Annotated in this window: 56 protein-coding genes (1 of these 56 running past the window's edge); 30 read left to right on the top strand and 26 right to left on the bottom strand. The window is 39.4% G+C overall.

Annotated features, from left to right (window positions below):
- Window positions 1-27 precede the first annotated feature (27 nt).
- The 3 genes from dnaA to recF are packed head-to-tail and all read left to right on the top strand — an operon-like array spanning window position 28 to window position 3,645.
- Window positions 28-1,383, top strand: coding sequence for a chromosomal replication initiator protein DnaA (gene dnaA / locus ASU1_RS00005; RefSeq protein WP_014990834.1), 1,356 nt, complete (start codon window positions 28-30; stop codon window positions 1,381-1,383).
- A 16-nt stretch (window positions 1,384-1,399) separates the two neighbouring features.
- A complete protein-coding gene (gene dnaN / locus ASU1_RS00010; RefSeq protein WP_005595575.1) occupies window positions 1,400-2,503 on the top strand; it encodes a DNA polymerase III subunit beta in 1,104 nt (367 codons plus the stop codon).
- 59 nt (window positions 2,504-2,562) lie between these two features.
- Window positions 2,563-3,645: a DNA replication/repair protein RecF gene (recF, locus tag ASU1_RS00015; RefSeq protein ID WP_014990835.1), complete on the top strand. Its 1,083-nt coding sequence runs from the start codon at window positions 2,563-2,565 to the stop codon at window positions 3,643-3,645.
- Window positions 3,646-3,711: 66 nt separating this feature from the next.
- Here the strand turns inward: recF and ASU1_RS00020 are convergent, their stop codons facing one another.
- Complete coding sequence (locus ASU1_RS00020; protein ID WP_014990836.1) at window positions 3,712-4,278, bottom strand: superoxide dismutase family protein; 567 nt, start codon at window positions 4,276-4,278, stop codon at window positions 3,712-3,714.
- A 185-nt stretch (window positions 4,279-4,463) separates the two neighbouring features.
- Here ASU1_RS00020 and asd point away from each other — a divergent pair, with 185 nt between their 5' ends.
- Window positions 4,464-5,576 (top strand): aspartate-semialdehyde dehydrogenase, encoded by a 1,113-nt coding sequence (gene asd, locus ASU1_RS00025; protein ID WP_014990837.1) that lies wholly within the window; start codon window positions 4,464-4,466, stop codon window positions 5,574-5,576.
- 129 nt (window positions 5,577-5,705) lie between these two features.
- Here asd and ASU1_RS00030 read toward each other — a convergent pair whose 3' ends face one another.
- Window positions 5,706-6,836, bottom strand: a complete 1,131-nt coding sequence (locus ASU1_RS00030; protein WP_014990838.1) for a porin — start codon at window positions 6,834-6,836, stop codon at window positions 5,706-5,708.
- Window positions 6,837-6,984: 148 nt separating this feature from the next.
- On the opposite strand from ASU1_RS00030, the gene lpxB reads away from it, so the two are divergent.
- Window positions 6,985-8,166, top strand: coding sequence for a lipid-A-disaccharide synthase (lpxB, locus tag ASU1_RS00035; RefSeq protein ID WP_014990839.1), 1,182 nt, complete (start codon window positions 6,985-6,987; stop codon window positions 8,164-8,166).
- 29 nt (window positions 8,167-8,195) lie between these two features.
- Window positions 8,196-9,248 (top strand): protease SohB, encoded by a 1,053-nt coding sequence (sohB, locus tag ASU1_RS00040; RefSeq protein ID WP_014990840.1) that lies wholly within the window; start codon window positions 8,196-8,198, stop codon window positions 9,246-9,248.
- 57 nt (window positions 9,249-9,305) lie between these two features.
- Here the strand turns inward: sohB and mutM are convergent, their stop codons facing one another.
- The 6 genes from mutM to ispB all read right to left on the bottom strand — a co-directional run bounded on the left by mutM (window position 9,306) and on the right by ispB (window position 15,228).
- The gene (gene mutM / locus ASU1_RS00045) at window positions 9,306-10,127 is read right to left on the bottom strand and encodes a bifunctional DNA-formamidopyrimidine glycosylase/DNA-(apurinic or apyrimidinic site) lyase (protein WP_014990841.1); all 822 of its coding nucleotides are present in this window, start codon (window positions 10,125-10,127) and stop codon (window positions 9,306-9,308) included.
- A gap of 58 nt (window positions 10,128-10,185) precedes the next feature.
- The gene (gene brnQ / locus ASU1_RS00050) at window positions 10,186-11,472 is read right to left on the bottom strand and encodes a branched-chain amino acid transport system II carrier protein (RefSeq protein WP_039194749.1); all 1,287 of its coding nucleotides are present in this window, start codon (window positions 11,470-11,472) and stop codon (window positions 10,186-10,188) included.
- Between the two features lie 132 nt (window positions 11,473-11,604).
- On the bottom strand, window positions 11,605-12,330 hold the full coding sequence (fabG, locus tag ASU1_RS00055) for a 3-oxoacyl-ACP reductase FabG (RefSeq protein ID WP_014990843.1): 726 nt from the start codon (window positions 12,328-12,330) through the stop codon (window positions 11,605-11,607).
- A gap of 117 nt (window positions 12,331-12,447) precedes the next feature.
- Window positions 12,448-13,383, bottom strand: a complete 936-nt coding sequence (gene fabD, locus ASU1_RS00060) for an ACP S-malonyltransferase (protein WP_014990844.1) — start codon at window positions 13,381-13,383, stop codon at window positions 12,448-12,450.
- A 66-nt stretch (window positions 13,384-13,449) separates the two neighbouring features.
- Window positions 13,450-14,196 carry an epoxyqueuosine reductase QueH gene (locus ASU1_RS00065; RefSeq protein ID WP_039194751.1) on the bottom strand — a complete coding sequence of 249 codons (747 nt, stop codon included), beginning with the start codon at window positions 14,194-14,196 and terminating at the stop codon, window positions 13,450-13,452.
- A gap of 36 nt (window positions 14,197-14,232) precedes the next feature.
- On the bottom strand, window positions 14,233-15,228 hold the full coding sequence (gene ispB, locus ASU1_RS00070) for an octaprenyl diphosphate synthase (protein WP_014990846.1): 996 nt from the start codon (window positions 15,226-15,228) through the stop codon (window positions 14,233-14,235).
- A gap of 298 nt (window positions 15,229-15,526) precedes the next feature.
- Between ispB and ASU1_RS00075 the strand changes: the two genes are divergently transcribed.
- The 6 genes from ASU1_RS00075 to ASU1_RS00100 all read left to right on the top strand — a co-directional run bounded on the left by ASU1_RS00075 (window position 15,527) and on the right by ASU1_RS00100 (window position 19,621).
- A complete protein-coding gene (locus ASU1_RS00075) occupies window positions 15,527-16,078 on the top strand; it encodes an NADPH-dependent FMN reductase (protein ID WP_014990847.1) in 552 nt (183 codons plus the stop codon).
- Between the two features lie 223 nt (window positions 16,079-16,301).
- The gene (locus ASU1_RS00080) at window positions 16,302-16,715 is read left to right on the top strand and encodes a DoxX family protein (protein WP_014990848.1); all 414 of its coding nucleotides are present in this window, start codon (window positions 16,302-16,304) and stop codon (window positions 16,713-16,715) included.
- 367 nt (window positions 16,716-17,082) lie between these two features.
- Window positions 17,083-17,394, top strand: coding sequence for a 50S ribosomal protein L21 (gene rplU / locus ASU1_RS00085; RefSeq protein WP_005618624.1), 312 nt, complete (start codon window positions 17,083-17,085; stop codon window positions 17,392-17,394).
- 20 nt (window positions 17,395-17,414) lie between these two features.
- Window positions 17,415-17,672, top strand: a complete 258-nt coding sequence (rpmA, locus tag ASU1_RS00090) for a 50S ribosomal protein L27 (RefSeq protein WP_005621788.1) — start codon at window positions 17,415-17,417, stop codon at window positions 17,670-17,672.
- Between the two features lie 36 nt (window positions 17,673-17,708).
- Window positions 17,709-18,686 carry a DMT family transporter gene (locus tag ASU1_RS00095; protein WP_179130576.1) on the top strand — a complete coding sequence of 326 codons (978 nt, stop codon included), beginning with the start codon at window positions 17,709-17,711 and terminating at the stop codon, window positions 18,684-18,686.
- Between the two features lie 11 nt (window positions 18,687-18,697).
- Complete coding sequence (locus ASU1_RS00100; protein WP_014990850.1) at window positions 18,698-19,621, top strand: DMT family transporter; 924 nt, start codon at window positions 18,698-18,700, stop codon at window positions 19,619-19,621.
- Between the two features lie 94 nt (window positions 19,622-19,715).
- On the opposite strand, the gene cdd is transcribed toward ASU1_RS00100, so the two are convergent.
- The 3 genes from cdd to folB are packed head-to-tail and all read right to left on the bottom strand — an operon-like array spanning window position 19,716 to window position 21,880.
- Window positions 19,716-20,609 (bottom strand): cytidine deaminase, encoded by an 894-nt coding sequence (gene cdd / locus ASU1_RS00105; RefSeq protein WP_014990851.1) that lies wholly within the window; start codon window positions 20,607-20,609, stop codon window positions 19,716-19,718.
- Window position 20,610: 1 nt separating this feature from the next.
- Entirely contained in the window at window positions 20,611-21,528 is a 918-nt protein-coding gene (locus tag ASU1_RS00110) for a DMT family transporter (protein WP_014990852.1), read from the bottom strand.
- Complete coding sequence (gene folB, locus ASU1_RS00115) at window positions 21,518-21,880, bottom strand: dihydroneopterin aldolase (protein WP_014990853.1); 363 nt, start codon at window positions 21,878-21,880, stop codon at window positions 21,518-21,520. Before folB ends, ASU1_RS00110 begins: the two co-directional genes overlap by 11 nt.
- An 85-nt stretch (window positions 21,881-21,965) precedes the next feature.
- Here folB and plsY point away from each other — a divergent pair, with 85 nt between their 5' ends.
- Complete coding sequence (gene plsY, locus ASU1_RS00120; protein WP_014990854.1) at window positions 21,966-22,571, top strand: glycerol-3-phosphate 1-O-acyltransferase PlsY; 606 nt, start codon at window positions 21,966-21,968, stop codon at window positions 22,569-22,571.
- A 102-nt stretch (window positions 22,572-22,673) separates the two neighbouring features.
- Here the strand turns inward: plsY and ASU1_RS00125 are convergent, their stop codons facing one another.
- The 3 genes from ASU1_RS00125 to hslR form a co-directional block, all read right to left on the bottom strand.
- Window positions 22,674-24,293, bottom strand: coding sequence for a Tle-like phospholipase domain-containing protein (locus tag ASU1_RS00125; RefSeq protein ID WP_014990855.1), 1,620 nt, complete (start codon window positions 24,291-24,293; stop codon window positions 22,674-22,676).
- Between the two features lie 146 nt (window positions 24,294-24,439).
- Complete coding sequence (hslO, locus tag ASU1_RS00130) at window positions 24,440-25,330, bottom strand: Hsp33 family molecular chaperone HslO (protein WP_039194757.1); 891 nt, start codon at window positions 25,328-25,330, stop codon at window positions 24,440-24,442.
- A 129-nt stretch (window positions 25,331-25,459) separates the two neighbouring features.
- Window positions 25,460-25,867, bottom strand: a complete 408-nt coding sequence (hslR, locus tag ASU1_RS00135; protein WP_014990857.1) for a ribosome-associated heat shock protein Hsp15 — start codon at window positions 25,865-25,867, stop codon at window positions 25,460-25,462.
- A gap of 165 nt (window positions 25,868-26,032) precedes the next feature.
- Here hslR and nudE point away from each other — a divergent pair, with 165 nt between their 5' ends.
- The 10 genes from nudE to ASU1_RS00185 all read left to right on the top strand — a co-directional run bounded on the left by nudE (window position 26,033) and on the right by ASU1_RS00185 (window position 35,099).
- A complete protein-coding gene (gene nudE / locus ASU1_RS00140; RefSeq protein WP_014990858.1) occupies window positions 26,033-26,587 on the top strand; it encodes an ADP compounds hydrolase NudE in 555 nt (184 codons plus the stop codon).
- Between the two features lie 12 nt (window positions 26,588-26,599).
- Window positions 26,600-27,412: a 3'(2'),5'-bisphosphate nucleotidase CysQ gene (gene cysQ / locus ASU1_RS00145; protein WP_014990859.1), complete on the top strand. Its 813-nt coding sequence runs from the start codon at window positions 26,600-26,602 to the stop codon at window positions 27,410-27,412.
- A gap of 72 nt (window positions 27,413-27,484) precedes the next feature.
- Window positions 27,485-28,972 (top strand): glucose-6-phosphate dehydrogenase, encoded by a 1,488-nt coding sequence (gene zwf / locus ASU1_RS00150; RefSeq protein ID WP_014990860.1) that lies wholly within the window; start codon window positions 27,485-27,487, stop codon window positions 28,970-28,972.
- Between the two features lie 151 nt (window positions 28,973-29,123).
- Complete coding sequence (pgl, locus tag ASU1_RS00155; RefSeq protein ID WP_014990861.1) at window positions 29,124-29,822, top strand: 6-phosphogluconolactonase; 699 nt, start codon at window positions 29,124-29,126, stop codon at window positions 29,820-29,822.
- Window positions 29,823-29,954: 132 nt separating this feature from the next.
- The gene (locus ASU1_RS00160; RefSeq protein ID WP_014990862.1) at window positions 29,955-31,280 is read left to right on the top strand and encodes an MFS transporter; all 1,326 of its coding nucleotides are present in this window, start codon (window positions 29,955-29,957) and stop codon (window positions 31,278-31,280) included.
- Between the two features lie 101 nt (window positions 31,281-31,381).
- On the top strand, window positions 31,382-32,089 hold the full coding sequence (locus ASU1_RS00165) for an aspartate/glutamate racemase family protein (RefSeq protein WP_039194759.1): 708 nt from the start codon (window positions 31,382-31,384) through the stop codon (window positions 32,087-32,089).
- A gap of 41 nt (window positions 32,090-32,130) precedes the next feature.
- Complete coding sequence (locus tag ASU1_RS00170) at window positions 32,131-32,586, top strand: hypothetical protein (RefSeq protein WP_014990863.1); 456 nt, start codon at window positions 32,131-32,133, stop codon at window positions 32,584-32,586.
- 1 nt (window position 32,587) lies between these two features.
- The gene (locus ASU1_RS00175) at window positions 32,588-32,947 is read left to right on the top strand and encodes a hypothetical protein (protein WP_014990864.1); all 360 of its coding nucleotides are present in this window, start codon (window positions 32,588-32,590) and stop codon (window positions 32,945-32,947) included.
- A gap of 279 nt (window positions 32,948-33,226) precedes the next feature.
- Window positions 33,227-34,681, top strand: a complete 1,455-nt coding sequence (gene gnd, locus ASU1_RS00180) for a decarboxylating NADP(+)-dependent phosphogluconate dehydrogenase (protein WP_014990865.1) — start codon at window positions 33,227-33,229, stop codon at window positions 34,679-34,681.
- 91 nt (window positions 34,682-34,772) lie between these two features.
- Window positions 34,773-35,099, top strand: coding sequence for a putative periplasmic lipoprotein (locus ASU1_RS00185; RefSeq protein WP_014990866.1), 327 nt, complete (start codon window positions 34,773-34,775; stop codon window positions 35,097-35,099).
- Window positions 35,100-35,158: 59 nt separating this feature from the next.
- Here ASU1_RS00185 and cysZ read toward each other — a convergent pair whose 3' ends face one another.
- On the bottom strand, window positions 35,159-36,040 hold the full coding sequence (cysZ, locus tag ASU1_RS00190) for a sulfate transporter CysZ (RefSeq protein ID WP_014990867.1): 882 nt from the start codon (window positions 36,038-36,040) through the stop codon (window positions 35,159-35,161).
- A 120-nt stretch (window positions 36,041-36,160) separates the two neighbouring features.
- Here cysZ and zipA point away from each other — a divergent pair, with 120 nt between their 5' ends.
- A complete protein-coding gene (gene zipA / locus ASU1_RS00195) occupies window positions 36,161-37,153 on the top strand; it encodes a cell division protein ZipA (RefSeq protein WP_039194761.1) in 993 nt (330 codons plus the stop codon).
- A 64-nt stretch (window positions 37,154-37,217) separates the two neighbouring features.
- On the top strand, window positions 37,218-39,263 hold the full coding sequence (gene ligA / locus ASU1_RS00200) for an NAD-dependent DNA ligase LigA (protein WP_014990869.1): 2,046 nt from the start codon (window positions 37,218-37,220) through the stop codon (window positions 39,261-39,263).
- 84 nt (window positions 39,264-39,347) lie between these two features.
- Here ligA and ASU1_RS00205 read toward each other — a convergent pair whose 3' ends face one another.
- From ASU1_RS00205 to ASU1_RS00240, 8 genes are read right to left on the bottom strand one after another with little or no spacing between them, the layout of a single operon-like run.
- Window positions 39,348-41,453, bottom strand: a complete 2,106-nt coding sequence (locus tag ASU1_RS00205) for a polysaccharide biosynthesis tyrosine autokinase (protein ID WP_014990870.1) — start codon at window positions 41,451-41,453, stop codon at window positions 39,348-39,350.
- A gap of 27 nt (window positions 41,454-41,480) precedes the next feature.
- A complete protein-coding gene (locus tag ASU1_RS00210) occupies window positions 41,481-42,638 on the bottom strand; it encodes a polysaccharide export protein (RefSeq protein ID WP_014990871.1) in 1,158 nt (385 codons plus the stop codon).
- Between the two features lie 42 nt (window positions 42,639-42,680).
- A complete protein-coding gene (locus ASU1_RS11690; protein ID WP_014990872.1) occupies window positions 42,681-43,889 on the bottom strand; it encodes an exopolysaccharide biosynthesis polyprenyl glycosylphosphotransferase in 1,209 nt (402 codons plus the stop codon).
- Window position 43,890: 1 nt separating this feature from the next.
- Window positions 43,891-45,024 carry a glycosyltransferase family 4 protein gene (locus ASU1_RS11965; RefSeq protein ID WP_039194762.1) on the bottom strand — a complete coding sequence of 378 codons (1,134 nt, stop codon included), beginning with the start codon at window positions 45,022-45,024 and terminating at the stop codon, window positions 43,891-43,893.
- 6 nt (window positions 45,025-45,030) lie between these two features.
- Window positions 45,031-46,077, bottom strand: coding sequence for an EpsG family protein (locus ASU1_RS11970; protein ID WP_039194764.1), 1,047 nt, complete (start codon window positions 46,075-46,077; stop codon window positions 45,031-45,033).
- A 9-nt stretch (window positions 46,078-46,086) separates the two neighbouring features.
- A complete protein-coding gene (locus ASU1_RS00230) occupies window positions 46,087-46,980 on the bottom strand; it encodes a CgeB family protein (protein WP_014990877.1) in 894 nt (297 codons plus the stop codon).
- A 13-nt stretch (window positions 46,981-46,993) separates the two neighbouring features.
- Window positions 46,994-48,178: an oligosaccharide flippase family protein gene (locus ASU1_RS00235; protein WP_014990878.1), complete on the bottom strand. Its 1,185-nt coding sequence runs from the start codon at window positions 48,176-48,178 to the stop codon at window positions 46,994-46,996.
- Window positions 48,179-48,180: 2 nt separating this feature from the next.
- Window positions 48,181-49,050 carry a polysaccharide pyruvyl transferase family protein gene (locus ASU1_RS00240; protein WP_014990879.1) on the bottom strand — a complete coding sequence of 290 codons (870 nt, stop codon included), beginning with the start codon at window positions 49,048-49,050 and terminating at the stop codon, window positions 48,181-48,183.
- 506 nt (window positions 49,051-49,556) lie between these two features.
- Here ASU1_RS00240 and galE point away from each other — a divergent pair.
- Entirely contained in the window at window positions 49,557-50,573 is a 1,017-nt protein-coding gene (galE, locus tag ASU1_RS00245; protein ID WP_014990880.1) for a UDP-glucose 4-epimerase GalE, read from the top strand.
- A gap of 136 nt (window positions 50,574-50,709) precedes the next feature.
- Window positions 50,710-51,996 (top strand): AmpG family muropeptide MFS transporter, encoded by a 1,287-nt coding sequence (locus tag ASU1_RS00250; protein ID WP_014990881.1) that lies wholly within the window; start codon window positions 50,710-50,712, stop codon window positions 51,994-51,996.
- 121 nt (window positions 51,997-52,117) lie between these two features.
- On the opposite strand, the gene ASU1_RS00255 is transcribed toward ASU1_RS00250, so the two are convergent.
- Complete coding sequence (locus ASU1_RS00255) at window positions 52,118-54,169, bottom strand: TonB-dependent siderophore receptor (protein WP_014990882.1); 2,052 nt, start codon at window positions 54,167-54,169, stop codon at window positions 52,118-52,120.
- 231 nt (window positions 54,170-54,400) lie between these two features.
- Here ASU1_RS00255 and adk point away from each other — a divergent pair, with 231 nt between their 5' ends.
- Window positions 54,401-55,045 (top strand): adenylate kinase, encoded by a 645-nt coding sequence (gene adk / locus ASU1_RS00260; protein ID WP_014990883.1) that lies wholly within the window; start codon window positions 54,401-54,403, stop codon window positions 55,043-55,045.
- A gap of 82 nt (window positions 55,046-55,127) precedes the next feature.
- Here the strand turns inward: adk and ASU1_RS00265 are convergent, their stop codons facing one another.
- Both ASU1_RS00265 and mdh read right to left on the bottom strand, forming a co-directional pair.
- Window positions 55,128-55,391, bottom strand: coding sequence for a hypothetical protein (locus tag ASU1_RS00265; RefSeq protein ID WP_014990884.1), 264 nt, complete (start codon window positions 55,389-55,391; stop codon window positions 55,128-55,130).
- Window positions 55,392-55,491: 100 nt separating this feature from the next.
- Complete coding sequence (mdh, locus tag ASU1_RS00270) at window positions 55,492-56,445, bottom strand: malate dehydrogenase (RefSeq protein ID WP_014990885.1); 954 nt, start codon at window positions 56,443-56,445, stop codon at window positions 55,492-55,494.
- Window positions 56,446-56,636: 191 nt separating this feature from the next.
- On the opposite strand from mdh, the gene argR reads away from it, so the two are divergent.
- Complete coding sequence (argR, locus tag ASU1_RS00275; RefSeq protein ID WP_014990886.1) at window positions 56,637-57,098, top strand: transcriptional regulator ArgR; 462 nt, start codon at window positions 56,637-56,639, stop codon at window positions 57,096-57,098.
- Window positions 57,098-57,671, top strand: the 5' portion of a protein-coding gene (locus ASU1_RS00280; RefSeq protein ID WP_014990887.1) for a TIGR01777 family oxidoreductase. It continues 320 nt past the right edge of the window; the window shows 574 of its 894 coding nt (coding positions 1-574); the start codon lies at window positions 57,098-57,100; its stop codon lies off the right edge, out of view. Before argR ends, ASU1_RS00280 begins: the two co-directional genes overlap by 1 nt.

The following is a 57,671-nucleotide window of genomic DNA, read 5'->3' on the forward strand; positions in this document are numbered from 1 at the left end:
TTGACAGTTCATTTTAACTTTAATTCCTTGGAGCAAATCGTGTCTTCCCTTTGGTCTGATTGTCTTAATCACTTACAAACGAAAGTATCGCCGACTGATTACAGCACTTGGCTACGCCCTTTGCAGGCAAGTTTTGCAAACGGGGAGCTCACTCTTTATGCTCAAAATCAATTTGTTGAAAATTGGGTAAAAGATAAATTTTTGGCGGAGATCGTCGATCTTGCCCGCTTTTTATCTAAAAATGACAATTTAGCGGTTTCAATTCGTGTTGGTATTAAGCCGGCGGAACACAAACCGACTTCAGCCAGTACGACAAGCAACGATTCAAAAGAAGAAGTACAAGAAACCAATAAGAGTTTCAGAACAGGTTTAAACGAATCACTGACTTTCGAAAATTTCGTACAAGGTAAATCAAACCAATTAGCCAAAGCGGTTGCCCAACAAGTGGCGGATAATCCGGGTGAAAGCCACTGTAATCCGTTTTCACTTTACGGCGGTACCGGTTTGGGTAAAACCCACTTATTACATGCGGTCGGTAATGAAATTCTAAAACGTAACCCGCAAGCGAGAGTGGTCTATATTCACTCAGAGCGTTTTGTGCAGGATATGGTAAAAGCATTGAAGGGCAATACGATTGAGAATTTTAAGAAATTCTATCGTTCACTTGACGTGTTGATGATTGACGATATTCAATTCTTTGCTAATAAAGAAGCCTCGCAAGAAGAGTTTTTCCACACGTTTAATTCATTATTCGAGCGTAATAAACAGATTATTTTGGCTTCGGATAACTTCCCGAAAAATATTGAGAATATCGAAGAACGCATCAAATCTCGACTCAGTTGGGGGGTAAGTACCGCGATTGAACCACCTGAATTGGAAACCCGAGTGGCGATTCTGATGAAAAAAGCGGAAGAACGTGGGGTAGAGTTGCCGGAAGAAGTGGCATTTTTCATCGGACAAAAATTGCGTACCAATGTACGAGAATTAGAAGGTGCGCTAAACCGAGTGATTGCGTGGCGTAACTTTACTAAGCGTCAAATCACAATTGATGCGGTGCGTGAAGCGTTAAAAGATCTGATTGCTTCTTACGATCACTTAATTACGATTGAAAATATTCAAAAAACGGTTGCCGAATATTACAACATTAAAATGTCTGACTTAAAGTCAAAGAGTCGTACCCGTTCGGTTGCTCGTCCTCGTCAAATGGCGATGGCATTGGCAAAAGAATTAACCAATCACAGCTTACCGGAAATTGGTCGAGAATTTGGCGGACGTGATCACACTACCGTGATGCACGCTTGTAAAACGATTAATGAATTACGTGATACCGATAGCGGTATTCAAGAAGATTATACCAACTTAACCAGAAAATTATCGTCATAGGCGATAAGGGATTATTATGCAATTTACGATTACCAGAGAACAGTTACTTAAGCCTTTACAACAGGTCTGTGGCGTATTAAGCAGCCGCCCGACTTTGCCTGTGATTAATAATATTCTGCTTGAAATTGAAGGCGATCGCTTATCACTAACCGGAACGGACTTAGAAGTGGAATTAACCACGGTGGCAACCCTTGAACAAGCGGTCGATTTTGCCGGAAAATTTACCATTCCTGCGAAAAAATTTCTCGATATTTGCCGTAGTTTGCCGGAAGATAGCAGCATTTCGGTACAATTCGAAGAAGATCGTGCGTTAGTTAGAGCGGCTCGCAGTAAATTCAATTTAGCCACATTACCGGCAAGTGATTATCCGAATTTAATGGATTGGAAGCCGGAAGTGGATTTTTCGATTGAACAGTCCACCCTTGCTCGTTTGATTGATGCGACGCAATTCTCAATGGCGAACCAAGATGCGCGTTATTTCTTAAACGGTATGAAGTTCGAAACCGAAGGCAATTTATTGCGTACCGTAGCAACGGACGGACACCGTCTAGCGGTTTGTACCATGGCATTAAATCAAGAGTTATTAACTCATTCGGTCATTGTGCCTCGCAAAGCGGTATTAGAATTATCGCGCCTTGTCGCAGTGAGTGATGAAACGGTACGTTTAGAAATCGGTACCAGCAATTTACGTGTATCAATGAACGGTGTGGTGTTTACCTCTAAACTAATTGACGGGCGTTTCCCTGACTATCGCCGAGTATTACCACGCAATGCAGATCGCATTTTAGAAGCGGAAACCGAGGTGTTAAAACGTGCATTAATGCGTGCGGCAATTTTATCGAATGAAAAATTCCGTGGCGTGCGTTTAGCGTTAAGCGAAAACTTACTCAAAATTACCGCCAATAACCCGGAACAAGAAGAAGCGGAAGAGATCATTGACGTGGCATATCAAAGCCCGGAAATGGAAGTCGGCTTTAACGTGAGTTATTTGTTAGACGTGCTGAACACCTTAAAATGTGAACGTGTGCGTTTCAATTTGGTGGATGCAAGTTCAAGCTGCTTAATTGAAGATTGTGATAACAGCACTGCCGAATACGTTATTATGCCAATGCGTCTTTAATCCTATTTGCGGAGCTACAATTATTTCTGTGTAGCTCCGTGTTTTCCGTGGTTATTTTTATGCCCTTATCCAGATTAATCATCAATAATTTCCGTAATCTCCAATCTCTCGATCTTGAACTCAGTCCGAATTTTAATTTTATCGTAGGGCATAACGGCAGCGGTAAAACCAGTCTGCTGGAAGCGATTTTTTACTTAGGGCACGGTCGGTCATTTAAAAGCCATATCAGTAATCGAATCATAAACTATCAAGCTGAAGATTTTGTGTTACACGGTCGTATTGATGAAGGGCAACATCAATGGTCGGTCGGGATTCAGAAAAAACGTTCGGGTGATACCCTGTTAAAAATTAACGGCGAAGACGGTAATAAAATTTCTGATTTGGCGCACCTACTGCCGATGCAAGTAATTACGCCAGAAGGGCTAACCTTATTAAATGGTGGGCCGACTTTCCGTCGAGCGTTTTTAGACTGGGGGCTATTCCACCAATATACCGAATTTTATAGCTGTTGGGCGAATTTAAAACGTTTACTCAAGCAACGGAATGCCGCATTGCATCAAGTTCGTAGTTATGCCGAATTAAAGCCGTGGGATACTGAATTGGCGAAATTAGCGGAGATTGTCAGCCAAATGCGTGCGAACTATGCGGAAGCGTTACGACCGGAAATTGAGAAAACCTGTCAGTTTTTCTTACCTGAATTGGAAATAGGCGTGAGTTTCCATCAAGGCTGGGAGAAAGGTGCCGATTATGCTGAGATTCTTGCTCAAGGTTTTGAGCGAGATAAAGCGATGGGTTATACCATGATTGGCCCGCAAAAGGCGGATTTTCGCTTTCGGGCGAACGGTTTACCGGTGGAAGATGTGCTTTCTCGTGGGCAGCTTAAATTACTGATGTGTGCGTTGCGTTTGGCTCAAGGAGAATATTTAGTGGCGCAAAAAGAACGTCAGTGTTTATTCCTGATTGATGATTTTGCTTCCGAGTTAGATCCGACTAAACGAGAACTGTTAGCGCATCGTTTACGAGAAAGCGGTTCACAGGTGTTTGTGACAGCGATTACCAAAGACCAGCTAAACCAAATGCAATGGCAAGAAAGCGAGCAAGATAGACTGTTCCAGATTCAACAAGGGATGTTAACCAAATAACAAAAGGGGATGTGTTAAACATCCCCTTTTTCATACATTTAAATTTAATTATGTTATTTAATTACGCTATTTAATTACGCCACACGCCATACGAGGACCACCACCGCCTAATGCTGCTGGGTGATCAGAGTGATTATCACCGCCTGCGTGGATCATTAATGAATGACCTTTTACTTCCTCAAGTTTTGTTAAACGTGGTGCAAGTACAGGGTTGTTAGCCGAACCGTCTTGCATTACAGATAATGCCGGTAAATCGCCTAAGTGAGCATTATCAGACCATGGGAAGCCGTGTTGTTTGGTACCTTTAGGATCCCAGTGACCGCCGGCGCCTAAGCCTGCTACTAATTTGCCGTCTTTTTCTTTTGCTTCACAGCTTGGATTTTCATGAATATGGAAACCGTGTAAGCCTTGTGTAAGACCGGTTAAGTTTGGTGTAAATACTAAACCGTATGCCGATTCGGTAATTTCAACTGTACCGACATCTTTATTTCCGTTAACCGGATCAAGTTGCTGAACTTGTACTACGAGTTTCTCTGCATTCGGATTATCAGTAGCATGGTGGCCTGGATGTGCAGCAGCAAAAGCCGATGCGCTGAATAATGCTACAGAGAGCGCGAGTTTTGTGAATTTCATTGTAATTTCCTTTTAGTTTTAGTGTGAAAGGGGAGAATATTTTAGGTCGGTAAGCCCCATTTAACATATATTACCTGAATGACCTAAAATCGATTGCATTTTTGCATAAAATCTTGTATTTATCACATCTATTTCCAAAATAAATTCAAACACAACTTTGTACTTTTCAATTTAGGAGCAACACAATGCAAAATGTAGGTTTTATCGGTTGGCGTGGTATGGTCGGTTCAGTTTTAATGGATCGTATGGTTCAAGAAAACGACTTTGCAAACATTAACCCAATTTTTTTCACTACCTCACAAGCGGGTCAAAAAGCACCGGTTTTTGCGGGTAAAGATGCCGGTGATTTAAAGGACGCTTTCGATATTGAAGAACTTAAAAAGTTAGACATTATCGTGACTTGCCAAGGTGGCGATTACACTACCGAAGTGTATCCTAAATTACGTGCTGCAGGTTGGAACGGCTATTGGATTGATGCCGCATCAACCTTACGTATGGAAAAAGACGCAATTATCGTATTAGACCCTGTTAACCAGCATGTTATTACAGATGGTTTGAAAAATGGTGTAAAAACATTTGTTGGCGGTAACTGTACCGTAAGTTTAATGTTAATGGCGATCGGCGGCTTATTCGAAAAAGATTTAGTAGAGTGGGTTTCTGTCGCAACTTACCAAGCGGCTTCAGGCGCAGGTGCAAAAAATATGCGTGAGTTACTCTCACAAATGGGTGAATTAGAAGATTCTGTAAAAGCGGAATTAGCAAACCCTGCCTCATCAATTTTAGATATTGAGCGCAAAGTAACAGCGAAAATGCGTGAAGACAGCTTCCCAACCGATAACTTCGGTGCGCCGCTTGCTGGTAGCTTAATTCCTTGGATCGATAAATTATTAGAAAGCGGTCAAACCAAAGAAGAATGGAAAGGTTATGCGGAAACTAACAAAATTTTAGGTTTAAGCGATAACCCGATTCCAGTTGACGGTTTATGTGTGCGTATCGGTGCATTACGTTGCCACAGCCAAGCATTTACTATTAAACTGAAAAAAGACCTACCGTTAGCGGAAATCGAGCAAATTATTGCGGCGCATAACGAATGGGTGAAAGTGATTCCAAACGACAAAGAAACTACTTTACGTGAATTAACACCGGCGAAAGTGACCGGTACATTAAGCGTTCCGGTTGGTCGTTTACGTAAATTAGCAATGGGGCCTGAATATCTTGCGGCATTTACCGTAGGTGACCAATTATTATGGGGTGCGGCAGAGCCGGTACGTCGTATCTTAGTTCAATTAACCAAATAATTCGGATTAATTAGAGACGGACAAGCGGTCGGATTTTGCAAAAAAATTGCAAATTTTGACCGCTTATTTATTGCAATAAAAAGCCCAAGCAACTCTGCTTGGGCTTTAGCTTTCGATGATTCTCTGAAATTACCAATAAGCACGGAAACCAACAACTGTTGTATAGTCACGTGATTTATTTACACCACGTGCTACTTTAGCTTCTGGATGTTTAGTGCGAGTAGCTTGCCATTCTACGAAAAGTTTGGTTTTTAACTGATCAACCACTTTTGGTAAGTAGTATTCGGTACCCACCATAAATTGGTGTTTTCTTTCGTTATTGTCTCGACCAATCGCACGTTCAAGCTTATTGGTTTTGTAAGCATACATACCGTATGCACGCCAGTCATCAGTTAAACGATGATAAACAAGGGTACGCACTTCTTTCTCTGTACGTTCATTGCCTTGTACCGATTGGTTTTCGGTTTTACGACGTTCTAAGTCGACACCGAATGTAGTTTTATCGTAAGTATATGCCGCACCGACCGAATAAGCATTACGGTTATAAGCCGGTGCCGAACCGATACCTTCAAAACGCTCACGTGAGAAACCGGTCGCCACTTGTACGCTTTGTACGTCATCAAATTTATAATTATAAATTGAACCGAAGCCCCATACATTTTTGCGATCTTGGCTTAAATCCATATTCGTATTTGAACGTTGGCTATGACCGCCATAGTACGCACCAACTTTTAAGCCTTCAATACCTTTGTAAACATACTGAACTGAACGACGAGCGCCAGAAACTAATAAACCGTCTGATAAGCTTAAGGTATTTGGAATATCGGTTTGTTTTACTTCATCGGTGATCACGGTTTGGTTACCATAAGTCACTTCACCATATTGCTTATGACCTAAACCTGCGTAAAGTTGATGAGCATAAATATGATCAAAATCGTGTTGAGAACTAGATACACCACGTTCGTCCGCACCACGTAAACGCCATTCTACACGGCCTAAAGCATAGAAGCCGCTACCAAGTTGTTGGGTTAAACGGAGGCCGAAACGTGAGCCGTTATTTTGTACCGGTTTATTTACGTGGTTACGAACTGCCGAACCGTTTTGGTAAGTGTCTTTGGCTGAGGTACTTGTCCATTTTAAACGAGCAGAACCGATAAATTCCGCTTTAGTACCAGTTGAGTCTAAGTTAAATAATTCAACCGCTGATGCCGAGCTTGCCATAAAAGCAGAAGCGAAAAGGGCTAATGCTGTTTTTTTCATATTCACTCCAAATGAAATATAAATCAAAGGCTATAGTTTACTTGGAGTGAAAAATTCAATCAATGTGATTTTGTTAGTTTATATTGTGATTGGTTATAATCAGCCTATAATAAAAGTAATTAAATGAATAATTAATGAGAGTGAAATTATGATGACAAAAGAAGCGCCTCTTATTGCTCTAGTTGCCGGTGAGATTTCTGGTGATATTCTTGGTGCCGGGTTGATTAACGCCCTTAAATTACATTATCCGAATGCCCGTTTTATTGGAGTTGCTGGCCCGCGAATGATACAAGCCGGTTGTGAAACCTTATTCGATATGGAAGAGCTGGCGGTGATGGGGTTAGCAGAAGTGGTAAAACATTTGCCTCGTTTGCTCAAACGTCGTAAGCAAGTGATTGAAACAATGCTGGCGGAAAAACCGGATATTTTTATTGGTATTGATGCCCCTGATTTTAATTTAACGGTTGAAGAAAAACTCAAAGCGAGTGGAATTAAGACTATTCATTATGTTAGCCCATCGGTTTGGGCATGGCGTCAGAGCCGTGTACATAAAATTGCACGAGCGACCAACTTAGTATTGGCATTTTTACCGTTTGAGAAAGCGTTCTATGATCGTTTTAATGTGCCTTGCCGTTTTATCGGTCATACAATGGCGGATGCGATTGCGCTAAAGCCGAACCGTTCTGAAGCTTGTGCAGCTTTGGAATTAGATGAAACAAAACGTTATCTTGCAATTTTAGTGGGTAGCCGAGCAAGCGAAGTTGGCTTTTTAACAGAGCCGTTTTTAAAAGCCGCACAGATTCTTAAACAGAGATATCCGGAATTAGAATTTTTAGTGCCGTTAGTTAATGATAAGCGCATTGCCCAATTTGAACAGATTAAAGCGCAAATTACGCCGGATCTGGGGGTGAAAATTCTTAAAGGCAATGCTCGCCAAGCGATGATTGCGGCAGAAGCCACCTTGCTTGCTTCCGGTACTGCGGCGTTAGAAGGAATGTTGTGCAAATCACCGATGGTAGTGGGTTACAAAATGAAAGCTAGCACTTACTGGCTGGCTAAACGTTTAGTGAAAACTAAATATATTTCCTTACCTAATCTATTAGCGGACGAAATGTTAGTGCCTGAATTAATTCAAGACGAATGTAATCCGGAAAATTTAGCATGGTATTTGGGTAATTATTTGGCGGATGATGCAGACCATAAAAAACAGCGAAACGAATTAAAACAACGTTTTACTGAATTACATAAACTGATTCAATGTGATGCGGATACACAGGCGGCACAAGCGGTGGTCGATGTGTTAGAAGCGGAAACAAGCGGTCAAAATTAATTCTATTTTTACAAAAGGAATCTCACAGAATGTGGAAAGAAATTTTACTTAATTACGGTATTTTCTTATTGGAATTACTTACGATATTCGGCATTGTTGCGGTTGTTGTTATGTTGATTTTAGAAGCGAAAAAACAACCTGAAAATGGCGTAATTTCCATGACGAATTTAACCGAAAAATATAAAGAACAGCAAAAAGCTTTAGCGAGTTTTTTCCTCAGCGAAGAAGAGCAGAAACAGCAGGAAAAAGATGAGAAAAAAGCCGCTAAAGAAAAAGCGAAAGCAGAGAAAAAACGCCTTAAAGAAGGCGGAGAGAAAACCGAAGCGGAAAAATCTCGCCTATTCGTTTTGAAATTTAACGGTGACGTACAAGCCAGTGCGGTTAATGCATTAGCTAAAGAGATTAGTGCGGTACTATCACTAGCTAAAGCGGAAGATGAAGTGTTGCTTAAATTGGAAAGCCCGGGTGGTGTAGTTCACGGCTATGGCTTAGCGGCGTCACAGTTACAGCGTTTACGTGATCACAATATTCCACTCACGGTTGCAGTAGATAAAGTAGCGGCGAGCGGCGGCTATATGATGGCGTGTGTGGCGAATAAAATTGTTTCGGCACCTTTTGCGATTATCGGTTCAGTTGGTGTGGTGGCACAAGTGCCGAATATCCATCGTTTACTGAAAAAACACGATATTGATGTAGATGTAATGACTGCCGGTGAGTATAAACGCACAGTCACTTTAGTCGGTGAAAATACTGAGAAAGGCAAACAAAAATTCCAGCAAGAATTGGAAGAAACTCATGAATTATTCAAACAATTTGTGGTACAAAATCGTCCGCAATTAGAGATTGAAAAAATTGCTACCGGCGAACATTGGTTCGGTAAACAAGCATTGGCGCTTAATTTAGTCGATGAAATTTCAACAAGTGATGATTTATTGTTGAATGCGGTAAAAGAAAAAGAGGTGATTGAGCTAAGTTTCAAAGAGAAGAAAAATCTGACTCAGCGTTTAGGCGTACAAATGGAGCAATCAGTAGAAAATATTATTGCGAAGTTACTACATAAAAACCGTACACCAATGATGTAAGGTTTAGCTTGATAAAAAAGCGGTCGAATTTGACCGCTTTTTTACGATTACTATGAGCTAACGAGGTAGCTTTTGGCAGTGAGGACAGAAATAACTGTTACGCTGCCCGATAATTTTGGCTTCAATCGCTGTGCCGCAGTCATTACAAGCTTCGCCTTTGCGGCCGTAAACTTGCAACACTTGGGTGAAATAACCCGGTTTCCCGTCCGGTTGAATAAAATCTTTCAGTGTCGTTCCGCCTTGAATAATCGCTTTAGTCAGCACTTCTTTAATCACTTTCACTAAGCGCTCGCATTGCTTTTCCGTCAGATTTTGCGTAGCAAGCTCCGGATGAATTCCTGCTATAAACAGTGATTCACAAGCGTAGATATTACCTACACCCACCACGATATCGTTATTCATAATAAAGTTTTTGACTGCCACGGTTTTGTTACGGCTTCGAGTAAATAAATACTCGGCTGTAAATGCTTCGGAAAGTGGTTCCGGTCCTAAGCGAGTAATAAGCTCGTGTTGTTCGGCATTTTGAGTCCACAGCCAACAACCGAATTTACGTGGATCGTTATAACGTAGAATGGTGCCGTCTTGTGTGATGAGATCAACATGATCATGTGTGCCTGCCGTTTGTTGATTTTCCGGCAAAATACTTAGTGAGCCGGACATTCCCAAGTGAATCAAAATATCGCCTTGTGTAGTATGTAAAATTAAATATTTGGCACGGCGAGAGAGTGAAACGATTTTTGCACCTTGCATTTGTTGTAATTCATTGGAAATCGCCCAACGCAATTTATTGGTTCGAATCACAATTTGTTTAATCGTTTTACCTTGTAAATAAGGTTCCACGCCTCGTAAGCTGGTTTCAACTTCCGGTAATTCAGGCATATATTTTCTCCAAAGATTTGAGATAAACAAAGGGCAAGGATAACCTTGCCCAAGATAATTATTTCGCTCTTACGAAACGACTAAGGATTGCACCAATCAATAATCCGCCAACTGCAAACGGTAGCCACTCCATTGAGTATGCTTTAAGCGGTAAGTTTTCGGTAAAACTTACACCAGCAACAGAGAGAATCGATATGATGGTTACCAGAATCAACGAAGTACGTAATGCTAATAATGGAAGCTGTACAAACAGATTCAATAACAGTAAGAAAATAACTGACATTGCAATTGGGTAAAGTACCAGTAAAACCGGAATTGATTTACTGATTACCGCACTTAATCCTTGGTTTGCTAAACCAAAACCAATTAAGGTACAGATAATTGCATAAGTCTTATAAGAGATTTTCGGGAAAATTTCATTGAAGTATTCGCTTACCGAAACAATCAGTCCAATTGCTGTGGTTAAACAGGCAAGTGAAACAATCGCACCTAAAAGTGTTCTACCTAAATCACCGAATGCTTGGGTTGCCGCAACGTTCAAGATATAAGTACCTAAATCTTGCTTCTTCGTAGCTAAATCTGCCACAACTTCAGCAGAAATGGGTAATTTATTACCAATCCAGCCGATAGATAAGTAAATTAACGCTAATAAAATTGCTGCAATTACCCCCGCCATCGCAGTTTGTTTGCTCAATGCTTTTTCGTTAGAAAAACCTTTGTTTTTAATTGCATTGATCACAATCACCGAGAAGGCAACAGAAGCTAGGGCATCCATGGTGTTATAACCGGCTAAGATGCCGTTTACCATTGGTGCTTCCATCACATTGGCGCTTGACGGATTATTTGAGAGTAAAGCGATACCACTGATAACTAGCGCAAGAATCGCAATTAATAGTAAAGGCGTTAAAATCGAACCGATTCTTTCCACCATTTTTGACGGATTTAAACCAATCCAAATTGCTAATGCAAAATAGATTAAAGTAAAAAGCAATAGAGAAATCGGCGTTTGTTCGCCTAAAAACGGTAAAATTGCCATTTCGTAAGCGGTTGCCGCTGTACGCGGAATCGCAAAGAAAGGTCCGATAGTTAAGTAAATCGCTACTAAGAATAATAGAGAAAACCAAGGATGAATACGTTGTAAGGCTGCTTTATAACCACCTTTATAAGACGCACTTACAATAATACCGAGTAACGGTAAACCAACGCCGGTAATGACGAATCCAATAGTTGCAATCCAGAAATCCGCACCGCTTTCAAAACCTAATTTCGGCGGAAAAATTAAATTGCCCGCCCCAAAGAAAATGGCAAACAGCATAAAGCCGACCACAAATGTATTTTTAGTCATATACATACCACACTTTTAATTTGTTTATAAACAAATATTAAACACGAAAGGAAAAACAGAAACCCGAAAAATAGCAAAACCGAACTTTACCGAAAAAGTAAAGTTCGGCTAAAAATAGACCGCTTGTAGCGGTTAGTTCATATATAAACCACCATTTACATGGATAGTTTCGCCAGTGATATATTTCGCATCATCACTTGCTAAGAATGCGACCGCTTTCGCAATATCTTGCGCCGAACCTAATTGACCTGCTGGAATTTGACTTAAGATCGCTTGTTTTTGATCTTCGTTTAATTCATCAGTCATATCGGTTGCGATAAAGCCTGGAGCAACAACGTTTACCGTAATGCCACGAGAAGCGACTTCTTTCGCTAATGATTTCGAGAAACCGACTAAACCGGCTTTTGCCGCACAGTAGTTGGTTTGACCTGGGTTGCCCATTGAGCCGACAACTGAACCGATAGTAATGATTCGACCGCCTTTTTTCATCATTGGACGTAATACTGCTTTAGATAAGCGATAAACAGAAGTTAAATTGGTTTGGATAATGTCGAACCAATCATCTTCTTTCATACGCATCAATAAACCATCACGAGTGATACCTGCATTGTTTACTAAAATATCAACATCACCGAAATCCGCTTTGATTTGTGCCAATACAGCTTCAATAGAGTCCGCATCTGTTACGTTTAACACTAAACCTTTACCTTTATCACCTAAGTATGCAGAAATACTTTCCGCACCTTTTTCCGATGTTGCCGTACCAATCACGGTTGCACCTTTTGCAGCTAATTCTTCTGCGATAGCTTTACCAATACCACGAGTTGCACCCGTTACTAATGCGATTTTACCTTGCATTTTTTTCTCCTATAAAAAGTTCCCCTCTTTAGTAAAGGGGAGGAGGGGAGATAAGTGTGATGTTGAAGATCCTAAAAATCTCCCCCAGCCCCTCTTTTCAAAGAGGGGTGTTAATCATTATGCTGAAACAGCCTCTAATGAAGCTACATCATTGACTGCTTTGGCATTTAACTCTTTTACGATACGACCAGCTAAACCGGTTAAGACTTTACCTGGGCCGATTTCATAAAGCGTTGTAACACCTTCATTCGCCATTTTTTCTACCGTTTCAGTCCAACGAACTGGGCTATAAAGTTGGCGAACTAATGCATTACGAATTGCTTCAGCATCGGTCTCTACACTAACATCAACATTGTTAATAACTGGTACAACCGGTACGTTTAACGTGATATTTTGTAATGCTTCGGTTAATTTATCTGCAGCTGGTTTCATTAATGCACAGTGAGAAGGCACGCTTACCGCTAATGGTAATGCACGTTTTGCACCTGCCGCTTTACATAATTCCCCTGCTTTTTCTGCAGCCGCTTTTGTACCTGCAATCACTACTTGCCCTGGGCTATTGAAGTTTACTGCTGAAACGATTTCACCGACTTCCGCTTGAGCTTGTTCACAAGCATTAATAATCGCTTGGTTATCTAAGCCGATAATCGCATACATTGCACCTGTACCAGCCGGTACAGCTTGTTGCATTGCATTGCCGCGTAATTCCACTAATTTGATTGCATCTTGGAAATTTAATACGCCTGCACAAACTAATGCTGAGTATTCACCTAAGCTATGACCTGCCATTACAGACGGTTTTAATTCAGGGTATTTTTGTTGCCACACACGATAAATCGCAACCGATGATGCTAAAAGTGCCGGTTGGGTACGTTGTGTTTGACCTAAATCTTCTGCGGTACCGTTTTGGACTAAATCCCAAAGATCATAACCTAAAACATCAGAAGCTTGTTTGAAGGTTTCTTCAACAATTGGGTATGCAGTTGCAAGATCCGCTAACATTCCGACCGCTTGTGAGCCTTGACCTGGAAATACCATTGCAAAATTTGACATATTTTTTCCTCTTATTTATAAATTTGGTACTGAGGACACACGGCGTGCGTCCGTTATGAATAATGCTTAATCTGGTGAATAATAAAGTTTACCGATTTCAATACGCTGACGACCGGTTTCTAAACGCCATTTATTTGAATCACGTAAAGAATAGGCGCAACCGCAGTATTCTTGCTGATAGAAACGTTCACGTTTACTGATTTCGATCATACGCTGCGAACCGCCGTTTTTACGCCAGTTGTAATCCCAATAAACCACATCATCAAATTTAGCGGCGGCACGATGCCCGCAGTCGTTGATTTGGTTCATATCTTTCCAGCGTGAAATGCCTAAGCAGCTGGTATAAACCGGAAAACCGTTGTTATGTGCGTATTCCGCCGCTTTCTCAAAACGCATATCAAAGCACATCGTACAGCGGATACCACGCTCCGGCTCCCACTCCATTCCTTCCGCTTTTTTAAACCATTCACGGCGGTCATTTTCGTAATCATCATCGAAATCAATGAACGGAATACCCCATTTCTCGGCAAAGCGAATATTTTCCTCTTTACGAATCAGATATTCTTTCATCGGATGAATGTTCGGATTGTAGAAATAGATAGTAAATTCGATACCTGATGCGTGGATTGCTTCCATCACTTCACCGGAACAAGGCGCACAGCAAGAGTGCAGCAATAATTTGTTATGTCCGCCCGGAAGCGTTAATTTTTCACGCACAAAAGGTGCGTTCGGATCTTTGCCTTTACGCGTTAGCTTTTTCTTTTGTTGCAACGCTTGTTTATGCTCTAAAGGTTGTTGATTTTGTTCTGTCATAAAAGTTGTAAAAAATTCTCAAAATTTGACCGCTTATTAATACGAACGATCGACCGATAAATAAGCAAGAGAAATTAACGCTTGTTTGTATTCGCTTTCCGGTAAAACTGTAAGCGCATCAACTGCTTTTTGTGCTTCTTGCTTAGCGCGCGTCATTGCATAATCAAGTGATTGGTGTTCCGCCATAATTTCTAATACAGCTGGAATTTGTTCACGTTCCCCGCCATTTTCAATTGCTGAACGAATCATATCCACTTGAGCTTGGTTACCTTTCGCTTGTGCGGCGTGCATAGCGTGTAGCAATGGTAAAGTCGGTTTACCTTCAACGAAATCATCACCGACATTTTTACCGAAGCTTTCCGCTTTTGCTGAGTAATCTAAAATATCATCAATTAATTGGAATGCGGTACCGAGATAACAACCGTAATCTTTCAACGCCGTTTCAACCGATTTTTCTACCCCAGCCACAATGGCAACACATTGCGTTGCCGCTTCAAATAGGCGTGCGGTTTTATTGTAGATAACACGCATATAATTCGCTTCGGTAGTATTCGGATCATTCACATTCATCAGCTGCTGGACTTCACCTTCGGCAAGCGCATTGGTGGCAGCAGACATCACTTTTAACACTTCAAGCGAATCAACACTGGTCATCATTTGGAATGAGCGTGTGTAAATGAAATCGCCAACCAATACGCTTGCTGCATTTCCGAAGGTTGCGTTGGCAGTAGCTCGGCCTCGACGCATATCCGACTCATCAACCACATCATCATGCAATAAAGTGGCGGTATGGACAAATTCAATAAAAGCCGCACAAGTAACGTGTTTATTGCCACGGTAACCTAAAGCGTTAGCGGCAAGTACCGCAATTAATGGGCGAATACGTTTGCCACCACCGGCAATAATATAATGGCCTAATTGGTTGATTAAAACGACTTCGGAGTTAAGCTGAGCGAGAATCTCAGCATCTACCGCTTGCATATCTTGCTTCGCAAGCGCTTGAATTTGCTCGAGTGTTAATAGCGTTGTCATTTCGTTCTCATATTAAATGTGAAAATTTGGCGGCAATTCTACCTTAAATCTGACAAGCTTCAAAAAAGAATCGAAAAAAGCGGTCAATTTCATCAATTTTTTTACAAAACGGCGGATAAGTCTCTTGATGTTTTAACGATATATTCTTTTCTGAAGTTTGGTAAAATCTGAAAATTGCTTAGATTGTTTACTCAGAGTAAATAGTCTATCAACTTTGATCTATCTAAACATAAGGAAAATTATTTTGTAGAATGGTATTCGAAAATTTCATTCATCTTTAGAATCTAGGACATTAATTATGGCAAAACAAATCGCAGTTTTAGTTGGTAGTGGTAGTAAAACATCAATCAGTCAGTTAGTTGCAAATCACTTAAAAAGTGTTGCACCGGCAAGTATTCAATTAAATTTCGTTAATATTGCGGATCTTCCTTTATATGATCGTGATTTAGATGAGAACAGCCCTGATGCATACACTCGTTTGCGTAATGCAATTGAACAAGCTGATGGTGTATTACTGATTACACCAGAACATAATGGCGGTATGTCAGCAATGATTAAAAATGCAATCGATGTGGGTTCACGTCCGATGGGTCAAAGCAAATGGCTTGGCAAACCTGCCGGTATCGTTTCTGTTGCAGCGGGAATGTCTGGCGGTGTAAGAGCAGCGGATCAATTACGTGTTATTGCTTCCGGTGCTTTTATTAATATGCCGGTTGCGCCATTTGCAGCGAATGTTGGCGGAATTTTCAATGGTGTATTTAACGAAAATGGTGAGGTTGTTTCTGAAGCTGTAGCAGGGATGTTAAAAGGCTTTATTGACGGCTATGCTGATTTTGTCGCTAAATTCTAATCAATTCATATAAGACTTCTATATTACAACTACTTAATCAAGCGGTTTAATTTTTGCAAAATTTTGCGGAAATTTAACCGCTTTTTTGTTGTTTATACTATTGTTAATTGTTTCAAAATTGGAAATAGTCTATCAACAAAAAGGTTATTTATCTTCTATTTTTCAATAGATAAAATACCTACCTCTTTATTGTTCAGTCTTATTATTTAAAGGAAAGCAAAATATGAACTCAAACTTAGAAAAATTTACGCCATACGCATTAGCATTATTACGTATTGTTGCAGCTTATATGTTCTTACTACACGGTACGGCAAAATTCTTTGAATTTCCCGTATCGATGACAGGCGGTAACGGTGCAGTACCATTAATGTCAATGTACGGTATCGGCGGTATTTTAGAAATCGGTGGTGGTATTTTATTACTTTTAGGCTTATTCACTCGCCCAGTTGCCTTTTTACTTTCAGGTATGATGGCATATGCATATTTCTTTATGCACGCAACGGCGGAGAATATTGCCCTCCCTCTAGTAAACCAGGGTGAATTAGCGCTGTTATACTCGGTGGTATTCTTCTTATTAGTGTTTGTCGGTGCAGGCGCATTTGCATTAGATAATAAACGTCAAAACCTCAACAAATAAGGCTTTTAGCCGATAAAAAAGTGAAGCGGTCATTTTTTGCAAAAAATTTGCAGAATTTGGCCGCTTTTTTGTTATAATAGCTTTATCTAAAAATCGAGAGGGTAGAAGCTGCGGTTTTGTCGTCTATTTCATAGAATTAAAACGAAAAAACACGTGGTTTTTTAGGTTAATAACAGGCAAAAATAATGCTTATGACTTTCTTTAATGCCTAAAATCGGACATAAGAAAAGATAACGCAGAAATTTTTTCATTTTTCTGAAAATGGTTCTTGCTCTTTGCATAGTTTTTGCGTAGAATTGACCACCTATTTTATATGAATTTAAGAGTGCCTAAGCAAAAGCGATTGGCACAAATTAGCGGAGTAAATATGTACGCAGTTTTCCAAAGTGGCGGCAAACAACACCGAGTAAGTGAAGGTCAAGTAGTTCGTTTAGAGAAACTTGAAATCGCAACTGGTGAGAAAGTTGAATTTGACTCAGTGTTAATGGTCGTTAACGGTGAAGATGTTAAAATTGGTGCACCAGTAGTTGCTGGTGCAAAAGTAGTGGCTGAAGTTGTAGCGCAAGGTCGTGGCGATAAAGTTAAAATCGTTAAGTTCCGTCGTCGTAAACACAGCCGTAAACAACAAGGTCATCGTCAGTGGTTCACAGAAGTGAAAATCACTGGGATTCAAGCATAATTTCAGAGGAGATCAAGTAGATGGCAACTAAAAAAGCTGGTGGTTCAACTCGTAACGGTCGTGATTCTGAAGCTAAACGCCTTGGTGTTAAACGTTTTGGTGGCGAATCTGTATTAGCAGGTAGCATCATCGTTCGTCAACGTGGTACTAAATTCCACGCTGGTAGCAATGTTGGTATGGGTAAAGACCACACTTTATTCGCAACTGCTGACGGTAAAGTTAAATTTGAAGTGAAAGGCGAGAAAAATCGCAAATACGTAAGCATCGTTGCTGAGTAATTCATTTCAATATAGATTTGAAATAAAACCCCACGAATGTGGGGTTTTTTCTTACCTTTTTTCCAACCTTATAAAAAATCCATGAAACAACAACCCTTGCTTGGCTTTTTATTTTCTTTGATAGCCATTCTGATGTGGGGAATGCTACCGCTTGCGATTAAACAAGTTCTAAAATCACTCGATTCTCAAACGATTGTTTGGTTTCGATTCTTAGTCGCAACGCTTGGTGTTTTCGCCATGCTTGCTTTGGCAAAAAAATTACCAAATTTGACCGCTTTCTTTCGCCAATATCACAGGTTGTGGTTAATCGGGGTCATTGGATTGTCTTGCAATTTCTTCCTATTTAATCTCGCCTTAAATTATATTCCGGCTGCAACCAGTCAAGTTCTTAGTCCGCTTTCTTCTTTTGTGATGATTGCATTGGGGGTTGTATTGTTTAAAGAAACAATCGGTATCCATCAAAAAATTGGTTTTGTATTGGTGGTTAGCGGTTTGGTGATGTTTTTTAATAACCGTTTTGCCGACTTAATCGCGATGAACAGTTATGCATACGGTGTATTACTTGGTATTTGTGCAAGTTTGATTTGGATTGGCTATAGTTTGTCGCAAAAAATCATGTTGGCGCATTTTAGTTCGCAACAAATTTTGTTATTGATTTATTTTGGTTGTACCTTAGTCTTTACGCCTTTTGCACATATGGGAGAATTAGCTAAATTAGATTTAGCTGCTTGGGGCTGGTTAGGATTCTGTGGCATTAACACCGTTATTGCTTATGGCTGTTATGCTGAAGCATTAAATCGCTGGGAAGTTTCTAAGGTAAGTTTAATGATGACGCAAATTCCGATCCTGACTATTATGCTGACTGCATTAAGTTATGCAATTTCGCCAGAGCTATTTGAAGCGCCAGACTTGAATGGATTAAGCTATATTGGGGCGATTACGGTAGTTTCCGGTGCTATGCTTTCTGCTGTTGGACATAAATTATTTTATCGTAATCAACTCCGCAAAAAATAATAGGAATAAGAATGCAACAAAGACCCTTACTCGGATTTTCACTTGCATTGCTCGCAACAGCAACATGGGGATCGTTACCGATGATGGCACAGCAAGTTTTAAAATATGTTGATGCACAAACATTGGTGTGGAGTCGCTTCGTGGTTGCAGCGGCAGTGCTAGGGTTACTCTTACTTGCGACATACCGCTTACCAAAATTAGCAAAACTTACGCTAAAAGATGGGGGGGGGTGTTTAGGTGTTATTGGATTATCGATTAACTTTGTATTATTTGCTGATGCACTTAACTATATTTCACCAACTACAGATCAAGTACTATGGCAATTAGCGCCGTTTACTATGATTTTATGTGGTGTTTTATTTTTTAAAGAGCAATTAAAATTTTTCCAAAAAATAGGCTTTGCATTGTTAGTTATTGGTCTGATTGCATTCTTTAATGATCATTTTGATGAGATTCTGCAATTTGATACTTACGCTTGGGGAATTTTGCTGGGGTCAGGTGCAAGTACGATTTGGGTTATATATGGTATTGCACAGAAATTATTGCTTAGAAAGCTAAGTTCGCAACAAGTTTTAATGATTATTTATATTGGTTGTAGCTTATTACTTGCGCCGCTTGCGACACCAACCGAATTAGAACAATTAAGAGGCTTCCCTTTAATCTGCTTTATTTATTGTTGTTGTAATACTTTAGTTGGTTATGGTGCTTATGGTGAGGCGTTAAACCATTGGGATACTTCCAAGGTGAGTGTAGTTACTACAATGATTCCAGTTTTCACGATGATTTTTGCTTTTATCGGGCATTATTTTTTCCCAAATACGTTTGATAATCCGGATATGAATTTAGTTAGCTATATTGGTGCATTCATTGTGGTAATTGGAGCGATGTTAGCCGCAGTAGGGGATAAGCTATTGGTAAAAAAATCAGAAAAATAGACCGCTTGTTAGGGTAATATTCTTCAATATATCAGCCAAGAAAAAAGTGATGAGTATCTGACTACTCATCACTTTTTTCTTATTGTGCGAGGGACTACAGCTCAATATATTCGACATCTAAGCGAAGTAGTGTTTGGGACAACTCTTCGGTCATACGTCTATGGCTGAGGATTGCCTGTTTTTCTGCCATCACAATACGAGTAACCGGTTTATCCAGTAAGCCATTTAAGCGACGATAGTTTAATGCACTTTGTAAAGGCAAGAAGCTAGGGTTAAACGCAGCATTTTCAGCATAACGACCGGTAATAATCTGTTCATCAACTTGTAACGCAATACCACTCATCGCTTGGCTGTATGGTGCATAAGATTGCTGTGCGGCAATAATAGCGGCTTGAGAGAGCGGGTCGCCAACCAGTTCAAAAGTATGATGTTGAGCATCAAAAAGAACTTGTTCAATATTCAAATCTTTTGGTCCAAATGAATCCGGCAGATAGTTTTGTAATAAATTATTTTGGCTATGAGGTAAGTGAATTTTTAGCGTTTTAGCTGAGTTTAATTCATTCATAAATTGACGGCAGTGACCACAAGGTGTGTAGTTTACTACCATATCGTGAATAGATTTTTCACCTGCCAGCCACGCATGGGAAACTGCACTTTGCTCGGCATGTACGGTTTGCTGCATTGAGATTGATGAAAATTCTTGATTAGCACCGAAATAGAAGTTACCGGATTCACCGATAGCAATCGCCCCAACATAAAATTTAGATACGGGAACAAGTGCATAACAAGCAGCAAGAGGTAAACAATGTAATGCTAGTTCGATGGGTGAAAGCTCAAATTGCTGGCACCATTGTTGAATTTGAGTACCAGAAAAACTTGCTTTATATTGTTGAGCTTTTAATTGATCTGCAATTGCGGTTGTAATCGGATTGTTTTGTTCCAAGACAGCTTTTTCAAGTCGTGCTTGGAGTGCAAATAAAGTAGCCATCTTATTCTCCTTTGTTTGACGGGGAATTATTATACCCGCAAATCAACACGCCGGCTGTGATCAAGATCGCACTAATGACATGAAATGAATGGATTGCTTCATTTAACAACAAAATGCTGAATAATGCAGCAAACAAAGGCGTGAAATTAGTCATGACTGCAGCTTTGGCTGAGCCGATAATCGCAATGCCATAATTCCAAAATGCATAAGAAAGTATAGACGGACCTAGCACCAAATAAGCAACCCCCAGCCATTGGTAAGCGGTTAAATTTTGTAGTGTTTTTGCAGAAGTTTGCCAAAATTCATAGAGAAAGAAAGGCGTTAAGCTAAGTACGGCTAGGCCGACTAGTGCGGTCAAGAATGCAGTATTATTAATACCGCTGGGGCGTAAGCGGATAATACAGCAATAAATTGCCCAACTAACGGCGGATGCAATCGTCCATAAATCGCCTTGATTAATTTCTAATTGTGCCAGACGAGTTAAATCCCCTTGACTCAAGAGCCAAATAACACCGATCAAACTTAATAGCGCCCCACTAAAAATAACAGGTTTAATTTTTTCTCTAAAAAAGAATAAATTTAAAAACAGCACTAAAACTGGTACAACGGCAAGATAGAGGCTTGCATTTAAGGCTGAAGTAGATTTCAAGCCTTGATACAACGTTGCTGGAAATAGCACAACGCCTAATATCCCAAGGCTCCACATGAGCATTTTTGACGTTTTGATTATTGGAAACGCTTTTATTGTAGGGCGATAAAATAAGCAAGCTAAAATGATTAAAGCAGGAAACCAGCGCAGATAAGTCAGAGTAATCGGTTCTATCACGTTACTGAGTACTTTTCCTAACACAAAATTCCCGCCCCAGAAGGCTGTTGCTAGAATTAAACTGGCATAGCCGATACGAATATTAGTTTGCATGACGACCTCGTTCTACGATAACGCCTACACTGCTTGCTTGTGCGACCGCTTTGGGCTTATGTAATTCGATTCTAAGTGCTTGAATACCATAGGTTTGTTGTAAGAGATCGGCAATTTGATGCGCAACGGTTTCGACTAATTTAAAAGGCTTGGATTCTACAAAATGTAATATCTTTTCTGAAACTTCCGCATAATTTAAGCAGTATTGCACATCATCAGTCGCTGCTGCTTGTGTGAAATCCCATTCCATTTCAATATTAAATACCAAACGCTGCTTAATTGTATGCTCCCAATCATAAGCTCCAATGGAAGCAAAAGCGGTAAGTTCATGGATAAAAACTTTATCGGCCATTTTAGTTTTCCTTATTTGTTTATGATAACATTGACGAAAATATAGCATACAAGCGAAGTAGCCCCTAGAAATTAAAGGAAAAATTATGAGTACCACTGCTTATTTATTAATTGTTGTGGCCTATATACTAGGCTCTATTTCTAGCGCCATTATTTTCTGTCGTTTGGCCGGGCTACCGGATCCTAGAGAACAAGGTTCTCATAATCCCGGAGCAACGAATGTGCTGCGTATTGGGGGAAGAATTTCGGCGCTAGGAGTACTACTCTTTGATATTTTGAAAGGCAGCTTACCGGTGTTATGTGCTTTTCAGCTAGGATTGGAACCTTCAGAAATAGGTTTTATTGCTTTAGCGGCTTGTTTAGGACATATTTTTCCGGTGTTTTTTCAGTTTCGAGGTGGTAAAGGCGTAGCGACTGCATTTGGAGCACTATTGCCAATGAGTACGGTTGTCGCTGGTGCTGCTTTATGTAGCTGGTTAATTGTATTTTTACTATTTGGTTTTTCTTCGTTAAGTGCAGTGGTTACGGCATTAGTTGTACCATTTTATATCTGGTGGTTTAGACCAGAATTTACTTTCCCTGTTGCATTAGTATGTTGTTTGTTGGTATATCGTCATCACGATAATATTCAGCGTTTATGGCGAGGGCAAGAAGAAAGAATATGGGATAAGCTGAAAGTCGGTAAAGAGTAGCTAAGTCAAGCGGTCGAATTTTTTAAATTTTTAACAAATACTTTGTTGAAGAGGAATTTGACCGCTTGTTTTATTGAACAGTTTTAATTAACTTGTTTAAGTTTACATTACTACTGCTTCATATTGTGGCGCTTCAAGGTTTGCAGCAAAGCCCGCATCAAGAGCAGTTTCATAGCTAAATTCACTATCATTTGCAGCGAAGTTAGCTGCTTCTAAGCTATCATCAGTCTCACTTAATTCGCTTGGCAAGCTAAGTTCTTCTGCTTCAAGTGGTTGTTCAAGCTCTGTTGTGAATAAACTTGATTCGACCGCTTCGCTTTCTATTGCCATTGGTGCGGCAAAATCAACTTCTCGATATTCAGCCATTAATGCCATAGGCTGTTCTGTATCAATACTATATGTGGTGCTGTTACCATTTGTATTGAGATCAACGATCTGGATACCGTTTTCAGTCAGCGTTGGAATAATATTTGATGCAAGCGCATCTGAGCCTAAGTGAATTTCAAGCCCATCTGCATAACCGTCATTATCCGTATCCGCATTATTGATATCACTGCCAATACGTTTTTCCATCACATCGGTTAAGCCGTCCTGATCTCTATCATCGTTTGAATAATGATAATCCATACGATAGCCTTGAGAGAATTCTTCTTTTAGCTGATCATCTTTTTCAAAGAAGCTAGATAAGGCGTGTAGTCCGGATAACTGACCTTTTTTAAAGTCAAAAGAGGTTGTTCCGTCATAACGACCGAGGAATTTATCTACAAATTCGCCACTGATGATATAAGAATCCGTTTTATGTTTGGTGACAATATTTGATTTATCACTATCATCAATCATATCCGTTTTGGTAAATTTGTTGGCTAAATCCGCCGCTTGTTTGAGTGTTTGGCTTGAAAGACCGTGATGTTTTAAAACCGCAGGGTTAAATAATGCGCTACGCTCGAACATATCATCCCAACCTGCACGGCTTTGAATGGTATGTGCCACGAAATATTCCGCTAAATAACCACCTAGCGAGTGACCGGTCGAATAAACATTTTTCGGTTTATATGCTTCAATATATTGCGCAGCTTGATCTAAGTAAGCGGTTTGCATTGGCGTATCACCGAAGGCTAGGCGTAAATCTGCAGTTAAATCCGCAAATTCGCTTGTACCACGGAAAGCGATAACGACATTATCATAGCTGCCATCGGCATTTTTTCCGTTACCGAAGATCACGTAATCCAAACCGCTTCCCGGGCTTTCGGTACGTAAAACTTCCCAGTTATCAACAACTTCCTTAATTTGTTGGGCGTAGGGTGAGTCTGAATATTTACCGTTAAAGTAGGTACTGAGTTTGGTTTTGTCTTGATAGGAGAGAGAAGAGAAAATTCTCAGATCACGATCTGAAACATTCCACATATTTGGATTTTTATCATGTAAATCAATGATGCCATCTTTATCCGTATCGGGTTTATAAGCAGACTTAACGTTATCAAAAGATTGCTGCTGATGTTGTGCAGCATAATCTTCTAAAGCTTTAATAACATTGGCTGGAATGGACGGTTTGGAGGATGCGGATAAGGCGGAAGGGTGTAATTCTAAATTCGGTTCGAATGTCGTTTCAGCTCGAGAGGCTGACATCAATTTCGAAATATTAGGGTATATGTGTGCATATTTTGCTAAAACATTATCAACGATATGTGTTGATGCGGTGTGTTTAGTAAATGTGTTGATCATAGTGATCTCCTTATAATTATAGACTGGGATAATTCCCACCGAGATTCTATGTTAGTCAAATTTTAGCCGCAATAATGTTTACAAAAAAGCGGTTAAATTTGTAAAAAAATCTTTAAATTCAACCGCTTATTGTTATAGATTTTGATCTATAAATTTAACTTTGTCAATTTGTCCGCTTCTTCTTTAAATTCCATAATGGCATTTTTATCAAAGAAATATTGAGTACCGCAGCACTCACATTGCATATCAATTACGCCATTTTTTTCGGCAAGCATTTCATCAATTTCTTCCATTGGCAACAATAGAATCGCATTGCCTGAACGCTCGCGAGAACAGCCGCAATGGAATTTTGTCTCTTGTGGCGGATAAACTTCAACTTGTTCTTCGTGATATAAACGGAATAAAAGTTCTTCCGCTTCTAAGCCGAATAATTCTTCGTCTTTAACCGTTTCGGCAAGCGTCATTAAATGCTCGAAGTCTTCCGGTGTACCGGTACCGTCTGGCATAATTTGTAATAATAGACCGCCAGCTACCGCTTTGCCTTCATATTCGCCGGTACGAATTACTAAATGGGTTTGAAGCTGCTCTGAACGAATAAAATAATCTTCTAAACATTCACGAATGGTTGGTTTATCTAAGGCAATCACACCTTGGTAACGTTCGCCGTCATTCGGCATAATAGAAATAACTAACACGCCGTTACTAATCATTTCGCTTAAGGTTGCATTGTCAGCAATTTCCGCTTGCGTGCGAGCTAATGCGCGTAATTGTTGCTGTTCATTACCGTTTACCACCGCTAATTTGAGTGGGCCGTCACCTTGAATTTGCACGGTAATTGTCCCTTCAAATTTCATAATTGCGGTGAGTAGGCTAGTTGCGACTAACATTTCACCTAATAAATTTTGTACTGCTTTCGGATATTGGTGGGTATTCAGCGTTTCGGTAAAGGTATCGTTTAAACGAACCCATTCGCCACGTACAGCGCGGTTTTGGAATAAATAGCGATAAAGTTTGTCGTTGTCTTTTGTATAGCTCATGGTTTTTCCTAGTAAAAGCGGTAGGATTTGCAAAAAAATTTGCAAATTTGACCGCTTGTTAAAATAAAAGAAGGCACACGTAAAACGTGCGCCATAAACTTGTCGTTAATATGGGGATCAATTTATAAATTACAATATTTGATCTTTAAATTTTACTAGATCACGGCGCTCTTTTTTATTTGGGCGGCGATCTGGATGTGGCATCGAAAGCGCATTTGCTTTGCGAGCAAAAGCAATCGCTTCACGTTGTTTAATGCTTTTTTCAGTTTCTTGATAAAGTAATTGCGCTTCCGGTGCATCTCGACGTTGGTCACTGAGTGCGGTAACAATCACTTCTTTTTCATCATTACCTTGGCGCAGTTTAATTATTGCGCCGACTTCTACCGTTTTACTGGTTTTCGCCCGTTGCCCGTTATAATGCACTTTTCCACCTTCAATCATTGCTTTAGCAATCGAACGTGTTTTATAAAAACGTGCCGCCCATAACCATTTATCAAGGCGAACTTCATTATCTTCTTTTGATGTTGGTTGTTTCATTTGACTTCTCGTTAAGTGCATTTTTTATAGGTAATTCGTGGATAATTTCCCGTAAACACACATTCAAATTCAGAATGTATTATGATAACAATGTCATAAAAAAGAACAAATAATTTTCGGTAAATGTGGTATCTTAATGACATCATTTTGATGTGGGAGCAAAGCATGCAGACTCAACAACTTCCTAAAATTTTGAACGTTGAAACAATTGCGAAAACTCGAATTTTTGAGGTTCAGGCGGTTGATTTGCGTTTTTCAAATGGTGAAGAACGCACTTTTGAGCGTCTCACGCCGCAACGCCGTTCTTCCGTAATGGTGATTCCGATTCAAAACCAAGAACTGATGTTTGTTAAAGAATATGCGGTTGCTTCCGAGCGCTATGAATTAGGGTTTCCGAAAGGGATTGTTGATCAGGGCGAAGAACCCATCATAAGTGCAAATAGAGAATTACAAGAAGAGATCGGTTTCGGTGCAAAACGAATTGAATTTTTACGCTCGCTTTATACCGGCCCGAGTCATATGTTTGGGCTGATGCACGTATTTATTGCACAAGATCTCTATCCGTCCAAATTAGAAGGTGATGAGCCGGAACCGTTAGAAGTGGTAAGAGTGCCTTTGGCAAAAATAGATGAGTTACTTGCTGATCCAAATTTTGCGGAATCACGAAATCTAGCCGCCCTTTTTATGTTAAGAGAGTATCTGACAAGCGGTCAAAAATAGGGAAATTTTAGCATGCAGTCATTAAATTCAACGCTTTTACAATCAGTCAAACAAATAGCGCAGCAAGCCGGAGAACACCTGAAAGGTTTTTATCAGCGCTCGGTCGAAATTAAGATTAAAGCGGATCATACCCCGGTGACCGAAGCGGATCTGTTTATTAGCCAATTTATCACGGAAAAATTGCGCCAACTCACGCCGAACGTGCCAATTTTATCGGAAGAAAATTGCAATATTCCATTGGAAGAGCGCCTATCGTGGCAAGAATATTGGATTATTGATCCGCTAGACGGTACACAACAATTTATTGATCGAACTGATCAATTTTCTGTGGTGATCGGCTTGGTGCAACATAATCGCCCGGTGTTAGGTGTGATTCATGCACCAATTCTAGCAAAAACATATTTTGCCATGGCAGGAAACGGTGCATTTTTGCAAGAAAATGATGAAATTCGACCGCTTGTTGGGCATCAAGGTTTACTCTGCAGCAACTGCTTAAAGATTGCAATGGGGGCATCGGCACAAAGTAAAGTATTAAATTCTGTCAATTCATCTTATCAAGCGGAAATTTTGCAGTATGGCTCAAGCAGCTTAAAAGCCGGTTTGATTGCCGAAGGAAAAGTAGATTGTTATGCACGATTTGGTGATACCGGCGAATGGGATACTGCCGTAGCAGAAGTTTTATTGGCAGAGGTTGGCGGTAAAATTTTTGATTTGAATTTTGAGCCGTTAACTTATAATCAACGTCCAACTTTTGTAAACCCTCATTTTGTGATGGTGGCGGATAAACAGTTGAATTGGGAAAAAATCTTTCAATTTAATTCGTAATAGCTATTTGCAACATCAGTAAAAATGTTACATATTAGTTAAATGACTCACGAATTCGGGAATAATATAAAAATGAATATCGAAAATAGTTGTATTGTTATTTTTGGCGCATCAGGCGATTTAACTTTCCGTAAATTGATCCCAGCGCTTTATAACTTATTTAAAATTGGTCGACTCGGGGAGCATTTCTCGGTATTAGGTGTCGCTCGATCGGAGCTTACGGACGATTCTTTCCGCAGCAAAATGCGTGATGCCTTAATCAAATTTGAAAAAGCAGAAGGGCAATCATTAGACGATTTCTGTACTCACCTTTATTATCAAGCGGTTAACACTTCTGATGCGGTAGATTATGCGAAGTTATTACCTCGTTTAGATGAGCTACACGATAAATACGGTAGCTGCGGTAACACGCTTTATTACCTTTCTACACCGCCAAGTTTATATGGCGTTATTCCGGAATGTTTAGCTGCTCACGGCTTGACCACCGAAGAATTCGGCTGGAAGCGTATCATTGTGGAAAAACCGTTCGGTTATGACATTAAAACTGCCAAAGAATTAGATGAAAAAATCCATCACTATTTTGAAGAACATCAAATCTATCGTATTGACCACTATTTAGGTAAAGAAACGGTTCAAAATTTACTTGTACTTCGTTTTTCAAACGGTTTATTCGAGCCTTTATGGAACCGTAATTTCATTGATTACGTAGAAATTACCGGTGCGGAAGCAATTGGCGTGGAAGAGCGTGGCGGTTATTACGACGGTTCGGGCGCAATGCGTGATATGTTCCAAAACCACTTGTTACAAGTATTAGCCATGGTTGCGATGGAGCCGCCGGCAATTATTAATGCCGATTCAATGCGTGATGAAGTGGCGAAAGTGTTGCATTGTTTACATCCGTTAACTGCTGAAGATGTGAAAAATAACGTGGTGTTGGGTCAGTACGTGAAAGGCGAAGTGGATGATCAAATGGTTGCCGGCTACTTAGAAGAGAAAGGCGTACCGGCAGATTCAAATACTGAAACTTATATGGCGCTTAAATGTGAGATCGATAACTGGCGTTGGGCGGGCGTTCCTTTTTATGTGCGAACAGGCAAACGTTTGCCAGTGCGTGTCACGGAAGTGGTGATTCATTTTAAAACGACACCACATCCGGTATTCAGCCAAAATGCACCGGAGAATAAACTAATTATTCGTGTGCAGCCTGATGAAGGCATCTCAATGCGCTTCGGCTTGAAAAAACCGGGTGCAGGTTTTGATGCGAAAGAAGTTTCAATGGACTTCCGTTACTCGGATTTAAGTTCGGCATCAAGCTTATTAACCGCTTATGAACGTTTATTATTAGATGCGTTAAAAGGCGATGCAACTTTATTCGCTCGTACTGATGCGGTACACGCTTGTTGGAAATTTGTGCAGCCGATTTTAGATTATAAAGCGGAGAGAGGCAGAATTTATGAGTACGAAGCGGGTACTTGGGGGCCGACCGAAGCGGATAAACTTATCGCGAAACACGGTAAAGTATGGCGTAAACCATCAGGTATGATGAAGAAAAAAGTATAAATTTAGCTAACAAATCTCCCTTCCCCTCTTTACTAAAGAGGGGAGTAGATCGAGCATAATTCGTGTGCGGTGTAAATATTCAACTAAGCCGCCCCCTCTTTAGAAAAGAGGGGCTGGGGGAGATTTGAGTATGAATTAAAAGGAAATGTTAATGAACTACATCACCTTCCCATCCGCTCAGCAAGCGGTGGAAAAAATTGCACAAGAATTTGTGTTATACAGCCAATTAAACCGTCCGGTACATATTTCATTATCAGGCGGTTCAACCCCGAAATTATTGTTTAAAACATTAGCGCAAGCGCCATTTAGTACGGCAATCCAATGGCAAAATCTGCATTTTTGGTGGGGTGATGATCGCATGGTGTTACCAACGGATCCTGAAAGTAATTATGGTGAAGTGCAAAAGTTACTCTTCGATCATATTCAAATTCCTCAACAAAATATTCACCGTATTCGTGGCGAAGAACCGGTAGAACAAGAACTTGCAAGATTTTCACAAGAATTGACCGCTTGTGTGCCTGATTTAGCTTTTGATTGGATCATTCTCGGCATGGGGAATGACGGTCATACCGCTTCACTTTTCCCTCATCAAACCGATTTTAATGACCCGAATGTTGCAGTGATAGCCAAACATCCTGAAAGCGGTCAAATTCGTATTTCAAAAACCGCTAAATTGCTTGAGCAAGCAAAACGTATTACTTACTTAGTCACAGGTGCAGCAAAAGCGGAAGTCTTAAAAGAAATTTACGAAACTGAAGCAGAAAAACTACCGTATCCGGCGGCTCGTATTAAAGCGAAAAACGGTGTGACCGAATGGTATTTAGACCAAGAGGCGGCAAAATTATTATAGCTTATAGATTATGAATGAAATTCATAATAAAGCTTAATATTTTTCAATGCGGGTATTGCATATTTGCATTGTTCTTTGTGATTGTTTCATTTAGGATTCCAATTAAATGAAAATCTTTAATAAGGAATTCCTATGACGATTCAAACACAACAACATACAAATAATTTAAGGCACGCAATTGATAACAGCCCTATGGGCGTATATCAATGGGCAATCGTAATCATGGCTGCCGTGATGAATTTTTTAGATGGCTTCGATGTATTAGCGATTGCATTTACAGCGACGAATATTTCTAAAGAGTTCGGTTTATCTAAAACCGAATTTGGTGTGTTAGTCAGCGCCGGTTTAGCCGGTATGACGATTGGTTCGCTTTTCCTTGCGCCACTTGCCGATAAATTCGGTCGCCGTCCGTTATTATTACTTTCAGTGGCATTATCGGCGATTGGCTTGTTGATTTCAGGTTTAGCGACCACGCCATTTATACTTGGTTTTTCACGTGTGATCACCGGTTTAGGGGTCGGCGGTATTTTAGTCGGCACCAATGTGATTACTAGTGAATATTCTTCAAAGAAATGGCGTAGTTTTGCCATTAGCGTTTATGCGGCGGGTTTCGGTATTGGTGCGATGATCGGCGGTATGATGGCAAAAGAATTACAAGCGGCTTATAGCTGGCATGCGGTTTATTTTGCCGGCGCTGCAATGACTGCGGTAGTGTGGGTGGTGTTATTTATTTGGTTACCGGAGTCGATCGACTTTTTAACCACCAAGCAACCGGCAAATGCGAAAGCGCGTTTAAATCAAATTGCAGCAAAAATCGGTTTTGGGTTTAATGGTGAATGGGATTTACCGGTAAAAGTAGAAGCGGTAAAAACTAAACTACCGATTTCACAACTATTTAGTGATAAATATCGCCGCTCGACATTACTATTATGGCTTTCATTCTTTGCCATTATGTTCAGTTTCTACTTTATTAGCTCGTGGACCCCTGCATTGCTCAAAGAAGCGGGAATGACGGTGGAAGATAGTATCAACGTGGGGATGGCAATTTCGATCGGCGGTGCCGGCGGTTCATTAATCTACGGTTTAATTGCCAGCCGTTGGCAGGCAAGAGCAGTATTAATGCTATTTACCGTGTTATCAGCAATTGCGATTGTGGTGTTTATTCTTTCATCTTCAGCGCTCGGTGTGGCGATGGCAATGGGAGTTGTTGTCGGTGCGTTAGTGAACGGTTGTATCAGTGGTTTGTACACCATCAATCCGGCAACTTATGATGCGGATATCCGTAATACTGGTGTGGGCTGGGCGATTGGTGCAGGGCGTGCAGGTTCGATTCTTGCACCGACAGTGGCGGGAATGTTGCTCGACGGCGGCTTGGCGAAACAAGATTTATACATCGCTGTAGCTGGTGTAATGTTACTATCAACTGTGGCGCTAGCATTCAAGAAGTCACACGTATAAACTCATTATTTAAGGTGGGAAACTCCCACCTTTAGGCATTTCCAAGTAGGTCGAATTTGCAAACTTTTCTGCAAATTCGACCGCTTGCGTAAGGAGAAAGTATGAAAACACTTGGCATCTTAGGTGGAATGAGCCCGGAAAGTACGGTTTCTTATTATCTGAATATCAACCGAGCAGTCAATCAGGCATTAGGCGGTAATGCCAGTGCTAAGATCCTTATGTCGAGTGTCGATTTTGCTGAAATAGTCCAATGCCAAAAAAGTGGTGATTGGCAAAAAGCAGGTGAAATTCTTGCGCAACAAGCTAAATTACTTGAACAAGCAGGGGCGGAAGGTATTTTACTTGCCACTAACACAATGCACAAAGTGGCCTCTCCGATTGTTGAAGCGATTTCAGTGCCGTTTTTACATATTTTGGATGCGGTTGCAGATAGTATAAAAGCGAAAGGTTTAACCACTGTTGCCTTGCTAGGCACAGCTTTTACGATGAGTGATAATTTTTATGTGGACGGGTTACGTCAACGTGGGATCACGCCGTTAGTCCCTGATGAACAAACTCAGCAAGAAATTCATCGCATTATTTTTGAAGAACTATGCGTAGGGCAATTTTTACCGCAGTCGAAAGCGTTTTATCTTAAAACAATTGAAAAGCTAACAGCTCTCGGTGCTCAAGGCGTTATTTTAGGTTGTACGGAAATCGGTTTATTAATCAATCAATCGGATTCAGCCCTACCGTTTTTTGATACAGCGGAATTGCATAGTGAAATGGCTGTGGGGTTTGTGTTGAGTGGATATAAACAGTCATTGTAGTAAACTAGCTAGGATCATTGTTTATAGCTAAAAGGAATTATATGAATTGGGATATGAATGTATTTAATCTTTCTAATATTGCCGATATTTTATCTATTTTAGGAGCTTTTTTATCTCTGTTTAACTTATTATTTATAAAAAGAATAAAAGAAAGTCTTTTATTGCGAATTAATATAAAAAGATATAAAAAGGAACTTAAAGATAGAGTTCAACTCTTAGCAAATTATTTAAATGAATATAGAGATAATAAGAATAATATAAAAGAATTGATAAATATAATTGATATTAAGGCACAACATATAAAATCACGTAATAAAAATATATCTAAACATATAAAAGAATTACATAGAATGATTAAGGAATATAATAGAAATATGAAAAAAGGACATGATGAATCAATAATTGAAGATCAAGTTAGAGAAATCAAAACACAGCTTACAATTATAGTGGAAGAATTGAATGAACAAGAACAATCATATAAATTAGGTGGGAATTAGTATGATGCTAAGAAGTGAAATTATTTTTTTTATAGATAAGCTAATAAAAATGACTCAGCATGGGAAATTAAGTTGGAATAAGGTTAAGCCTGTTATGAGAATGAATTCCAGTGTTGAGTATGTTGATGTTGTATATGAAGCTTATCTTGAAAATATGATTGTCTGGATTTATCAGAAAAATTATAAATATTATTATGATGAAATTGATTTTAGTTGGGATAAGGAAATAGTGATAGAATTAATAGATCCAGAGACTCATCTTGTTATGCAAGAATTGAAAGCTAGTAATGCTGGAGAACTATTAAATGCGATTAATTATAAATCTATACATAGCTTTTATTCACGAGTATTAGAAAAATAACTTATCGATTCATAAATATCTTTGATAGATCTGACTTATGTTCAATATAGTTTAAAGATATCCATCATGAGATAGATATTAGCGACAACCTAGCACTTACGTACTAGGTTATATATAAGTATTGCCACCCTGTGGCAAAGGACAGATTACTTGGTTGCAGAGCAACCATACAATTTATTAGCCCCATACGTTAGTGTGGGGAACAGCAAGCGGTCAATTTTGCAAAAAATTTTACAAATTCGACCGCTTGTAACGAATCAAAACCAACAGGAGAAAACAATGTCAGTAAAAGGCGATATTGGCGTTATCGGTTTAGCGGTAATGGGTCAAAACTTAATTTTAAATATGAACGACAACGGTTTTAAAGTGGTTGCGTATAACCGCACGACTTCAAAAGTGGATGAGTTCTTAGCAGGTGCGGCGAAAGGCACAAATATTATCGGTGCTTATTCGTTAGAAGATTTAGCGGCGAAATTAGAAAAACCGCGTAAAGTGATGTTAATGGTGCGTGCCGGTGAAGTGGTAGATCAATTTATTGAGGCACTTCTTCCGCATTTAGAAGAAGGCGACATCATTATTGACGGCGGTAACTCAAATTACCCTGACTCAAACCGTCGTGTTAAAGATTTAGCGGCGAAAGGTATTCGTTTTATCGGTACCGGTGTTTCGGGGGGGGAAGAAGGGGCGCGTCACGGACCTTCAATTATGCCTGGTGGTAACATTGAAGCGTGGGAACACGTTAAACCGATTTTACAAGCAATTTCAGCGAAAACCGATAAAGGCGAGCCTTGCTGTGACTGGGTGGGCAAAGAAGGTGCGGGTCATTTCGTGAAGATGGTTCACAACGGTATTGAATACGGCGATATGCAATTAATTTGCGAAGCTTACCAATTCTTAAAAGACGGTTTAGGTTTAAGCTACGATGAGATGCAAGCAATTTTCCAAGAGTGGAAGAAAACCGAATTAGATAGCTACTTAATCGACATCACTACTGATATCTTAGGCTACAAAGACGAAGACGGCACACCGTTAGTTGAGAAAATCTTAGATACTGCAGGTCAAAAAGGTACAGGTAAATGGACCGGTATCAATGCGTTAGATTTCGGTATTCCATTAACCTTAATCACTGAATCGGTATTTGCTCGTTGTGTATCTTCATTTAAAGATCAACGTGTTGCAGCTTCGAAATTATTCAACAAAACTATTACACCTGTTGAAGGCGATAAAAAAGTGTGGATTGAAGCGGTTCGTAAAGCATTACTTGCTTCAAAAATTATTTCTTACGCACAGGGCTTTATGTTAATTCGTGAAGCATCAGAAAATTTCGGCTGGGATATCAACTACGGCGCAACCGCACTTTTATGGCGTGAAGGTTGTATCATCCGTAGCCGTTTCTTAGGTAACATTCGTGATGCGTATGAAGCAAATCCAGACTTAGTATTCTTAGGTTCAGATGATTACTTCAAAGGCATTTTAGAAAATGCAATGGCAGACTGGCGTAAAGTGGTAGCAAAATCGATTGAAGTGGGTATCCCAATGCCATGTATGGCATCTGCGATCACGTTCTTAGACGGTTATACTTCAGAGCATGTGCCAGCAAACTTACTGCAAGCACAGCGTGACTACTTTGGTGCGCACACTTATGAACGTACCGACAAACCACGCGGTGAGTTCTTCCACACTAACTGGACAGGCCGTGGCGGTAATACTGCTTCAACGACTTATGATGTGTAAGATATCTCTGAACTAATTGCTTAGAGAAGCTTCTAAAAAGCGGGTAATGACTGAATTACCCGCTTTTTTTAACTCAAATTAGGATTTCACTATGAAAAAATTACTCGGTATTTCTACTTTGGCAGTGTTATTAGCAGCGTGTTCATCACCAAATGAGCCTACTCAGGTCTCTCAAGTTACAGAAGCGGATTCGCTCGCAAAAGTAGAAGAAGCTTTAAAAGCTTGTCAAGAATCTGTCGGTGAAAGCAAAGATCAAATTAAATTTGATGCTTGTATGAAAGAAAAAGGATTTGAAAGACCGGCGCAGCAGGAACAAGCTGTACAGCAAGTGCAAGAGACGGCAAAAGAAAACGCTACGGCGGTAAAATCAGAAGCTAAAAAAGCAGTTAAAAAAGTGAAAAGCACTAAAACCAAATAACTAAAATGCCTCTCGAATGAGAGGCTTATTTTTGCAAAATACGGGAGAAATCAGACCGCTTAATGAGGCTTAATATCACCGTTACGTACGTCAGGATTTACTGCGCCAGAACGTGTTTCCGTACTGAGTTCTCTGCTTGGTTTTGTGGTGTAGTCAGCTCTGTCAAAATCACCGGTTCTCCCTAACATAAAGTTACGATATTCTTCGACCCACATGGCGGTTGCACCGCAGACGGCAACCGGCATCACGACTAAATTCACAAAAGGTAAAGCGGTAAAAATACTCACAAATGTGCCAAAGGTGAAATTTAAAATCTTGCGTTGCCCAAGAGCATTGCGCATACGTTTAAAACTGATTTTATGATTATCGAATGGGTAGTCACAATATTGAATGGCTAATAACCAAGCGCCAAAAACAAAAGTTAATACAGGCACAATAGTTTGCCCGATGACCGGTACAAAACTTAATAAAAACAATGCAATAAAACGAGGGATGCTATACATCATCTTTTGCCATTCACGTTTTAGCATACGCGGTACGTCTTTTAGCATTTCCGCTACCGTCATATTGTTAAGCTGTTCACCCGTCAATTGTAATTCAACTTTTTCCGCCAGCAGCGCATTAAACGGTGCGGCAATAAAATTGGTAATAGTAGTAAAGGTAAAGTAAAACAGCATAATTAAAGACAGCACAGCAAGCGGTACTAAAATAATGGTTAACCAATCCAACCATGACGGCATAAAGCTGACGATCCAATCCGCCCAACCTACAATATTGCCAATAAAAAACCATAGCAGTGCAATCATCAGTACACTGTTAATAGCGATGGGAATTAATACAAATGGTAGGAGCTTGCGTTGCAGCATAAGCCTCCAGCCATAGATAAAGTAATGAAACCCTAAGCCTAAATCGCTTTGCGGTTCGTTAAATGCAGATGACATATAGATTCGATCCTTAATTTGTTCAAAATTTGGAAAGAAATATGTTAAGCTACGCACATTATTTTCGCAAATAGTGAAATTTAAATTTTGTAGATTATCTTAAGTGAAAGAGGACCCCAGATGGAGCTTCATATTCTTTTCTTTATTTTAGCCGGCTTATTAATTGCCGTGTTAATCGGTTTCAGTATTTGGTCTGGACGTCGTGAGAAATCACGTATTTTTTCTAATACATTCTCCACTCGTCCGCCGGCAACACCAATTAATAATGTTGTGTCAGATGTGCCAGCATCGCTTAATCCACAACAATATAATGCGCCTGCATCAACTTCTCATATTGAAGAAGTAGAAAATCCGGTACAAATACAGCAAGAAGTAGAAAGCAGCTTACGTGAAATTAAAATTAATTTGCCGGGGCAAGAAGCGAATATGTATCAAAACGAACCTGCTGCACCGATTTATGGCACAGCGCCTATTCAGCCTGTAGTGAAGCAACAAGCAGCTTATCAACATTCGGTTGAGCCTGCATTTACCCAAGCGCCTCAATCACCGATTGCTGAAGCAACCTCAGTATTAGAGCAATCTGTTGAAGAGTTGGAACGTCAAGCAGCATTAGGTGAAATAGATATTTATTCGGATGCATCGGTACGTGTTGAATTAGCGAAGAATTCAGTTCAAGCAGAAGCGGAACAACAGCAAGAGCCGGCAGTTGCAGAAAATAATATGATTACACTTTACGTTGTCGCGCCGGAAGGTCAGCAGTTCCGTGGTGATTATGTGGTGCAAAGCCTTGAAGCATTAGGCTTCCAATATGGCGAATATCAAATTTTCCACCGCCATCAACATATGGGTAACAGCGCATCACCGGTTATTTTCAGCGTGGCGAATATGGTGCAACCGGGCGTGTTTGATTTAACTAAAATTGAGCAGTTCTCAACCGTCGGTTTAGTGTTATTTATGCACTTACCGTCAGAAGGTAATGATGCGGTGAATCTCAAATTATTACTCAAAACGACAGAGAATCTCGCACAAGCGCTCGGTGGTTTCGTGTTAAACGAACATCGAGAAATTTTTGATGAGAACTCACGCCAAGCCTATTTAGCTCGAGTGAGCTAATTTGCAAAACTTTTAGTATAAATGACCGCTTGTTAAGCGGTCTTTTTTATCGAGAATTTTCCCAATGCCTTTATTATCACAAATGCAAGCTCAAGCGGATACGACTTTCGCACAATTAGAAGCTTTACGCCAAAAATTACGAGAATACGAATACCACTACCATGTATTGGATAATCCATTAGTGCCGGATGCGGAATATGACCGCTTAATGAACGAATTAAAAAATTTGGAATGGCAACATCCGGAGTGGATTACTGCAGATTCACCGACCCAACGTGTCGGAGCGAAACCGCTGGACGGCTTTGCGCAAGTGACGCATGAAATTCCAATGTTATCGTTAGATAATGCGTTTTCTGATGAAGATCTAGACGGCTTTTTACGCCGTATGGAAAGTTATATTTCGGAAAATCCACTTTCGCTTTCTTTCTGCTGTGAGCCGAAATTAGACGGTTTGGCGGTCAGTATTTTGTATGTAGATGGCGTGTTAAGCCAAGCGGCAACCCGTGGTGACGGTACAACCGGCGAGGATATTACTTCAAATATTCGTACTATTCGCAATATTCCGTTAAAACTGAATATGGATAATCCGCCGGCACGCTTAGAAGTGCGTGGCGAGGTGTTTATGCCGCAAAAAGGCTTCGAAGAACTGAATGAACGAGCGTTGGAAAAAGGCGAGAAAACCTTTGCTAATCCACGTAATGCAGCAGCGGGTTCATTACGTCAGTTAGATCCGAAAATTACCCGTCAGCGTCCGCTTGTGTTAAATGCCTATGGAATCGGTGTGTATGAATCGGATGATGAATTACCAGCAACGCATTTTGAACGTTTGCAATGGCTGAAATCTATTGGTATTCCGGTCAATAACGAAATTCGCTTGGCAACAGGGCGTGAGCAGTTACTTGCGTTTTATGCGGATATTCAAGCGAAGCGTCCGACACTCGGTTATGACATTGACGGTACGGTGTTAAAGGTGAATGACATTGGCTTACAAGAGCAACTCGGTTTTATTTCTCGTTCGCCACGTTGGGCGATTGCTTATAAATTCCCGGCACAAGAAGAAATGACGGTGCTAAATGATGTGGAATTTCAGGTGGGCAGAACCGGGGCGATTACCCCAGTCGCAAAATTAGAGCCGGTATTCGTTGCCGGTGTGACGGTGAGTAATGCCACTTTACATAACGGTGATGAAATTGAGCGTTTAGGCATTGTCATCGGCGATACGGTGATTATTCGCCGTGCCGGTGATGTTATTCCGCAAATTGTCGGGGTGGTGATGGATCGCCGTCCGGAAAATGCAAAAAAAATCGAATTTCCGACCGCTTGTCCGGTCTGTGAATCGGCGGTAGTGCGTGTTGAAGGCGAAGCTGTGGCCCGCTGTACCGGCGGTTTATTCTGTGGCGCACAGCGTAAAGAAGCGTTAAAGCATTTTGTTTCTCGTAAGGCAATGGATATTGATGGTGTCGGCGAGAAATTGATCGAACAATTAATGGAACGTGAGTTGGTGCATACACCGGCGGATCTGTTTAAACTCGATCACACCACTTTAATGCGTTTGGATCGAATGGGTGAGAAATCAGCGCAAAATGCATTAAACAGCATCGAACAAGCGAAAAATACCACTTTGGCACGTTTCTTATTTGCATTAGGCATTCGTGATGTCGGTGAAGCCACGGCACAAAACTTAGCGAATCATTTCCATAATTTAGAGGCAATTCGTGCGGCAACTTTCGAGCAATTACAAGCGGTACAGGATGTCGGTGAAGTGGTGGCAAATCGTATCGTGCGTTTCTGGCAAGAGCCGCACAATGTCGCAGTGGTTGAAGACTTAATTGCGCAGGGCGTACATTGGCAAGACGTGGTTCAGGTTGAAATTGCGGATAACCCGTTAAAAGGTAAAAATGTGGTGTTAACCGGTACACTGACTCAATTAACCCGAGATCAGGCAAAAGCGTTGTTACAAAGTTTTGGCTGTAAGGTATCCGGTTCGGTTTCGAGTAAAACCGATTATTTGATTGCCGGTGAAAAAGCCGGTTCAAAATTAGCGAAAGCGCAGGAGTTGGGAGTTAAAGTCTTAACTGAACAAGAGTTGGTTGATTTAATGCCCGCCTAATTGGTAAAAAATGGGAAAATTTAACCGCTTGTAAGCTTTAATTATAAGAAAGCCATCCGTGATAGGATGGCTTTTTTGTATCGGTTATAGATAGCGATTATTAGCGGTCGGTTTTGTGCAGTTTAGTACAAAACCATTGAGTTTCACGCCTGTTCTCGCAAAATGCTGGAGTGTCGCTTCTAACTCTGGACGAGTCGTTTCGCCAAATCTGCCGACTAGGATCGCAGTGCCAGCATAGCGGCCGATAATTGCTGCATCACTTGCACTTAATACCGGCGGCGTATCAATAATGACTAAGTCATAGTTGGTATTCGCCCAAGATAACAGCTGTTGGAAACGCTCGCCGAGTAAATATTCAGAGAGATTTTCCGTGATTTTACCTTTTGAGATCACATCAAAATGCGCATTAGCCGCAGGGTTGACGACAGATTCAAAGGGTAATGATTGAGTTAAGGCTTCACCAATACCATTTTTATTTTCGGTATCAAACATTTTGTCTAAATAGCTATAACGTGTATCGACATCAATCAGTAAAACTTTTTTGCCTGATTTCGCCACGATATTGGCTAGGTTGGTTGCGATAAAGGTATTGCCGGTGTCATATGAAGCACTTGAAACCATTAACACCTTATTTTTCGCCTCTTGCATTGCGAAGTGAATATCTGCTCGCAAGCCTCGTAACGCTTCAATTGCTGCATCTGTCGGTACATTTTCCGATAATAATTTCGCATTATTTATATTTAAGCGCCCTTGCTTGAACTTATCAAATGAGAAGTTCGGCTGCTTTTTGCTATTCGGTATGCTGGTATAAGCGGTTAGCCCTAATTTTTTCACCATAGCCGGTGATTGAATTGTACGGTTAAATAGCGCTTTAATTAACGAGATGATAAGCCCTAATACGAATCCTAAAAATCCGGATAGTAATGTTGAAACCGCTTTGCTTAATACGCTTGGATTCGGTAGCACTTGAGCCGCATCTAAAATACGAGCATTTCCGACCGCACCGGCTCTAACTACATCCAGCTCCTGCAATTTATTAGAAAGCTGCATATAGATTTGCTGATCCACTTCAAGCTCACGGTTTAAGCTCACCATATCTCGTTGGGTTGCCGGTAAATTTTCCATTTCCTTCGTGATTTTAGCTTTTTCATCACGTAAGGTTTTTTTCTGGTTTAACAAGGCAACGTAAGTCGGGTGGCGTTTAGTAAACTTCTGAGCAATCTCGCCTTCTTTAATGGTTAAGGCGTTTAAATCCGCATCAATACGTACCAAGCGGTCTAAATAAGACTTAGCTTCTAAATCTAAGTCGATAGAGCTATTGTCTTCTTTATACTTATTCAGACTGTTTTCCGCTTCGACTAATTTTTCTCTTACTTCCGGTAAGCGATTTTGCAGTAGCTCTAAGCTCTTAGAGGCTTCTGCCGCATTTTTATGGGCATTTTGTTGCACATAACTTTCGGAAACACTTTTAATGATATTTTTGATATCACGCTGGCTTTCACCTCGGATCGCAATTTCGATCACACCGGTTTGTTTACCTTTTTCATTAATGTGTAAACGTTGTTGCAATCTTTCAATTGCCGCCAGTTCAGCGATCTTTTTCAAACTAAAGCGTTGTCCTGCATTGCCGTGCAAGATAGACACTTTGAATTTAAGTTGGTCGTTAGCGTAAGAACGATTGACCAAGCCTTCTAAAATTAGTGTTTCGCCATCTTTGTGATAAAGGCGATATTCCCCCTTATTTGCCCCGATTTCGAGAATTAATTCTTCTAGGTTCTCATTTTCAGGTATAAATTCAGCAACCAAAATATCCGGCGTATAGCCTGCAAGATTCTCAAGTCCTTTACTGATAAAAGGAATTGAGCGTATCGGTTTTACTTCTGTTGTCAGATTGAGATCTTCCACGGTTTTTGCCAGCACCAAGCGAGATTTAATCACCTCGATTTCAGTATTTGGCGAAGACTCTTGGGTAAAACCGTCGGACAATTCTTTTAAAATATTACCCGACTTCTTTTCATCAACCTGCACAACCGCATTCGCAGTATAAACAGGTGTAGAAAGAATACTGTAACTTAAGCCTAATGCGGCACAAACAACGGTGCAGAATAGGAGCAGATACTTATTATCAAGTAATACATTGATGAATCGCATTAAATCGATCTCATCATTTTTAACGTCTTTATTATTCATTCCATTACCTTTTCGATTGAGGTTTGATTACCAATTCTTAATACGAAGCGTACCTTCGGTTAAATCGTTAAAGCCGGTAATTGTCGGTAATACTTGGGTGATCACACGGTTCCAGCGGGTAAGTGGTGCTGTTGTAACATAAACGACATCGTATGGTTTCAGGAAGAACTCGGTACCTAAAATATAAGAAGTCGGGTTGGTTACGTCTAACTGGTAGATATTTGCCACTTTTTCAATTTGGTTGCCGTTATTATCTTCAACCACTTGTTTTGTACCTCGTTCTCCACGGATAACGAAAATACCCGTTGCATCGGCAGCGAGCTTATCAATGCCGCCGCTAGCAGAAATCGCTTCAGTAAGGCTCATGCCATTACGTCCGATTTTTAATAATTGCGGCGCTTGTACCTCACCGATAACAAATACTTTTTGTGCGTCATTACGTGGAATATGAATAATATCGCCGTCTGTTAGCAAGCGATTTTGCGTAAGATCGCCTTTCTGTAACAGAGCTTCTACTGATACGATTTCATCTTGTCCACGATGAGTAATTGTGACGTTATTCCAATCTGCATCGGTAGAAAGTCCGCCAGCCTTATTAATCGCATCAAGCAGTGTTAAAGGCACATTGCTGATAAATTGTTGCCCCGGATTTTTTACTTCTCCGGTGACGTAAGCTTTTTTAGATTGGAAAGAAGCTACCGTCACTTCCACTTGCGGCTCCATAATATAAGAGGCAAGGCGGCTAGTGATGCGATCTCGAATTTGGTTCACGGTTAAGCCGTTTACTTTAATTGTGCCGACATAAGGATAAAAAATTGTACCGTTAGCATGGACTTGGTTACCGCTATCCGCTGCCGAACGATAAGTTCCTGCCGGTGTGGTTAGCTCAGGGTGATCCCAAACGGTAACATTTAATACGTCACCGATCCCAACGTGATATTGATAAGCCTTGATTTGCTGATCCAATGCGGGATTGTTCTGTGCGCTGGCCTTGAAAGGTGCGAGTTCTTTCAATAATTGCGGGGTAATCAGATAAGCATCAACCGCTTTATCGACATCAAGTACTTCACCCTTTACTTCTACATTTTTATAACGAATCGGAGAATAACTACTCGGAAAAAGAGAGCAACTCGCCAATGCTAAAGAAGCGGTAAGAATTGAGAGTTTTTTTACTAATCTATTCATAAATACAATACTCTTTGTAAAAAATAGTCGAAAACAGACCGCTTAGCGGGCACCGAAACCGGTTAACATGGTTTGGATCGTCTTAAAGAAAATTAATACGTCAAGCGCAAAAGAGAAATGTCTAATATAGTAGAAGTCATGTTCAATTTTCACTTGCGTTTCATCTTCGGTTGCAGCATAGCCGTGCGTTACTTGCGCCCAGCCGGTAATACCCGGTTTTACGATATGACGATAGCTATAAAACGGAATATTTTGGTCGAATTGTTCCACAAATGCTTTTTGTTCCGGACGAGGGCCGATTAATGCCATATCACCCTTAAGTACATTGAAAAATTGCGGTAATTCATCAATACGTGTTTTACGAATAAATTTACCGACCCGAGTAACTCGCATATCACCAACGCTTGCCAATTTCGCACCGTCTTTCTCAGAGTCTTTACACATACTGCGGAATTTATAAATACTAAATTCTTCACCTTTCTGACCAATACGTTTTTGAATAAATAGTACCGGTCCTTCGCTTTCTAATTTAATCAGAATAGCGGTAATCAGCATTACCGGTAAGACAATTGGGAAGCTAAGTAAAACCAATACTGAATCAATAAACTGCTTGGTTCTTAAATAGGCTACTGAAGGTTGAAGTGAACCAAGGTCATTTTCATACATATGAGTAATTTTAGTACGTCCGGTAAGTGATTCGCGGATCTGGCGCACGTTATAAGTATCAACACCTGCTAGAGTTTGTTTTGAGATAAAACGTTCCCACTCATCGGTTAATTTTGGTGAGTACAGGTCTGCAACAAGTGTTTGTATATTTGAAACGACTTGATTCGGATCTTCAAGTTTTACCCAATTTACATTTGGGATTTGTTCAAGATTTTTGGCTTTACCTAACGGAATATAGTGAATAGTCGGATTTGGACCGCTATATTTCATTCGGTTTGACCAATAATCTAAACCAATCACTAATAGGATATGCCAAACAAAATAAGCAACAGAATAAGTTACTTGGAATAAAGTGATGACAACTAAACTAAAGCTATAGGTTACGATTACGCTTGGTAATAAAATGAGATTCTCATGTTTACCTGGGTAATTTGATAATTTATGTGAAAGTAATAAGTGGAATACATAGCACACTGCACCGATAAAAATACTGTGCGAAATAAAACCTTCCGGTAAATCGGCAAATATATTTAATATGAATGCAGGTAGAAAAATGGCAATTACGCCACAAATAATAAATCTCATCTTAGCTCTCCTCTAGAATAGAAATCAGTTTGTCGTTGACTTTGGCAATATCAAATTTTTGTTCGGCCATTTTGCGGCTCTCAATGCCCATATTGAGAATTTCCTGTTTGTTTCCAATGAAATAGCGCATCGCTTGCGCAAGCTCATCCACCGAATATACCGGTACCAGTAAACCGTTTTTATGATCTTCAACAGTTTCTCGGCATCCCGGTACATCTGTTGTAATAACAGCTCGACCGATTGCCATTGCCTCTTGAGTACTTCTTGGCACGCCTTCTCGATAGGATGGCAATACGAATATCGAACTGTTAGCAATCACTTCCGGGACGTTATTTACATAACCAAGATATTCGATAACACCGTGTTTGATATAATCGTCCAATGCATCTTTTGATATTGCAAAAGGGTTACCTTCATCAAAGCCACCAATAATAGTGAAGCGCGTAGTTGGATGTTCCGCTTTGATTTTTTTTGCTGCTTCAAGATATTCAAAAATCCCTTTTTCTTTTAATAGGCGAGCGATAAATAAGAAAGACACTTCTTTTGTGATATCTACTTCTTGATAACCAAATCGTTCCAGATCCACTCCAATCCCTCCTAGAATGGCGGTAGATTTTGTCGAAATACGATAAGTATCGATTAAATCTTTTTTATCATCCGGATTTAAGAAAATAAGTTTATCCAAGAAGGGGAGAGAAATTTTATAAAGCAAGACTTGGATTGCTTGCACAATCTTCGCTTTTCGTGTTTTTCCTTCTTTATAAGGCGTAAACGCATTACCTAAGCCTTCAATCATACCGATCACTTTAGGTACTTGAGCAAGTTTTGCAGCTAAAGAACCAAAAATAACCGGTTTGATAAAGGTGCTGAAGACGATATCAGGTTGAAGCTGTTTTAATTCTTTCATAAGCAGATAAACCGCTTTTAAATCTTTAACAGGGTTCATGCCTTTTGGATTAATAAAATGCGCTTTAGGAATTGCTCCCCAACCGCTGACTTCTTTTTGTTCCTTCTCCGTATAGCCATAGGCATAACAGTAAACTGTATAGCCTCTACTCACTAATTCAATGACTAATTCTTTACGGAAATTAGTAATCATGGAGGCAACATTGCCGATAAGTACGATCTTTTTCATAATAAGCTACATAAATAGAACATTTCTGTAATCGAAACAGCACAAAGCATAAGGCGAATAATTTATCCAAATGAAAAACAGCATTGTATTTTCAATAATTAGAGCAATTAAAAATAATGCTTTTAATTCAAAGGATTTTAAATATTCAAAAAATTTTCCGAAGACAGCGATGTCGAAAATAACAAAATAAAGATTAAAACGGTCAGCAATGGTTGAATAAACAAAGCTAACGGGTAAGAATATTAGAATTAAAATACACATTAAATCTAATAAACGATAGGTATTCGGGTAGCTTTCCACAAAAATATGCCGTTGCCATAAATAAACGACAATAGGTAATAAGTGGAGTGCTATCCTAAATACCGCACCTGCTGAGGATAATTCACCAGAGGTATATGCACTTTCTCCTTGTGAAATCATATAAATGATATAAAACGAGAAAAGAATGACGAATAAAGAATATAAATAAAATATTTTATTCTTATAAAATTCCGAGTTAATTAATGGTAAAAATGCGAGGAAAATAATTGCAGATTTATGAAATAAATAGGCAAGGGCAATCCACACGAAAAATTTCCATTTCTTCGGGTTTGGTGCAAATAAGGTTGAAAATGCATAACATACTAGACCTATTGCGGCAGATTGACGGGTATACCCCATACCTACGGCAATAATGGTATAAGAAAATGCAATCAGAAATGCTAGGAACAGATGTTTGAATTGGCGTGATAATTGATAAAATCCTATTATCAAACAGAACGCACAAACAAAGTTAACAAATGAAATCGAATAATTTAATTGATGGGCTAACCAGTTAAAAAATCCATATCCATATTCTGATGAACCGGCGACTTTAAAAAAATTGTCTGCTTTATATAAGTCAAAGATATATAGGTAACTAAACCAGTCTCCACCGACCTCAAAACGACCGCCAATAAAAATAAAGATAAATGCGGAGAAAATTAATAAGAAAATTTCTCCACCTTTATTTTTAGGAAGGTTTATGAGGTTCATGACAACAATAGTTGCCCAAATATACCAATAAATAAACATAAATACTTATTATTTGCTTTCTAAAATGTTGGTCAAAAATTCTGTAAAATGACAATTGTCTAGAATTGCTTCCCAAGAATACATAGACATATCTATGCGATGATATTTATCGAGTGATAAATCACATTGCTTAGCATTTATGTTTTCAAGCCAAATTGGTTCGTAGCCAATTTTTTTACAAAATTCTTCAACCCAGTAATAACGATTTGAAATCAAGCGTAATCCTGACGCTAAATATTCCAATGTCTTTGTGCTAGTTTGAATATTAAACGGATACACATCAGGTGTGTAATTTAATCCAAAACGTGCATTAGCATAAATTTGCGGCAAGTCAGTTCGGTTGACTTTACCGGTCATATTGATACCTGAGGCTTTTAAAATCGCATAGGTTTCATTATCAACTTCACCAACCACTACCACTTTGTAGTATTTGGCAAGATTTACCAGACTTTGTATTAAGCCTATTCTTCCAATAATTGATCCAGCGTAAACCACATCATATTCGGGATGCGGATTCGGACTCTGAAATAAGGCGGAATCAATCCCCATATCCCGATATATGTAAGGAAGGCTATCGCAGAAACCGAACTCTTTTTTTACAATTTCATTAAGAAATATGCGCCCTTGGGGCTTTGTATTAGCACATTTTTTAATGAAATTTTTTATGCTGGAATATTTAGGCATAGAAAGGCTTTGATATTCATGCACTTCTAATGCCGATTGTGGCGCATATCGTTTCCAAAAAGGGCGCATTCCCAAGAAATAGATATTAATATCATTATCGGGAGCTAAGTTTTCTTCGTAATCTAACTGAACTAAATGATTGCGTTTAGTTAAATATTCTTTATAAGCGAAGGCCTCTGGGGTATAGGCCTGCCTTTTTAACGTAATGCCGATTTTCAATTGTTATTACCACCTAAATAATGCCAAGCTTAATATTTTCTCTTCGATAATAATTCCACACTAAGGCTTTAATCATATTAACGCCTAGTGCAGTGGAAATTGCTGCTCCGATAATGCCGTATAGATGAGCTAAGAATACGCATAAGAGAGCGCTAATACAGAAAACAATGGCTTGATATTTCAATAATATCTTTTTATTTTCCGTATAGCTGGCGAGTGTCATTCCAAACCCCCATATTTGAGAAAGTGATATTCCCAGCATTAAAATCAGTAATGAAACATATCCTTCGTATGTATTTTCAACACCGTAAAGATAAAACAAGAAATCACCAATTACCGCACTTACTGCGACAATTGAGAAACTAAATAAGCATAAGAAAATCGTGTATTTTTTAGTGTAGCTATAAAGTTTCGTATATTCCTGTTGTTTATATAAATTGACGATATTTGGTGTTACTACCGCCATTACCGAGGCGGAAAAGTAAGAAATTAATGCCATAAAACTGTAACAAATGACATAGATCCCCACGGCTTTATCATCAACAAAGTAAGACAAAATGATACGGTCAAATTGTGCATTCAGTAGCACGAAAAGTGCCGATAATGTAGGAATTGCACCGTATTGCAACAAATCTTTATAGTGATAAGCGGTCGATTTCGCGTCATTTTTTACATATTTTTTCGTTAAGCACGCAGCAAATAAAAAGAGTGCGAAAGTGGCATAAAAATATAACCAGAAGAAATCTACGTCTTCTATAAAATAGCTAAATACCAAGATAAAAATTAGTGGTAACAAATAACGTAACCCGTCATCAATCGAAGTATTGAGATACTGCATCTGGTTTACGATAAAAATCGAGGATTTACAGTAGAAAAAAGAGTAGAACAGCACTACAAATCCTATATACCAAAGCCCGAATTCAAACTGAAACAGCCAAACGGAAAAGACGGTAATCAAGCATGAAGTTAATGTCCAAAAACCGAGGAATTTCGGGCTAATGGTTCGTTGGTTAAACTCAATAATGTGAACATAATTCCCCCAGTTGGCAATTAATGAAAGGATCAAAATATAGGTGGTTACTAACCCATATTGACCTAACACATCCACCCCGAAATATCGGGAAATTGCCATACCTAGCAGTAATGATGATCCCGCACCAATCGCTTTTAGTAAAAGGAGGAAAAATACTTTTTTCATTCTTATTCAATAAATGTCACGTTATTAGAGTGGGACATACTTTGTTCATATACGCCCTTGCATTTATAGTATCCATTGTTATAAATGCTTAATTTTTTATTTAGCAGATAAGCACCGACTGCTACATGTAATCTATCGGTTTTAACTTCTTCGTATAAATCAATGAGTTTTAAAAATTGTTTAGCGCTATAGAGTGAAGCTTGATAATTGTCAGTTCCAAAACTAGCAACAAGTGATAAGTCATTAGCCAAGCTTCTTTTTACATTTAAATTTTGGTTGCTCTCTTTATCGGTGCGCATAGCATTAATTTGAGAGGTAAATAGTGCACGTAAGCGGTGGAAATTGATCAATATTTTACGAATAATATTTTTACTCGTTAATTTAATTTTAAAATGAGGGTTGCTTGTCAAAATTTGCATTGGATTTATACAAAATGCCATATCGTCAGCCAGATAAACGGCTTTAGCATTAGATATATTTTGACAATATTCAAAACTATATTTTTCTCGACAAAAGATAATGCTATCTTCCGGTAAATTTGAAATTAATTCATCAATGCCACGAATAGAATGCGGTAAAATAATTAATTTTAACTTTAGGTTTAAGTTGATTAATGCTTTTAAAAAATTTGGAGTTGAATTCCATTCAGGAACTAAACAACCACCACCGCCAATTAATACAATGTCGTTATCTTTTAATTGACTGATTTTGTCCTGAGAGATTAAAGAAAACTTCAGGTTAAATTGTTGTGCTAAAGTATAAAAGCCCATATCTATCAACGCATCACCTGCATTCCCTCCATTAGGATAGTAAAAAATGTTTCCTTGTTGAGATTCAGATAATGCTTTAAAAATAGTATGTAAATTAGACATAAAGACCCCTGTAATATTTATTAATTAGTAGATTTACTCGCTAGTTGTATTAAAAACTACAAATGTATTTTTTTATCTTCTGTTGAGTATTCTTTTGGTGTAAAAGCCATTATTTATAGGCTGTTTATCTAAATTGGGGTAAATGTTATTCGTCTGTTTTAGCGAAATATACAAATATACTGCTGAGTTTTATGGCGGCAGTAATTTTTTAAAATTTGTTAACTTGTGTAATGCATTGTAGTGAATAAATATAGTTAAATTTATTATAGAGTAATATTTATATGCTAATCAATAGCAGTAGAGGTCCAATATGTCATATAAAATACAAAAATAAATAGTGGTCTTATATGTTGTTAATATGGAACTTTTTTAAAATTTCATAATACAAAATATTATTTTTTTAAATAACAAGTGAAAAGCCGGACGTAAACCTATGTGAAGCTTGTTCACTGTTATCTTAAAACGAGTATAATAGAGAACTATCGATACTTAACTGAGGGGGCTATATGGCTATTTTAGTGACTGGTGGTGCGGGTTATATCGGTTCGCATACGCTCGTTGAATTATTAAATGCAAATCGTGAAATTGTCGTGTTAGATAATTTATCTAATTCCAGCGAAGTTTCTTTGGAACGTGTAAAACAGATCACAGGAAAAACGGTAACTTTTTATCAAGGCGATATTTTAGACCGTGATATTTTGCGTAAAATTTTTTCAGAAAATAAAATTGAATCTGTTATCCACTTTGCAGGTTTAAAAGCGGTAGGTGAAAGTGTGCGTGAGCCACTACGTTACTATCAAAATAATGTAACGGGTTCTATCGTTTTAGTCGAAGAAATGTTAGCGGCAGGTGTGAATACAATTGTATTCAGTTCATCTGCAACAGTTTACGGTGATCCGCAAATTATTCCGATTGTAGAATCTTGTCCGGTTGGTGGTACGACAAATCCATACGGTACATCAAAATATATGGTTGAGCGAGTATTGGAAGATACAGTAAAAGCGTTCCCACAATTAAGTGCGGTAGTGTTACGTTATTTCAATCCGGTAGGGGCGCATGAAAGTGGTTTAATCGGTGAAGATCCGAACGGTATCCCAAATAACTTATTGCCTTATATTAGCCAAGTTGCAGTCGGTAAATTAAAAGAACTTTCAGTATTCGGTAGCGATTATGAAACACACGATGGCACTGGTGTACGTGACTATATCCACGTGGTAGACCTAGCATTAGGACATTTAAAAGCGTTGGATAAACACCAAGGCGATGCCGGTTTCCATGTTTATAATTTAGGTACAGGAACGGGTTATTCTGTGCTGGATATGGTAAAAGCGTTTGAAACGGCAAACGACATCAAAGTACCTTATAAATTAGTTGATCGCCGTCCAGGGGATATTGCGGTTTGCTATTCTGAACCGTCTAAAGCGTTAAAAGAATTAGGTTGGAAAACCGAACGTGGTTTAGAGCAAATGATGAAAGATACTTGGAATTGGCAAAAAAATAACCCGAATGGTTATAAAGGCTAATTATTTTTAGGAATATGAAGGCACAAGCGTTTACGTTTGTGCCTTTTTTATCTTTGAAGTTTTCTGCTATGATGCCTGATAATTAAGCTAACACAAGTTGGCGAATTCTCATCTATTTGTAAAAGAAAAGGAAAAAATGACCGCTTCTCATTCAGCCCCTCAGACCTCAATTTGGCGACAAATTTTTACTAAAAATATGTTGCTTTGTATTTATACCGGTTTTTGTTCCGGCTTACCTTTATTTGTGCTTATCCAATTAATGCCGGCTTGGTTTACCTCAGCAAATCTTGATATTAAAACCATCGCCGCCTTTACTTTAACCTCATTGCCCTATACATGGAAATTCTTGTGGGCAGCATTATTGGATCGCTATTTTCCACCGTTTTTAGGCCGCCGCCGCAGTTGGATTTTTCTTTCTCAATTAGGCTTATTGGCAATTCTAGCCAGTTTTGGCTTTTTTGATCCGGTAGCGGATATCGGTATTATTACCGTGCTTTCAGTAATTTTAGCCTTTCTGTCTGCTACACAAGATATTGTGGTAGATGCTTATCGCCGAGAAATCTTATCGGACAATGAATTGGGCTTAGGCAATTCCATTCATGTGAACGCTTATCGTATCGCCGGTCTAATACCGGGCGGTTTATCGCTTTTCTTGGCGGATCATTATCCATGGCAAACGGTATTTCTTATTACCGCCGCCTTTATGTTACCTTGCCTATTGGTAACGCTCTTTGCAGATGAGCCGCAAAGTAAACCGATTGACCGTAGTAAACCGTTTTATACGGCGTTTGTTGATCCGTTTAAGGAGTTTTTCAGCCGTAAAGGTGTATGGGGTGCAGTAGGACTTATCCTATTTATTTTCTTATATAAGCTCGGTGATTCGCTAGCGACTTCATTACAAACCAAATTTATTTTAGATATGGGCTTTACCAAATCGCATATTGCGGCGGTGGTAAAAACAACTTCGCTTTGGTGTAGTATCGGTGGTGGGATTATCGGCGGAATAGCAATGCTCAAGCTGGGAGTAAATCGTGCGTTATGGATTTTCGGAACGGTACAGTTAATTACCATTTTGGGTTTTGCCTATCTTGCAAGTTTTGAGTATTTTCCGACCGCTTCTATCGGTTCAGCCGAATTATTTAAATTAGGTATTGTAATGGCGGGTGAGTATCTTGGTGTCGGGTTAGGTACAGCAGCCTTTGTCGCTTTTATGGCACGAGAAACCAATCCGATGTATACCGCAATGCAATTAGCGATTTTTACTAGCCTCGCCGCACTGCCAAGTAAATTTTTAGGCGCTTATACCGGACATTTGGTCGAAGCCTTCGGCTATTATCAGTTTTTCTGGATTTGTTTCTTTGTTGCCATTCCGGGAATGTTGATGTTGATTAAAGTTGCACCGTGGAAAGCACCTGAATCGTAAATAATTATATAAATTTAACCGCTTGTAATGTGCTTACATAAAATTAGCCCCCTAATTGTTAGGTATTTTATCCAACTTTTAGGGGGCTAATTATTTATTTACAACTTTCTTATAACTAAGTTTAGAAAGTATAGTTTACGTTTAGACGGAAATCACGTCCAACAGCCGGTAAAGTTGTACCACGTTGGCTGTGTGGATAATAGAATTTATTGAATGCATTATTTAATGCCAAATTCACATTTAAGCTATCGTTTTTCAATGGTTTCCAGTTAACGTAGAAATCATGGTTGATATAGCTATCACGATGTGTATTTGCGATAGTTTCGTCTGCATTCGCTAGTGCATAGCCATCTTCATCTTCTACATAACGACCTTTCCAACCTAGTTCTAAATTAGGGTTTTCAAAGCGATAAGCTAAACCTGCAGTCCAAGTACGACCTACTTGTACGGCAAATTCTGGATTTAAAGTAGAATTAACTTTTGTATCATTTAAGTAGAATCTTGGTTTGCTTTCTGATACACCGAAGCGAGCGGTTAAGCCTTCATAGCGATAAGCAGCATTTAACTCATAACCGTGGTTTTTAGAGTAACCGTCATTTACTGCTTGTGTAATACCGTTAATGATATTGCCATTTGCATCATGTCTTGCTTGAGGGTTAACAATTAAGTTATTTACTTTTTGCCAGAAGTAGCTACCTTCAAAAGTAAAGTCGCCATTATTATAGTTGAAACCGATTTCAGTATTACGCGCACGCTCTGCTTCGATATTTGGATCTACTGATACACGTCTTAAGCCAACCATTAATGCATCGTATAAACGAGGGCTACGTGATGCATAGTTATGGTTTGCACTCAGACTTAATTCAGGTGTTGCTTGATAAATTAAACCGACACTTGGATTCCATTTACCATCAGACGCTTTCACACCGTCATTCGCTTTCATATCGAAATAATCGTAACGTAAACCGGTTGTAAAGGTGAAATCGTTGATACCACTAATCATCTCAACGTAAGCGCCAGTATCGGTTTTTTCCGGATTATTAGTTACAAATGGGCGTTTAGTATGCGGTTCAATTTCCTGATTACGGTAATTTATACCGTATTTAACTAAGATGTCTTCACCAATGAATGAATCAAAGTTTACATTCGCACCTTGAGTTTTAATTACAGTTGTTGTAGGGCCTTTAACGCTACCGCAATATCCACAACCGCTATCATCAGCAGAATAGCGTTTATTCTTCATTAAATACGCATTTGCAGTTAATTCATTAATAAAACCTAAGTTTTTACCGATATATTCAAGATTGGTATTGCTTAAGGTTGTTTCTCGATAAGATGGTGATTGGCGAGCAACACTAAGACGAGGATTATTGGCTGCACTAAATGTAGCGAACTCTTCTCGTACTAAACGCTCACCACGATGTTGATCTTGTAAATGACTTAATACAAAACGATGATCACCAAAAGTTGCACCCAATTTAGCAATATAATTACGTTTATCTAATCCGCTGTAAGGAACTTTATTGCTACCATCTAAGCCGTTTACGAAGTTTCTACCTGCTTTGTAATTATCTTCGTCATTGCGGTTGAAAGAAAGTAATGCATCAAAGTTACCTGCTTTACCAAAAACTGTTGCACCATAAGAGTGGCCATCATTGCTAGAGTAACCGCTATTTAATTTAAATCCGTAATCACGCTCACTATTTTTCAAGAGATCTAAAGCATCAACCGTTTTTACGATAATCGCACCGTTTGTGGCACCAATACCAGCACTTGCTGAACCAGCACCTTTTTGTACCGAAACACTTTTTAAGAGTGATGGATCAATAATAAAACGTCCTTGGTGATATAAAATTTGGCTATCAGATGATGCGCCATCCACTTTAATATCTACCGAGTTTTGCCCCATACCACGAATGGTTAAGAATTGAGATGTACCATTACCTCCGGCAAATTCAATTGAAGGTTCTTTTGAAAGTAAACCTCGTAAATCTGTTTCAGTACGTTCATTTTTTTCAGCTAGTGTCACAATATTGGTTTGCACTTTAGCACCTTGACGATCGGTTACAACAATTTCAGATAACTCCATCGTTTCTTTTGATTGTTCTGGATTTGCATAAGCAAATGAACTGATAGCGGCTAATACTGCAATAGTGAGTTGATTTCTTTTCACAATAGATCCTTATGAATATAGAGTACAATTTAAGATAACGGGAATTATTATCAATAAGAATTGTATTGTCAATGGGAAATATAGCTTTACGGTAAATTTAAATTTATTTGAGCTTCAACTTTTTACAAGCGGCCAAATTTAGTAAAAAATTTGCAATTTAAGGCAGTAATCGGTAAGGTTACTGCCTTAGCTTTTTTATTCATTCATCTTTTATTTTCAAGAGGCTTTACAATGAAAATTATCCTATTAGGTGCGCCGGGTGCAGGTAAAGGTACACAAGCACAATTTATTATGAACAAATTTGGTATTCCGCAAATTTCAACAGGCGATATGTTCCGTGCGGCAATTAAAGAAGGTACAGAGCTTGGTAAACAAGCAAAAGCGTTAATGGATGAAGGTAAATTAGTACCGGATGAATTAACCGTTGCATTAGTAAAAGATCGTATCGCGCAACCGGATTGCGCAAATGGCTTCTTGTTAGATGGTTTCCCACGTACGCTTCCGCAAGCGGATGCATTAAAAGATTCAGGCGTTAAAATTGACTTAGTATTAGAGTTTGATGTAGCGGATGAAGTGATTGTTGAGCGTATGAGCGGTCGTCGTGTACACCAACCGTCAGGCCGTACTTATCACGTAGTTTATAATCCACCGAAAGTTGAAGGTAAAGATGATGTAACCGGCGAAGATTTAATTATTCGTCAAGATGATAAGCCTGAAACAGTATTAGAACGTTTAGCTATTTATCACAAACAAACTAAACCATTAATTGCTTACTATACAGCAGAAGCTGAAGCGGGTAATACACGTTATGAGCGTTTAGACGGCACAAAACCGGTTGAAGAAGTAAGCGCTGAATTAGCAAAAATTTTAGGTTAATTATAATCTATAAATATAAGCGGTCATTTTTAATGAAAACTTTGCAAGATTTCATTAAAAGATGGCCGCTTGTTTATTTTTATTACTCAGAATGATAACGAGAAATAATGTGTTTTGCGCCACCGTTGCCAACACAAGCTTCATTTACCGGTGAAGTTGAATAACTTCCATCTACACAGATTGCGGTGACATTTGCGGGTAAGGCTTGTTGAGTGGAATGTGGATTGCGAGCCGGAGTATATTCCGTTTTAGTAGAAGGTTCTTTAACGATTTGAACCGGTTGATTTGAACTACAAGCCGTAATCGTTACAGCAAGAGCCATTAAAGAAAATAAATGCGCTTTCATACATAAATCCTTGTATATTATAGACGGCAATTAATACTTATTGCCGTGCTTGAGTTTATAAAAAAGGGTTGAATTGCTCAACCCTTTTATAAACATCAAGTTATGAATTTACAAAATTTTTCCCTAATTCAATATCCGCTTTAAGAATCGGTTTAATTTCGTTTAATTTTGTTTGTTCATATTCACTTAATTTACCGATTGGCAGAATTTCTTCTACACCTGTTAAACCGAATCTTACTGGGTGCGCAAAGAATTCCGGATAATCTGAACCTTCTTTACTTTCTACATAAGCATAACGTACGCAGTCTTCACCTAATAATGCTTTGAATACTGCTACCGCAAAACGTGCGCCTGATTCTGCCATTGAAAGTGTTGCGGAACCACCGCCAGCTTTTGCTTCCACTACTTCCGTACCGGCATTTTGGATACGATAAGTTAATGACTCAATCTCTTCTTGGCTAAATGAAACCGGAAGTCCTTCCGCAAGTGCCTGAGAAAGTAACGGCAGAATAGTTGGACCAGAGTGACCGCCGATAACAGGTACTTTAACCGTTTCGACATTTTTATCTTTTAATTCGGACGTAAATGTTTTTGCACGAACAACGTCAAGTGTTGTTACACCGAATAATTTACGTTTGTCATATACGCCAGCTTTACGTAATACTTCAGCAGCAATTGGAACAAGTGTGTTTACTGGGTTTGTAACAATACCGATACAAGCATTCGGGCAAACCTCAGCGACTTTTTCAACCAAGTTTTTAATAATGCCCGCATTAATATTAAAGAGATCCGCACGAGTCATACCCGGTTTACGTGCAACACCCGCAGTTAATAGGACAAGATTAGCGTCTTTAAGTGCTTCACTCGGATCTTCACCTGAATAGCCGACAGCATTTACCGATGTTGGAATGTGACTGATATCTACCGCAATACCTGGAGTGACCGGCGAAATGTCATATAACGCAAGATCCGTTCCGGCAGGTAAACGAAGTTTTAGTAAGAGAGCAAGAGTTTGCCCGATCCCACCTGCAGCGCCTAAAAGTGCAACTTTCATAAACAACTCCTAATCAATAATGGTTATAAAATAAAACTAGGCTAAGTTTAACAAACATTTGTTAAGATTGATGCTAAATAAAACGAATCTCTGGGAAAAATTTTTCTAATGTTTGATTTAGATTGATTTTTTGGTACTTGTAAGCAAAAATTATGCTTCTAATCGAAGCAATATTGCATAAGGGAGATGAGATGGAAAAGCTTGATAATTTATCAGAAGCATTTAAAGCGTTGCTAAAACAAGAAAAATTCGGTTCTCAAGGCGAGATTGTGAATGCATTGCAAGAATTAGGCTTTGAAAATATTAATCAGTCTAAAGTATCACGTATGCTTTCTAAATTCGGTGCGGTAAGAACACGTAATACCAAGATGGAAATGGTCTATCAATTACCTGCCGAATTAGGTGTGCCGACAACCTCCAGCCCTTTAAAGAATTTAGTCGTTGATATTGATTATAATGATGTGCTAATTGTCGTAAAAACTAGTCCGGGCGCAGCACAATTAATTGCTCGTTTATTGGATTCAATGGGAAAAAGCGAAGGCATTTTAGGCACGATTGCCGGTGATGATACGATTTTTATTACTCCAACACGCTCAACAGCCATGGAAGATCTAATCCAAAATATTACTGAGTTATTTGAGTCATCGCTCTAATGAAAATTTTAATTACCGGCGGAACGGGTTTTATCGGACAGCGTTTAGTCGAGGCGTTATTAGCGCAAGGACATTCATTAACACTGGTTACCCGCCAATCGAATCCAAAGGTTACTTTTACGCAAGCGGTCGAATTTTGTCAAAATCTTGCAAGTTTTACGAATTTGAACGGATTTGATGCTGTCATTAATTTGGCTGGAGAGCCGATTTTTGAGCGAGCGTGGACTTCGGCACAAAAACAGCGGTTATCGGAGAGCCGCCTACAAATCACGTCATTATTAGTAAAACTGATTCAGGCAAGTCAAACTCCCCCACATACTTTTATTTCAGGTTCAGCAACCGGTTATTACGGCAATGTTCGTTCTGACTCCTTAATGGATGAATCTGCAGCTTGTGGTACGAATTTTAGTGCAGAGCTTTGTCGACAATGGGAAGCGGTAGCATTACAGGCGGAGAGTCCAAGAACACGAGTATGTTTAATTAGAACGGGAATGGTGCTTGCTCCACAGGGTGGCGCATTACTAAAAATGTTGCCGTTATATCGGTTAAATTTAGCCGGTAAGCTTGGCTTTG

The organism is Actinobacillus suis ATCC 33415, assembly GCF_000739435.1.
GTDB lineage: Bacteria > Pseudomonadota > Gammaproteobacteria > Enterobacterales > Pasteurellaceae > Actinobacillus > Actinobacillus suis.

Bases quoted from the DNA above. Each gene is read 5' to 3' on its own strand.
- dnaN (WP_005595575.1), top strand. From the start codon at position 1,400: ATGCAATTTACGATTACCAGAGAACAGTTACTTAAGCCTTTACAACAG.
- recF (WP_014990835.1), top strand. From the start codon at position 2,563: ATGCCCTTATCCAGATTAATCATCAATAATTTCCGTAATCTCCAATCT.
- ASU1_RS00020 (WP_014990836.1), bottom strand. From the start codon at position 4,278: ATGAAATTCACAAAACTCGCGCTCTCTGTAGCATTATTCAGCGCATCG.
- asd (WP_014990837.1), top strand. From the start codon at position 4,464: ATGCAAAATGTAGGTTTTATCGGTTGGCGTGGTATGGTCGGTTCAGTT.
- ASU1_RS00030 (WP_014990838.1), bottom strand. From the start codon at position 6,836: ATGAAAAAAACAGCATTAGCCCTTTTCGCTTCTGCTTTTATGGCAAGC.
- lpxB (WP_014990839.1), top strand. From the start codon at position 6,985: ATGATGACAAAAGAAGCGCCTCTTATTGCTCTAGTTGCCGGTGAGATT.
- sohB (WP_014990840.1), top strand. From the start codon at position 8,196: ATGTGGAAAGAAATTTTACTTAATTACGGTATTTTCTTATTGGAATTA.
- mutM (WP_014990841.1), bottom strand. From the start codon at position 10,127: ATGCCTGAATTACCGGAAGTTGAAACCAGCTTACGAGGCGTGGAACCT.
- brnQ (WP_039194749.1), bottom strand. From the start codon at position 11,472: ATGACTAAAAATACATTTGTGGTCGGCTTTATGCTGTTTGCCATTTTC.
- fabG (WP_014990843.1), bottom strand. From the start codon at position 12,330: ATGCAAGGTAAAATCGCATTAGTAACGGGTGCAACTCGTGGTATTGGT.
- fabD (WP_014990844.1), bottom strand. From the start codon at position 13,383: ATGTCAAATTTTGCAATGGTATTTCCAGGTCAAGGCTCACAAGCGGTC.
- ASU1_RS00065 (WP_039194751.1), bottom strand. From the start codon at position 14,196: ATGACAGAACAAAATCAACAACCTTTAGAGCATAAACAAGCGTTGCAA.
- ispB (WP_014990846.1), bottom strand. From the start codon at position 15,228: ATGACAACGCTATTAACACTCGAGCAAATTCAAGCGCTTGCGAAGCAA.
- ASU1_RS00075 (WP_014990847.1), top strand. From the start codon at position 15,527: ATGGCAAAACAAATCGCAGTTTTAGTTGGTAGTGGTAGTAAAACATCA.
- ASU1_RS00080 (WP_014990848.1), top strand. From the start codon at position 16,302: ATGAACTCAAACTTAGAAAAATTTACGCCATACGCATTAGCATTATTA.
- rplU (WP_005618624.1), top strand. From the start codon at position 17,083: ATGTACGCAGTTTTCCAAAGTGGCGGCAAACAACACCGAGTAAGTGAA.
- rpmA (WP_005621788.1), top strand. From the start codon at position 17,415: ATGGCAACTAAAAAAGCTGGTGGTTCAACTCGTAACGGTCGTGATTCT.
- ASU1_RS00095 (WP_179130576.1), top strand. From the start codon at position 17,709: ATGTGGGGTTTTTTCTTACCTTTTTTCCAACCTTATAAAAAATCCATG.
- ASU1_RS00100 (WP_014990850.1), top strand. From the start codon at position 18,698: ATGCAACAAAGACCCTTACTCGGATTTTCACTTGCATTGCTCGCAACA.
- cdd (WP_014990851.1), bottom strand. From the start codon at position 20,609: ATGGCTACTTTATTTGCACTCCAAGCACGACTTGAAAAAGCTGTCTTG.
- ASU1_RS00110 (WP_014990852.1), bottom strand. From the start codon at position 21,528: ATGCAAACTAATATTCGTATCGGCTATGCCAGTTTAATTCTAGCAACA.
- folB (WP_014990853.1), bottom strand. From the start codon at position 21,880: ATGGCCGATAAAGTTTTTATCCATGAACTTACCGCTTTTGCTTCCATT.
- plsY (WP_014990854.1), top strand. From the start codon at position 21,966: ATGAGTACCACTGCTTATTTATTAATTGTTGTGGCCTATATACTAGGC.
- ASU1_RS00125 (WP_014990855.1), bottom strand. From the start codon at position 24,293: ATGATCAACACATTTACTAAACACACCGCATCAACACATATCGTTGAT.
- hslO (WP_039194757.1), bottom strand. From the start codon at position 25,330: ATGAGCTATACAAAAGACAACGACAAACTTTATCGCTATTTATTCCAA.
- hslR (WP_014990857.1), bottom strand. From the start codon at position 25,867: ATGAAACAACCAACATCAAAAGAAGATAATGAAGTTCGCCTTGATAAA.
- nudE (WP_014990858.1), top strand. From the start codon at position 26,033: ATGCAGACTCAACAACTTCCTAAAATTTTGAACGTTGAAACAATTGCG.
- cysQ (WP_014990859.1), top strand. From the start codon at position 26,600: ATGCAGTCATTAAATTCAACGCTTTTACAATCAGTCAAACAAATAGCG.
- zwf (WP_014990860.1), top strand. From the start codon at position 27,485: ATGAATATCGAAAATAGTTGTATTGTTATTTTTGGCGCATCAGGCGAT.
- pgl (WP_014990861.1), top strand. From the start codon at position 29,124: ATGAACTACATCACCTTCCCATCCGCTCAGCAAGCGGTGGAAAAAATT.
- ASU1_RS00160 (WP_014990862.1), top strand. From the start codon at position 29,955: ATGACGATTCAAACACAACAACATACAAATAATTTAAGGCACGCAATT.
- ASU1_RS00165 (WP_039194759.1), top strand. From the start codon at position 31,382: ATGAAAACACTTGGCATCTTAGGTGGAATGAGCCCGGAAAGTACGGTT.
- ASU1_RS00170 (WP_014990863.1), top strand. From the start codon at position 32,131: ATGAATTGGGATATGAATGTATTTAATCTTTCTAATATTGCCGATATT.
- ASU1_RS00175 (WP_014990864.1), top strand. From the start codon at position 32,588: ATGATGCTAAGAAGTGAAATTATTTTTTTTATAGATAAGCTAATAAAA.
- gnd (WP_014990865.1), top strand. From the start codon at position 33,227: ATGTCAGTAAAAGGCGATATTGGCGTTATCGGTTTAGCGGTAATGGGT.
- ASU1_RS00185 (WP_014990866.1), top strand. From the start codon at position 34,773: ATGAAAAAATTACTCGGTATTTCTACTTTGGCAGTGTTATTAGCAGCG.
- cysZ (WP_014990867.1), bottom strand. From the start codon at position 36,040: ATGTCATCTGCATTTAACGAACCGCAAAGCGATTTAGGCTTAGGGTTT.
- zipA (WP_039194761.1), top strand. From the start codon at position 36,161: ATGGAGCTTCATATTCTTTTCTTTATTTTAGCCGGCTTATTAATTGCC.
- ligA (WP_014990869.1), top strand. From the start codon at position 37,218: ATGCCTTTATTATCACAAATGCAAGCTCAAGCGGATACGACTTTCGCA.
- ASU1_RS00205 (WP_014990870.1), bottom strand. From the start codon at position 41,453: ATGAATAATAAAGACGTTAAAAATGATGAGATCGATTTAATGCGATTC.
- ASU1_RS00210 (WP_014990871.1), bottom strand. From the start codon at position 42,638: ATGAATAGATTAGTAAAAAAACTCTCAATTCTTACCGCTTCTTTAGCA.
- ASU1_RS11690 (WP_014990872.1), bottom strand. From the start codon at position 43,889: ATGAGATTTATTATTTGTGGCGTAATTGCCATTTTTCTACCTGCATTC.
- ASU1_RS11965 (WP_039194762.1), bottom strand. From the start codon at position 45,024: ATGAAAAAGATCGTACTTATCGGCAATGTTGCCTCCATGATTACTAAT.
- ASU1_RS11970 (WP_039194764.1), bottom strand. From the start codon at position 46,077: ATGTTTATTTATTGGTATATTTGGGCAACTATTGTTGTCATGAACCTC.
- ASU1_RS00235 (WP_014990878.1), bottom strand. From the start codon at position 48,178: ATGAAAAAAGTATTTTTCCTCCTTTTACTAAAAGCGATTGGTGCGGGA.
- ASU1_RS00240 (WP_014990879.1), bottom strand. From the start codon at position 49,050: ATGTCTAATTTACATACTATTTTTAAAGCATTATCTGAATCTCAACAA.
- galE (WP_014990880.1), top strand. From the start codon at position 49,557: ATGGCTATTTTAGTGACTGGTGGTGCGGGTTATATCGGTTCGCATACG.
- ASU1_RS00250 (WP_014990881.1), top strand. From the start codon at position 50,710: ATGACCGCTTCTCATTCAGCCCCTCAGACCTCAATTTGGCGACAAATT.
- adk (WP_014990883.1), top strand. From the start codon at position 54,401: ATGAAAATTATCCTATTAGGTGCGCCGGGTGCAGGTAAAGGTACACAA.
- ASU1_RS00265 (WP_014990884.1), bottom strand. From the start codon at position 55,391: ATGAAAGCGCATTTATTTTCTTTAATGGCTCTTGCTGTAACGATTACG.
- mdh (WP_014990885.1), bottom strand. From the start codon at position 56,445: ATGAAAGTTGCACTTTTAGGCGCTGCAGGTGGGATCGGGCAAACTCTT.
- argR (WP_014990886.1), top strand. From the start codon at position 56,637: ATGGAAAAGCTTGATAATTTATCAGAAGCATTTAAAGCGTTGCTAAAA.